At 37.7% G+C, this 57,671-nt stretch carries 49 protein-coding genes and 3 pseudogenes; 15 read left to right on the top strand and 37 right to left on the bottom strand.

Features of this window, described 5'->3' with window-relative positions:
* Positions 1 to 300: 300 nt before the first annotated feature.
* The 3 genes from ACFIK0_RS06785 to ACFIK0_RS06795 all read right to left on the bottom strand — a co-directional run bounded on the left by ACFIK0_RS06785 (position 301) and on the right by ACFIK0_RS06795 (position 1,537).
* On the bottom strand, positions 301 to 615 hold the full coding sequence (locus ACFIK0_RS06785; protein WP_375631025.1) for a hypothetical protein: 315 nt from the start codon (positions 613 to 615) through the stop codon (positions 301 to 303).
* A 270-nt stretch (positions 616 to 885) separates the two neighbouring features.
* Positions 886 to 1,158: a hypothetical protein gene (locus ACFIK0_RS06790; protein WP_375663694.1), complete on the bottom strand. Its 273-nt coding sequence runs from the start codon at positions 1,156 to 1,158 to the stop codon at positions 886 to 888.
* Positions 1,159 to 1,177: 19 nt separating this feature from the next.
* Entirely contained in the window at positions 1,178 to 1,537 is a 360-nt protein-coding gene (locus ACFIK0_RS06795) for a hypothetical protein (protein ID WP_375663695.1), read from the bottom strand.
* A 161-nt stretch (positions 1,538 to 1,698) separates the two neighbouring features.
* On the opposite strand from ACFIK0_RS06795, the gene ACFIK0_RS06800 reads away from it, so the two are divergent.
* A complete protein-coding gene (locus ACFIK0_RS06800) occupies positions 1,699 to 2,058 on the top strand; it encodes a DUF488 family protein (RefSeq protein ID WP_375663696.1) in 360 nt (119 codons plus the stop codon).
* A gap of 119 nt (positions 2,059 to 2,177) precedes the next feature.
* Positions 2,178 to 2,930 (top strand): annotated as a pseudogene (locus tag ACFIK0_RS06805) (phage integrase central domain-containing protein); the annotation flags it as partial.
* 53 nt (positions 2,931 to 2,983) lie between these two features.
* Here the strand turns inward: ACFIK0_RS06805 and ACFIK0_RS06810 are convergent.
* The 6 genes and pseudogenes from ACFIK0_RS06810 to ACFIK0_RS06835 form a co-directional block, all read right to left on the bottom strand.
* On the bottom strand, positions 2,984 to 3,283 hold the full coding sequence (locus ACFIK0_RS06810; protein ID WP_273790446.1) for a HigA family addiction module antitoxin: 300 nt from the start codon (positions 3,281 to 3,283) through the stop codon (positions 2,984 to 2,986).
* A gap of 18 nt (positions 3,284 to 3,301) precedes the next feature.
* A pseudogene (locus ACFIK0_RS06815) lies at positions 3,302 to 3,582 on the bottom strand (type II toxin-antitoxin system RelE/ParE family toxin).
* Positions 3,583 to 3,787: 205 nt separating this feature from the next.
* Entirely contained in the window at positions 3,788 to 4,456 is a 669-nt protein-coding gene (locus tag ACFIK0_RS06820) for a ribonuclease HII (RefSeq protein ID WP_375663697.1), read from the bottom strand.
* A gap of 165 nt (positions 4,457 to 4,621) precedes the next feature.
* Positions 4,622 to 5,530: a 4-(cytidine 5'-diphospho)-2-C-methyl-D-erythritol kinase gene (locus ACFIK0_RS06825; RefSeq protein WP_273790406.1), complete on the bottom strand. Its 909-nt coding sequence runs from the start codon at positions 5,528 to 5,530 to the stop codon at positions 4,622 to 4,624.
* A gap of 237 nt (positions 5,531 to 5,767) precedes the next feature.
* Positions 5,768 to 6,616 (bottom strand): S49 family peptidase, encoded by an 849-nt coding sequence (locus ACFIK0_RS06830; protein WP_273790405.1) that lies wholly within the window; start codon positions 6,614 to 6,616, stop codon positions 5,768 to 5,770.
* Positions 6,617 to 6,807: 191 nt separating this feature from the next.
* Positions 6,808 to 7,596, bottom strand: a complete 789-nt coding sequence (locus tag ACFIK0_RS06835; protein WP_375631021.1) for a tRNA1(Val) (adenine(37)-N6)-methyltransferase — start codon at positions 7,594 to 7,596, stop codon at positions 6,808 to 6,810.
* Positions 7,597 to 7,775: 179 nt separating this feature from the next.
* Here ACFIK0_RS06835 and ACFIK0_RS06840 point away from each other — a divergent pair, with 179 nt between their 5' ends.
* From ACFIK0_RS06840 to glyS, 4 genes are all read left to right on the top strand, one after another.
* Positions 7,776 to 8,852 carry a polyprenyl synthetase family protein gene (locus ACFIK0_RS06840; protein WP_375643346.1) on the top strand — a complete coding sequence of 359 codons (1,077 nt, stop codon included), beginning with the start codon at positions 7,776 to 7,778 and terminating at the stop codon, positions 8,850 to 8,852.
* Between the two features lie 95 nt (positions 8,853 to 8,947).
* Complete coding sequence (locus tag ACFIK0_RS06845) at positions 8,948 to 10,642, top strand: tetratricopeptide repeat protein (RefSeq protein ID WP_273790402.1); 1,695 nt, start codon at positions 8,948 to 8,950, stop codon at positions 10,640 to 10,642.
* Positions 10,643 to 10,734: 92 nt separating this feature from the next.
* A complete protein-coding gene (locus tag ACFIK0_RS06850; RefSeq protein ID WP_375631019.1) occupies positions 10,735 to 11,676 on the top strand; it encodes a glycine--tRNA ligase subunit alpha in 942 nt (313 codons plus the stop codon).
* The gene (gene glyS, locus ACFIK0_RS06855) at positions 11,676 to 13,898 is read left to right on the top strand and encodes a glycine--tRNA ligase subunit beta (protein ID WP_375663698.1); all 2,223 of its coding nucleotides are present in this window, start codon (positions 11,676 to 11,678) and stop codon (positions 13,896 to 13,898) included. The genes ACFIK0_RS06850 and glyS overlap by 1 nt, the downstream gene beginning before the upstream one ends.
* Positions 13,899 to 14,021: 123 nt before the next feature.
* Here glyS and ACFIK0_RS06860 read toward each other — a convergent pair whose 3' ends face one another.
* From ACFIK0_RS06860 to ACFIK0_RS06895, 8 genes are all read right to left on the bottom strand, one after another.
* Positions 14,022 to 14,516: a F0F1 ATP synthase subunit B gene (locus tag ACFIK0_RS06860; RefSeq protein ID WP_375663699.1), complete on the bottom strand. Its 495-nt coding sequence runs from the start codon at positions 14,514 to 14,516 to the stop codon at positions 14,022 to 14,024.
* An 11-nt stretch (positions 14,517 to 14,527) separates the two neighbouring features.
* Positions 14,528 to 15,094: a F0F1 ATP synthase subunit B gene (locus ACFIK0_RS06865; protein WP_273790398.1), complete on the bottom strand. Its 567-nt coding sequence runs from the start codon at positions 15,092 to 15,094 to the stop codon at positions 14,528 to 14,530.
* Between the two features lie 131 nt (positions 15,095 to 15,225).
* Positions 15,226 to 15,456 (bottom strand): F0F1 ATP synthase subunit C, encoded by a 231-nt coding sequence (locus ACFIK0_RS06870; RefSeq protein ID WP_005773968.1) that lies wholly within the window; start codon positions 15,454 to 15,456, stop codon positions 15,226 to 15,228.
* A 55-nt stretch (positions 15,457 to 15,511) separates the two neighbouring features.
* Positions 15,512 to 16,270, bottom strand: a complete 759-nt coding sequence (locus ACFIK0_RS06875) for a F0F1 ATP synthase subunit A (protein WP_273790444.1) — start codon at positions 16,268 to 16,270, stop codon at positions 15,512 to 15,514.
* A gap of 7 nt (positions 16,271 to 16,277) precedes the next feature.
* Positions 16,278 to 16,709 carry an AtpZ/AtpI family protein gene (locus ACFIK0_RS06880; protein WP_375631017.1) on the bottom strand — a complete coding sequence of 144 codons (432 nt, stop codon included), beginning with the start codon at positions 16,707 to 16,709 and terminating at the stop codon, positions 16,278 to 16,280.
* 1,037 nt (positions 16,710 to 17,746) lie between these two features.
* Entirely contained in the window at positions 17,747 to 19,171 is a 1,425-nt protein-coding gene (gene der, locus ACFIK0_RS06885) for a ribosome biogenesis GTPase Der (protein WP_273790396.1), read from the bottom strand.
* Positions 19,172 to 19,175: 4 nt separating this feature from the next.
* A complete protein-coding gene (locus ACFIK0_RS06890) occupies positions 19,176 to 19,847 on the bottom strand; it encodes a tetratricopeptide repeat protein (RefSeq protein WP_273790395.1) in 672 nt (223 codons plus the stop codon).
* Positions 19,848 to 20,418: 571 nt separating this feature from the next.
* The gene (locus tag ACFIK0_RS06895) at positions 20,419 to 22,191 is read right to left on the bottom strand and encodes an SLC13 family permease (RefSeq protein ID WP_375637513.1); all 1,773 of its coding nucleotides are present in this window, start codon (positions 22,189 to 22,191) and stop codon (positions 20,419 to 20,421) included.
* Positions 22,192 to 22,543: 352 nt separating this feature from the next.
* Here ACFIK0_RS06895 and ACFIK0_RS06900 point away from each other — a divergent pair, with 352 nt between their 5' ends.
* Together ACFIK0_RS06900 and nhaA are read left to right on the top strand one after the other, a co-directional pair.
* Positions 22,544 to 24,250 carry a hypothetical protein gene (locus ACFIK0_RS06900; RefSeq protein ID WP_375663700.1) on the top strand — a complete coding sequence of 569 codons (1,707 nt, stop codon included), beginning with the start codon at positions 22,544 to 22,546 and terminating at the stop codon, positions 24,248 to 24,250.
* 146 nt (positions 24,251 to 24,396) lie between these two features.
* Positions 24,397 to 25,755, top strand: coding sequence for a Na+/H+ antiporter NhaA (gene nhaA, locus ACFIK0_RS06905; RefSeq protein WP_375663701.1), 1,359 nt, complete (start codon positions 24,397 to 24,399; stop codon positions 25,753 to 25,755).
* A gap of 1,847 nt (positions 25,756 to 27,602) precedes the next feature.
* Here nhaA and ACFIK0_RS06910 read toward each other — a convergent pair.
* Positions 27,603 to 28,859, bottom strand: a complete 1,257-nt coding sequence (locus ACFIK0_RS06910) for an aspartate kinase (RefSeq protein WP_273790391.1) — start codon at positions 28,857 to 28,859, stop codon at positions 27,603 to 27,605.
* Positions 28,860 to 29,048: 189 nt separating this feature from the next.
* Between ACFIK0_RS06910 and ubiG the strand changes: the two genes are divergently transcribed.
* Positions 29,049 to 29,792, top strand: a complete 744-nt coding sequence (gene ubiG / locus ACFIK0_RS06915) for a bifunctional 2-polyprenyl-6-hydroxyphenol methylase/3-demethylubiquinol 3-O-methyltransferase UbiG (RefSeq protein ID WP_273790390.1) — start codon at positions 29,049 to 29,051, stop codon at positions 29,790 to 29,792.
* A gap of 20 nt (positions 29,793 to 29,812) precedes the next feature.
* On the opposite strand, the gene grxC is transcribed toward ubiG, so the two are convergent.
* Both grxC and ACFIK0_RS06925 read right to left on the bottom strand, forming a co-directional pair.
* Positions 29,813 to 30,067, bottom strand: a complete 255-nt coding sequence (gene grxC / locus ACFIK0_RS06920; protein WP_273790389.1) for a glutaredoxin 3 — start codon at positions 30,065 to 30,067, stop codon at positions 29,813 to 29,815.
* A gap of 47 nt (positions 30,068 to 30,114) precedes the next feature.
* Positions 30,115 to 30,900 (bottom strand): ComF family protein, encoded by a 786-nt coding sequence (locus tag ACFIK0_RS06925; RefSeq protein ID WP_273790388.1) that lies wholly within the window; start codon positions 30,898 to 30,900, stop codon positions 30,115 to 30,117.
* Between the two features lie 196 nt (positions 30,901 to 31,096).
* Here ACFIK0_RS06925 and ACFIK0_RS06930 point away from each other — a divergent pair, with 196 nt between their 5' ends.
* Positions 31,097 to 31,975, top strand: coding sequence for a methyltransferase (locus tag ACFIK0_RS06930; RefSeq protein WP_375654430.1), 879 nt, complete (start codon positions 31,097 to 31,099; stop codon positions 31,973 to 31,975).
* Between the two features lie 7 nt (positions 31,976 to 31,982).
* Here the strand turns inward: ACFIK0_RS06930 and ACFIK0_RS06935 are convergent, their stop codons facing one another.
* Entirely contained in the window at positions 31,983 to 33,338 is a 1,356-nt protein-coding gene (locus tag ACFIK0_RS06935) for an L-cystine transporter (RefSeq protein WP_375654429.1), read from the bottom strand.
* 795 nt (positions 33,339 to 34,133) lie between these two features.
* Between ACFIK0_RS06935 and ACFIK0_RS06940 the strand changes: the two are divergent.
* A pseudogene (locus tag ACFIK0_RS06940) lies at positions 34,134 to 34,719 on the top strand (type ISP restriction/modification enzyme); the annotation flags it as partial.
* A 997-nt stretch (positions 34,720 to 35,716) separates the two neighbouring features.
* On the opposite strand, the gene ACFIK0_RS06945 reads toward ACFIK0_RS06940, so the two are convergent.
* Both ACFIK0_RS06945 and ACFIK0_RS06950 read right to left on the bottom strand, forming a co-directional pair.
* The gene (locus ACFIK0_RS06945; RefSeq protein WP_375637516.1) at positions 35,717 to 37,090 is read right to left on the bottom strand and encodes a glutamate--cysteine ligase; all 1,374 of its coding nucleotides are present in this window, start codon (positions 37,088 to 37,090) and stop codon (positions 35,717 to 35,719) included.
* 68 nt (positions 37,091 to 37,158) lie between these two features.
* Complete coding sequence (locus ACFIK0_RS06950) at positions 37,159 to 37,902, bottom strand: 16S rRNA (uracil(1498)-N(3))-methyltransferase (RefSeq protein WP_375631008.1); 744 nt, start codon at positions 37,900 to 37,902, stop codon at positions 37,159 to 37,161.
* A gap of 235 nt (positions 37,903 to 38,137) precedes the next feature.
* Between ACFIK0_RS06950 and ACFIK0_RS06955 the strand changes: the two genes are divergently transcribed.
* Positions 38,138 to 38,281: a hypothetical protein gene (locus ACFIK0_RS06955; protein WP_375643339.1), complete on the top strand. Its 144-nt coding sequence runs from the start codon at positions 38,138 to 38,140 to the stop codon at positions 38,279 to 38,281.
* 315 nt (positions 38,282 to 38,596) lie between these two features.
* Here ACFIK0_RS06955 and ACFIK0_RS06960 read toward each other — a convergent pair whose 3' ends face one another.
* Entirely contained in the window at positions 38,597 to 40,477 is a 1,881-nt protein-coding gene (locus ACFIK0_RS06960; protein ID WP_375663702.1) for an AsmA family protein, read from the bottom strand.
* Positions 40,478 to 40,792: 315 nt separating this feature from the next.
* Between ACFIK0_RS06960 and folD the strand changes: the two genes are divergently transcribed.
* Entirely contained in the window at positions 40,793 to 41,692 is a 900-nt protein-coding gene (gene folD / locus ACFIK0_RS06965; protein ID WP_273790381.1) for a bifunctional methylenetetrahydrofolate dehydrogenase/methenyltetrahydrofolate cyclohydrolase FolD, read from the top strand.
* 65 nt (positions 41,693 to 41,757) lie between these two features.
* Here the strand turns inward: folD and edd are convergent, their stop codons facing one another.
* The 7 genes from edd to ACFIK0_RS07000 form a co-directional block, all read right to left on the bottom strand.
* Entirely contained in the window at positions 41,758 to 43,581 is a 1,824-nt protein-coding gene (gene edd / locus ACFIK0_RS06970) for a phosphogluconate dehydratase (protein ID WP_375663703.1), read from the bottom strand.
* Positions 43,582 to 43,637: 56 nt separating this feature from the next.
* Positions 43,638 to 44,390, bottom strand: a complete 753-nt coding sequence (gene pgl, locus ACFIK0_RS06975; protein WP_273790379.1) for a 6-phosphogluconolactonase — start codon at positions 44,388 to 44,390, stop codon at positions 43,638 to 43,640.
* A gap of 10 nt (positions 44,391 to 44,400) precedes the next feature.
* Positions 44,401 to 45,873, bottom strand: a complete 1,473-nt coding sequence (zwf, locus tag ACFIK0_RS06980; RefSeq protein ID WP_375643335.1) for a glucose-6-phosphate dehydrogenase — start codon at positions 45,871 to 45,873, stop codon at positions 44,401 to 44,403.
* A 120-nt stretch (positions 45,874 to 45,993) separates the two neighbouring features.
* Positions 45,994 to 47,277, bottom strand: coding sequence for an NAD(P)/FAD-dependent oxidoreductase (locus ACFIK0_RS06985; RefSeq protein ID WP_375643369.1), 1,284 nt, complete (start codon positions 47,275 to 47,277; stop codon positions 45,994 to 45,996).
* 11 nt (positions 47,278 to 47,288) lie between these two features.
* The gene (locus tag ACFIK0_RS06990; protein WP_273790377.1) at positions 47,289 to 48,716 is read right to left on the bottom strand and encodes a glutamine synthetase family protein; all 1,428 of its coding nucleotides are present in this window, start codon (positions 48,714 to 48,716) and stop codon (positions 47,289 to 47,291) included.
* Positions 48,717 to 49,170: 454 nt separating this feature from the next.
* Positions 49,171 to 49,386, bottom strand: a complete 216-nt coding sequence (locus ACFIK0_RS06995) for a class I SAM-dependent methyltransferase (protein WP_375663704.1) — start codon at positions 49,384 to 49,386, stop codon at positions 49,171 to 49,173.
* 218 nt (positions 49,387 to 49,604) lie between these two features.
* The gene (locus ACFIK0_RS07000) at positions 49,605 to 50,288 is read right to left on the bottom strand and encodes a hypothetical protein (protein WP_375663705.1); all 684 of its coding nucleotides are present in this window, start codon (positions 50,286 to 50,288) and stop codon (positions 49,605 to 49,607) included.
* Between the two features lie 506 nt (positions 50,289 to 50,794).
* Here ACFIK0_RS07000 and ACFIK0_RS07005 point away from each other — a divergent pair.
* Entirely contained in the window at positions 50,795 to 52,048 is a 1,254-nt protein-coding gene (locus ACFIK0_RS07005) for a radical SAM protein (protein ID WP_375663706.1), read from the top strand.
* 10 nt (positions 52,049 to 52,058) lie between these two features.
* Entirely contained in the window at positions 52,059 to 53,279 is a 1,221-nt protein-coding gene (locus ACFIK0_RS07010) for an MFS transporter (protein ID WP_375663707.1), read from the top strand.
* A 789-nt stretch (positions 53,280 to 54,068) separates the two neighbouring features.
* On the opposite strand, the gene ACFIK0_RS07015 is transcribed toward ACFIK0_RS07010, so the two are convergent.
* The 6 genes from ACFIK0_RS07015 to ACFIK0_RS07040 form a co-directional block, all read right to left on the bottom strand.
* Complete coding sequence (locus ACFIK0_RS07015) at positions 54,069 to 54,224, bottom strand: hypothetical protein (RefSeq protein WP_375663019.1); 156 nt, start codon at positions 54,222 to 54,224, stop codon at positions 54,069 to 54,071.
* Positions 54,221 to 54,388: a hypothetical protein gene (locus tag ACFIK0_RS07020; protein WP_375637524.1), complete on the bottom strand. Its 168-nt coding sequence runs from the start codon at positions 54,386 to 54,388 to the stop codon at positions 54,221 to 54,223. The genes ACFIK0_RS07015 and ACFIK0_RS07020 overlap by 4 nt, the downstream gene beginning before the upstream one ends.
* Positions 54,389 to 54,453: 65 nt before the next feature.
* Positions 54,454 to 54,630, bottom strand: coding sequence for a hypothetical protein (locus tag ACFIK0_RS07025; protein ID WP_375658111.1), 177 nt, complete (start codon positions 54,628 to 54,630; stop codon positions 54,454 to 54,456).
* Between the two features lie 424 nt (positions 54,631 to 55,054).
* On the bottom strand, positions 55,055 to 55,228 hold the full coding sequence (locus ACFIK0_RS07030) for a hypothetical protein (protein WP_375663708.1): 174 nt from the start codon (positions 55,226 to 55,228) through the stop codon (positions 55,055 to 55,057).
* A gap of 101 nt (positions 55,229 to 55,329) precedes the next feature.
* Positions 55,330 to 55,458, bottom strand: a complete 129-nt coding sequence (locus ACFIK0_RS07035) for an NAD(P)H-dependent oxidoreductase (protein WP_375663711.1) — start codon at positions 55,456 to 55,458, stop codon at positions 55,330 to 55,332.
* Between the two features lie 316 nt (positions 55,459 to 55,774).
* Positions 55,775 to 57,115 carry an MATE family efflux transporter gene (locus tag ACFIK0_RS07040; RefSeq protein WP_375663709.1) on the bottom strand — a complete coding sequence of 447 codons (1,341 nt, stop codon included), beginning with the start codon at positions 57,113 to 57,115 and terminating at the stop codon, positions 55,775 to 55,777.
* Between the last annotated feature and the right edge of the window lie 556 nt (positions 57,116 to 57,671).

The raw sequence follows: 57,671 nt of genomic DNA on the forward strand, positions 1-57,671 counted from the left end.
ATAAGGTGTTGGCATTCCACATTCTAACAAGGCTTTTCCTACCTCTGTAAAATCTGCTCCTGGTTTCTTCCACGCTGTCACCTCTCCTAGAGGAGGTTTGTTAAATTGACATCCGGCTATACTGAACAAAGTTACAGCGCTTAATAATTTTAGAGTTTTTTTCATTTGTTCCTCCTTAAAGGGACTTGTACTCGATTGGATGAGCCGTAAACATACCGACATGCTTGGCCCGCATCTCCAAGACAGGTATGGGAACTTATGGGATTTGTAGCCACTCTCAATCATTCTTTCCAAACGTTACTACCAGCAGGTATTGTCTCGTAGGTATACACCAATAATTCTGCTTACAAAGTCATATCTATTCCCATCAAAGCCAATAGTAGTTTGTTTGCCATCACTCACATAACCTAACAGACCAGATGCAACTAAAACATTAAAGGCTGGTCTATAGAAATTGATATTCGTGTTGTCGGCTATCCCGTGCATACCTTCTTGTTTGAAAGAATTCAGCATATTAAAGCCTGTCAAACTGCCACAACTATGGGCATCAATATGCAATCCTGTATTGCCATAAAGATACATTGTATCCTGAAATTTCTTGGTTGAATTGGTCAATCAAAAAAAGTTTACTTTCCAGAAGCTTCTGAAAAATCGCTATCCCTATTTCCACTTCCCAGTCTTTAGCTTGTGGGAAGTATGTAAAATAAAGGGGACCATGATCATTGTCAGCAAATTGGACAGCATAACACGCTGCATCATCGGATGTGTTAAAAATGCCATTTTAGAACATACGCCTGTTGCCATCAGAACCAACTTGTAAATGCTTGCTGCTCATCTTCAGCTTTTAAAAAGTGATACAGAGTAATATATTCTCCATCACTGTCTTTATATAGGTTCTCCATTTTCATCAGTTAAATAGAGGACATTGCCATTTTCATCATGCTCAACCTCACCTACTGGATGCTCTTTGACATTTGTCATTTCACGCACTTTGTCCCAGTATCCAAGACCTTCATCCGATAAATCATTGATCATGTCTAAGCGATTATGAACGATGCCCTCAAGCAATATGGCATCTATCGGTGCGACAGCCCTGGTGGACTGCTGCGGTGTTGTGGTTGAGAGAGAGCCAATGATTTGTCCAGCATCTTGCCCCATCGCCCTCTGTCCAGTTGTATCAGTGAGGATGATGGTGCACCGCCGATAGAGGATTTGTATATCCTTCCGCTCCATTATGGGCTTTGCCGTGACTTAAAGCATTTTTGGCAATGTTTTTTATCGTGTCATTCCCAGAAATGCTAAACCCTTGGCTGCTAGCTTGAGCATGTGCACTGTTGGTTATATCACTGGTGCTTATGCTTCCTGTGATCAAGTTGTTTTTGTCTGCCGGTGCGCTGCTGACAATGATACCTCCCGTTAGGGTCGTTTTGTTTTTAACAATGATATTAAAGCCGCCATCACCCGCTTTGATGCCTGATTGCTCCACAACACTATGATAATCGCTAGAGGATTTATCCTTTTTGAAAGAGGCGCTCATGGAGCCCCCACCCATTTACTAAGGAAATTAAATGTGTGTAACATCAAAAATATCATCATACAGCCTGCTAAAGATGAGAGCTTTATTTTTTTACCATTGGCTATGAAAGAAAATCCTCTGAGGACTATCTCAATCAACTGATCAAAAATAATATTAAACTTTTGTGTGATGTTCGTAAAAATTCAATAAGTAGAAACCTCGGATTTTCGAAAAGACAATTAGAGAAAGCTGTAAGCAACATTGATATTGAATATATGCATATGCCTGAACTTGGAATTGCTTCTGAAAAACGAAGAAATTTGAAAACACAAAAAGATTATGACCGCCTTTTTGAAGATTATCAAAATACAACTCTCAAGAATAATTCTTGTGCAATAAACAAATTATATCAAATTTTTTTAAACAAAAAGCGCGTTGCAATCACCTGTTTTGAAGCCAATGTATGCATGTGTCATAGAGGACAACTCGCATTAGCTCTTACTCAATTGCCTGATTGGAAATATGAAATTAAGCACATTTAAAAAATAAACTTACAAACTTTTTACATATGGGGGGCATTTACAACCTCTAGCCCTCTCCCCATTCCTAACAACTTTTAAGTAATGCATGATTCACGCTACGGGTGGATTGTACGCAAATCAAGAAAATAACCAGACTTACAAAAGGCTCTTTCGATTGGTTATTGCATCAGTATTTACAAAGCATGCAATGGCATAATCAATCAGAATCTACTCAAAAAGTTAAATATCGAATTCTGAATAATGTTTCTAAACATATTGCTGATCGTGCATATAAAAGTATAGAAAGACACCATATCCTTGACGCCGTAGACAGAAGGCGACATACTCTCGCAGCAGCAAAACATTTTTTGACCTCTTTAAACGGTCTCTTTAATTGGGCGGTTGATAATGCCCTTTTAAATAAAAATCCTGCCTTTAATATAAAAGCACCAAAATCTCTTAACAACGAGGGATTACTGCCTTGGCTAGAATAGGACATAGACAAATATTATCACCGTTGGTCACATGGTACACATGAACGCGTCTGGATTGACCTTCTTCTTTATACGGGCTTGTTTTACCAGAACTAGAGGCAACCCTTAAAATTGGTCCCTTAGGTGATGAAACATTCATTTGTGGTAAAGATGGAAATAAGCTTATCAAAGAAAGTTTTGGCAACCTCTTTCGTGAAGCATGTAATGCGGCGGGTATTAAAAAATCAGCGCACGGATTGCAAAATTAGCAGCAAAACATACTGCCAATGCTGGTGCTACGGTTTCACAAATGAAAGCGCTTTTTGGTTGAACCGAAGATAAAATGGCATCCCTTTATACAAAGAGTGCAGACCGTAAAAACTTTCCCTTGAAGCAATCAAAAAGCTCCAAAAAAGTTAGCCTCACAAAGCACCGCTTAACAAACTAAATTGCTATCAAAATTATTAACGAAATCAAAGCGGCGTTTGAGATGTATCAGAAACCAGAGGAGAAATAGGTGGTTGTGCCTGTTGCATTGTTTGCCATAAATTATAGTTTGTTTGCATATCCAACCAAAATTTTGCTTTACTAAAACCAGCTAATTCTAATTTAACAGCAAGCTCGGTACTTATAGAAGCATGTCCGTTAATCACTCTTGATAAAGAAGCTCTTGTCATATGGACATGATCAGCTAATTTTTGTATTGTTATCCCCATTTCTTCTAAGAAAGCTACTTTCAGAACTTTACCCGGATGTGCGGGGTTGTGCATCATTTTTTTTCATTCCTTTCATCAATGGTAATCTTGATAATCAACAAGCTCCACATCTGTTCCTATAAAGCGAAAAGTAGCACGCCAATTTCCATTCACCCATATAGAACAGTACTCTATAAGTTCACCTTTAAGATGGTGCATTTTAAAGGCAGGCTCTCTCAACATTTCAAGCGTAGTAGCACTTGTTAAAGCCGTTAAGATAACGCGAATTTTTTTACATGATCTGGTCAAATAGCTTTTGTGGAACCTGTTGTACAAAATAATTTTAAGCCCTTATGTTTAAAACTCACAATTGCCATTACCGCCCCTTGTCGTATATCATCGCTATACGGTTAATAACAAATAAGAGTTAAGCCCATGTTAGAAATATCTGATTCTATATCTGGAAAAAATAGATAGGAATAAGTGATAAAAAAGCTTCAAAAAGGTTAGGGATAGACACTCAAAAAACATAATAGAATCAATGATTATAAAACCCCTTACTCTTGTAATAAGTCACTGATTTTAATTACCTTTTTTACACTCTTTTAGTGGTGCAAAACTATAACGATGTAACCCTATAACTGGTCCATATTTATCAAGAGCTGTACGATGCGCTAGCGTTGCATAACCTACATGCTTCTCTAAACCATACCCTTTATAAACTTGTCCTGCACATTCCATCATCCGATCACGCGTTACTTTCGCAATAATAGATGCGGCTGCAATTGAAACTGAACGCTGATCGCCCTTAATCAACGCCATTGCAGGACAAGACAACTCAGAAGGAATATCACGCCCATCAACAAGGACATAGTGGGCTGGAATGGCTAATCCTATAATACAGCGACGCATTGCTTCTAAAGTTGCTTTTCTAATATTAGATTGATCAATTGTACGAGCACAAAGACTGGCGACTGAAACCGCTAATGCACTTTGCAAAATTTCATGATAAAGTCTATTTCGTTGGAAAAAAGAAAGTTTTTTTGAATCATTTAACCCATTAGGAATACGATCTCTATCCAAGATAACGGCTGCTGTTACCACAGGTCCCGCGAGAGGCCCCCGTCCTACTTCATCAACACCTGCTATATGAAAAAAACCCTGTTTTTGCAAATCCAATTCGCACGAAAAATTTGGTTGAAGCGGCAAATTAAACATCTTTGATAAATCACACATACAACAAACATACATCTATTTCTGTAGCCTGATCATTTTTTGCAAGCATTACAGTTTTAAATGGCTCTTCAAATATTCTGCGAACTCTTACACAAAAGATAAAAAACACATTTCTTTGGTTCCCCTCTTTCATTATGTATAATAAAATCATGATGAAATAAAAGCTTTTATATTTATTTATCAAATATTTCCTAAAGTCATGATAGGTTTTACAAACCAATTTGGGTGCATTGATTTGATAAAAAGAGCTGCTTGTTGCGCCGTTTGTTTATTTTTAAAAATGCCAAAGCAAGTTGCTCCCGTTCCAGACATACGGGAAAAAAGAGCCCCACATTCATCTAATATAGATAACACTTCAGCTAACTGAGGTGCTATTTTTAATGCAGGAGAAAAAAGATCATTACGCGTTTCTTGTAAAGCTTTAACCAATGAATCAACACTTTTTAAAGCGTCTGTATTAATTTTTAAAGAAGGATTATGACGCTTCTCTAACGCTTTAAAAACAGTTGGTGTTGAAATCTCTTGTCCATGATTAACCAATACTATTGCAAGAGAACAGGCTCCTTTTATTTGTATCATCTCTTGACCAATTCCTTTGACCAAAAGCGGCTGCTGATATTCTAATGCACAAAGGCACATGGGAACATCAGCACCAAGAACTAAGCTCTTTTTTGCTAATTCTTCGTAAGGGCAATCAAGATTCCACTGTTGACGCAACATGCTGATAACCCCAGCTGCATCACCTGAGCCGCCACCAATGCCTGAAGCAACAGGTAATGTTTTTACAAGCCGAAAAAAAGCAGGTTGAGCACATTCCGGAAAAGTCTTATGCATAAAGTCCCGTGCGCGAATAACCAAATTGTCTAAATGAGAAACAAGTCCTTTTGCAAACGGCCCCGTCAAAACAAACTGATTATTTTCACAAGGTGCATAGTGTAGACAATCACCGCTAAGACTAAAATAAACCAAACTTTCTATTAAATGATACCCATCCGCACGTTGCCCCACAACATGTAGAGCTAAATTCAATTTAATAGGTGTAAATAAATAGGAATGTCTTTGGAACGAAGCTTGTACATTTGGCATCATATGACGTAATATTAACCTGTATAGGGTTCTTTTACAAATTCCCCCCTTTTATCCACACTTTTAGCACTAGCACTATAAACAGCTTGGAATATTCTTAATCGTTTTCTAAAAAACAATAAATATAAAGAGTTCTCATACAAAACAAACGACATGTTCTCATTCGTATCATTTCAAGCCTTTTTTCTTCTAGCATCTGTTTTTAGATAAAAATCTCTCTGGCTTGAATGATCCTTTCCATCACAAACCATAACGCTGCCAAAGTGCTCGCTCTTCTGCTGCCATCAATGCACTATCAATGACTGTATAAACCGTATGTGCCGTCACTCCTGAAGGCGTTTTAGGTCCTAAAAAACTTTTTGGAGGCGTAATAAGTCGAAGTTTTGCATCATTACCAAAGCGCTCTTTAATAACAGAACGTACATCATTCAATCCATCAACAAGACCAAGCTCAACGCTTTGTTTTCCACTCCAAAACATTCCTGTAAAGAGATTCGAATCATCTGATAATTTTTCAGCACGCCGTTCTTTAACTAAATCGATAAAAGTTTGATGCACTTCAAGTTGGAGAGATTTCAAATGCTCAATATCCGCCTTTTTTTCTGGCTGAAATGGATCTAATGTAACTTTGTTCTTTCCTGCTGTGTAGACACGCCGTTCGATACCAATTTTTTTCAAAAGTTCCGGAAAACCAAAGGAAGCTGAAACCACTCCAATGGAACCAACAATTGAAGAAGGATCTGCAAAAATTTCATCCCCCGCACAAGCAATCATATAACCACCGGATGCTGCAATATCTTCAATAAACACAAGAACCTTTTTATTTTTTTCTTCTGCCAAATCACGAATACGCTTGAAGATAAAACGCGACTGTACAGGTGAACCACCAGGAGAATTAATAATAAGTGCAACAGCCGGTGACTTTTTGTGTCCGAAAGCCTTCTCTAAAAGATTTGCACACCTACTGAGGGAAAGAGTACGAGATATAGACGCTGATGAATCCATAATTGCTCCTTGAAGGCGCACCACAGGAATTTCAAGTTTATCGGAAGAAAAACGGCGTGGAATAAAACTTTTAATAAAATCCATCAAAACAAAATCTCCTTATAAATTAAGAACAATTAAATAGGAAAGGACAACAAAAAGGAAGAACGCGATAATATCCAAAAGCGCCAATCAATCCCCACATTACAAGCAGAAATATAACTTCACCCAAAGTCAAACCTCCCTAATAACAAAGTTTGGACTCTAAATAATAAACTAAAAAACACAAGATACTATTAGAAAAGTTCCCACAAGCTTATATATCCATTATTAATTGCATCAACCCGTGGTGAAAAAGTATGGTCATTACCTTCATGTATAACCAATGCCGGCAAAACAGATAAGGCTGCTCTGCTTCCTCGTTTTGCGTAAAATAAAAGACGAATTGCTGCTGTTTTCGCACGTGCATGCACAGGAATTATACAAATACCACCAAAACGCCCTTCTAAAGCACGCAAGATATCTGTCAGCGATTGTGGACGCGCAATGAGCCCTAAGTATCCACCTGGCTTAACAATGGCTGCTGCACTCCGCAACCAGTTATCAAACATCGCTTCAGACATAACATGTGCTTCAGATTTTTGTTTATCAGGTGTCTTACGATCGGTGGGATTATTAAAAGGTGGATTCATAATCGCAAAATCAAAGCTATTATCTATCAAACCTGCTCTTATACGGGCATTCCCTTTGAAGGTAACATCTGCTTCTAGCAAACAAATTCGGCTAGCAAATTGTTTGTTTTGTTTTAGCATAAGCGTTTTTTGAGCGTAAGATACCATAAAAGCTGAACGTTCAACTAAGGTAACATGAACTTTCAGACAACGCGAAGCAACAGCCAACCCTGCAGCTCCAGCACCTGCCCCTAAATCAACAACCTTGCCCTTTAAATCACTTGGAACCAAACTAGCTAATAACATCGCATCCATTCCAGAACGATGACCATATTTATGGGGTTGAACCAAATAAAATTTTCCGCGGTGAAAACTGTCAATTGTTTCACCAATTTGATTCGCTGCTTTATTCATTTAAAAGCCTAATGTTCATCTTTATAAACTGCATTTTTGCCATTCAGCTGCTATTTTAAATTTTTTATTATTTCATAACAATAAGATTACACTCGCTAAAGAACATTTCTTGCCAATAACATTCCAAGCTAACACTTTTAAACGACATCAAAAGCTTGAGTCAAAACCAAACCCCCTTTATGCTAATGAATAAAGTAATTTTTATATATGTCCATTGCAATACTCTAGGAGTAAACACATTGAGTGCAGCTATCAAACTAAAACAAATAAGAAATAATCAAATTTCTCTTCAATCTCTTGTCAATCTTACTCAAAAAGATATGGATTGCGTAAATCAATTTATTCTCTCTATGGCAAAATCAGAGGTTGAGATGATCCCTGAAATTTCTAACCATCTTATTTCATCAGGTGGAAAGCGATTACGCCCAATGATTACGCTCGCTTCTGCTCATATGTTCGGTTATCAAAGTGACGGGCATATAAAACTCGCAACAGCTGTTGAATTTATGCATACAGCAACATTACTACACGATGATGTGATTGACGAAAGTAATTTACGACGTGGAAAATCTACAGCACGGATGATTTGGGGGAATCAAGCAAGTGTACTTGTTGGTGATTTCCTATTGGGCCAGGCCTTTAAAATGATGGTCGATGTCGGTTCCATAGAAGCGCTCTCTGTCCTAGCCAACGCTGCTGCAATTATTGCTGAAGGAGAAGTTATGCAACTTTCTGCCGCAAAAAATATAAAAACCAGCCCTTCAGAATATCTCAAAATCATCAATGCAAAAACAGCAGCACTTTTTTCAGCAGCCGCTGAAGTAGGACCCATTATTGCTGGCTATGGAAATAACGAGCGTTCTTCATTACGTGAATATGGAACATCCTTAGGTTTAGCTTTCCAATTAATTGATGATGCACTTGACTATAGCGGTAGTGCTCAAAACTTAGGAAAAAATATAGGGGATGATTTTAGAGAAGGAAAAATCACAATGCCTGTTATTCTCGCATATGAGCGTGGGAATATGGCAGAAAAAGATTTCTGGAAAAAAGCGCTTGAAGATGGCAATAATAATGATGAATCCTTTGCACACGCGCAACACTTAATGGAAAAGTATGATAGTATCATAGATACAATAGAACAAGCACGCATCTATGGAAAATATGCAATTGATGCTCTTGTTCCCATGAATGAAAATCTTGCTTACAATGCTCTCGTTGAGACTGTTGAATTTTGTATTTCACGCGTAAACTGAATTCTTTGCAAGAATCGCAGTATTTCTCAACAAAGTAATGAGATATGATTTATAAACAACACCATCAATTGATTATCTTGAAAAGGATTAGCTCCATGTGCTCTGCAACGGTATCTCGACTTTTTGCCCTTTTTATCGTGGGTATCATGCTGATGCCATCCCCCACCTACAGTAAAATAAGTGCAGCAACTCATACAAGCTCATTTACAGGTGCTTATTTAGCTGGAAGGGTTGCAAATCATGAAAATAAAACAGAACTTGCTATCAATTATTTTAAACAAGCACTGGTTTATCAACCTGATAACATTGAAACACAAAAAGAGCTCCTTGAAGCTATGCTCTCGGTCGGAAACTTTAAAGAAGCTGTCCAACAAGCCCAAAAACTCAAAGAGAACGATGTTATAACTCCCTTTGTTTCCTTAACTTTGTCAGTAGAAAGTCTCATCAAAAAAGACTATAAGAATGCCAAGACTCTTCTCCAATTAAAAGAACTTCCTACGTCCAATAATCCAATACCTGAACTCATCGGCGCTTGGATTACATTTGGATCTGGACAAAAATCTCAAGCAATCGCTGATCTTAAGAAACTCAAAGGTCCTGTCTGGTATGACCTTTTTATATCTTATCATCTAGCACTTATGAGCGACCTTGCAGAACGGCCAAAGGATGCAAAAAAATATTTCATTAAAGCACTGAGTAACAAACAGGGAACTCTTATCGCTCCTAATACTTATGAGCGTATTATCATAGCCTATGCCTCATTCCAATTGCGCCATAGTATGCGCAACCAAGCTCTTCAAACAATCCAGCATGGCGAACAAATGTTGTCAGGTCGCGAAGTCCTTAAAAACTTTCGAGAAAAAATTGAAAAAAATGCTTTCTTAGAGAGAGTTATTAAAACACCTCAACAAGGAGCAGCCGAGGTATTATATAATTTTGGAACAGCCCTCAACTACAAAAACTCAGGGCGAATTGCACGTATTTTTAAGCAATTATCTTTCGCATTATACCCTCAAAATGACGCAACACTGTTTCAGCTCGCACACATTTCTGCTAAATTGAACGATCCACATCAAGCAATTAAACTTTATCGCGCTTTATCCCCTAAATCTCCTTATTATAAAGATGGACAACTTCATCTTGCATTCCTTCTTGCCAATAACAACAATTACAAAGAAGCAATAAAATTACTCACATTGTTAAATAAAAAATTTCCCAATGATCGTAATATTTTGATAACGCTCGTTGCTTTTTATATGCAGGACAATAAATTTCTTGAGGCCATTAAAACTCTAGACTACGCTATTACAAAGATAAAAAACTTTCAGCAGGACGATTGGAAACTCTTTTATCAACGTGGTATTGCTTTTGAACGTTTAAAGCAATGGCCAAAAGCAGAAATTGACTTGCGAAAATCACTTGAATTTTTCCCAAACCAACCGCAAGTTCTTAATTATTTAGCCTATTCCCTTGTGGAACGTGGTGAGAAGCTTGAAGAATCGCTCCGTATGCTGCAAAAAGCTTCTGCTTTGCAAGCTCACAACAGTCATATTCTCGATTCTTTAGGATGGGCTTATTATAAACTAAAAGAATATAATAAAGCAGTGCAAATATTAGAAAATGCTGTCAGATTACAACCTGAGGACCCAACACTGAATGATCATTTAGGGGATGCCTATTGGAAAGTTGGACGTAAACGTGAAGCAATCTTTCAATGGAACCACGCAATTGACGGAAAACCAGAAAATTCTGAACAAATTCAAGAAAAGTTGAAATTTGGTTTGCAATAAATGATGCTTAACCATAAACCACATGAAATAATAAATAGAGAAACTAAAATTACTTTGGTTTTTTGTTTAGTCCAATATAAAGAGTATAAAGCGTGAAACTGCCTGAACATCTTAACCCCAAACGTTCTTTTCAGGGACTAATCTTAACTTTGCAAAATTATTGGGCACACTATGGATGTGCAATTTTGCAACCTTACGATATGGAAGTCGGAGCTGGGACTTTTCATCCAGCAACAACATTACGCTCTCTAGGTCCACGCCCTTGGAAAGTTGCTTATGTCCAACCCTCTCGACGTCCAACAGATGGCCGATATGGTAAGAATCCAAATCGTTTACAACACTATTATCAATTCCAAGTGCTTCTCAAACCCTCTCCGCTCAATCTACAAGAACTTTATATAAAGTCGCTACAAGCTATCGGGCTTGATACAAAACTGCATGATATTCGCTTTGTTGAAGATGATTGGGAAAGTCCCACTCTTGGTGCTTGGGGGCTCGGATGGGAATGCTGGTGCGATGGAATGGAAGTCTCTCAGTTTACTTATTTTCAACAAGTGTGCGGCATTGAATGCGCTCCAGTTTCAGGGGAACTCACATACGGTCTTGAGCGTCTAGCGATGTATATCCAAGGGGTTGATAACGTCTATGACCTTAACTTTAATGGTTTGGAGGGAGACAACAAAATAAGTTATAGAGATATTTTTTTACAGGCAGAACAGGAATACTCATATTATAATTTTGAATTTGCTGATACAAAACTGCTCCATCAGCACTTTATCGATGCAGAACGCGAATGCAGCGCACTTCTTGATGCTGGAAAACCAAATAAAGAAAATGTATTCCATCGCTGTGTTTTTCCTGCCTATGATCAATGTATTAAAGCGAGCCATATCTTTAACCTTTTGCAAGCACGTGGCGTTATTTCTGTAACCGAACGACAAAATTACATTCTTCGCGTTCGTAATCTCGCGCGCCGTTGTGGGGAAGCCTTCTTACTCACAGAAGCTGGACAAATATACACTGGAGAAGCCTAATGTCTGATCTTCTTCTTGAACTTTTCAGTGAAGAAATCCCCGCACGTATGCAACGAAAAGCTGCTGCTGATCTTAAAAAATCTGTTACAGATCAACTTGTGAATGCTGGATTGATCTATGAAGCTGCTCGTGAATATTGGACACCTCGTCGGCTAACATTGGACATACGCGGACTTTCCACACGCTCAAAAGATATCCATGAAGAACGCAAAGGTCCCAGTATAAAATCACCACAGCATGTAATTGATGGTTTTCTACGTGCAACAGGATTAAACGATATTTCTGAAGCGCATATTGGACATGATGATAAAAAAGGTCATTTTTATATTGCTAAAATTGTTAAAAAAGGTCGAGCAGCAGAAGAAATTATTGCCGATATTTTACCGGATATTATCCGCAACTTTCCGTGGCCGAAATCTATGCGTTGGGGAAAAGATTCAGCACAAAGTGGTACTTTGAAGTGGATTCGACCTTTACAAAACATTCTTTGTATTTTCGGACCAGAAATTGGTGAAACACATGTTATTCCATTTACAATTGGTTCTCTTAAAAGCAATAATTTAACTTATGGTCATCGTTTCTTAAGTGATGGAAAGCCATTTCAAGTGCGCCGCTTTGATGATTATGTTACTCAACTTGAAACTCATAAAGTCATTCTGGATGCCGAGAGACGAAAGAATATTATTTTAGCTGATGCCCAAAATCTCTGCTTTGCAAACGGTTTAGAACTGGTTCAAGATAATCCTCTCCTAGAAGAAGTTGCTGCTCTTGTTGAATGGCCTGTTATCCTGATGGGTGATTTTGAAAAATCATTCCTTGATATTCCTCCAGAAATTATTCGCTTGACCATTCGAGCCAATCAAAAATGTTTTGTCACCCGTAAACAAGGAGAAAACGTAAAACTTTCTCATCATTTTATTCTCGTTTCTAATATTCTTGCAAATGATGAAGGCAAAGAAATTTCGAAAGGAAATAGTAAGGTTGTCCGTGCCCGTCTTTCCGATGCACTTCATTTTTGGCAAACTGATCAGCGTGATTTGCCTGATCTTCAACAATTGGAATCTTCTATAAAAAAATTTGAACTTGATATAAAAAAACCTCTCGATCAAAGAATGGCGCGACTTGATCATTTGAATGTAACTTTTCATGCTAAATTGGGTACGCAAGGTGCAAGGGTAGAACGCATTGCTACACTCGCACAAGAAATTGCCCCTTTGATACAAACAGATCCTCTTTTAGCAAAACGTGCAGCCATCCTTGCAAAAGCTGATTTGCAAACAGAAATTGTCGGAGAATTTCCTGAACTACAAGGTGTTATGGGGAAAAAATACGCCCTTCTTCAAGGGGAAAATCCTCGCGTAGCTGTAGCAATCGAAGACCATTATAAACCTCAAGGTCCAACAGATCGTCTTCCACAAGAACCACTTGCTATAACCGTTATGCTCGCCGACAAAATTGACATGCTCGTTGGCTTTTGGCTCATTAATGAAAAACCAACGGGCTCAAAAGATCCCTATGCGTTAAGACGAGCAGCATTGGGAATTATTAGACTTGTACTTTCGCGAGATTGGAAAATCAATCTTATGCCACTGTTTCAGTTAGCAACGAATCTTTTCTTACAACAAAAAAATAAACATGAAATCTCTCAAAGAGAAAATTCACAATTGCAGAATCTGCTTCCAGAAAAAACAGAATATATTTTATCAGATCTGTTATTCTTTTTTCATGACCGTTTGAAAATCTATCTAAAAGAGGAAGGCGCTCGTTACGATGCCCTTGAAGCTGTTTTAAATAAAGATTCTGATGATTTTTTATTGGTTGCACGTCGTGTCGAATCGCTTATCGCTTTTATCAATACCCATGATGGAATGAACTTTGTAGCCTCTGTAAAACGTACTGCCAATATTCTTGAAAATGAATTTCAAAAAAGCACAACAATAGCGAATGAAATTAATCCTGAGCTCTTTATCGAGAAAGAAGAAAAGCAGCTCTATCATGCAATCTGTGAAGTAGAAAGAAAGGTTCTTGCTCCCATCAATGCAACAAATTTATCATTTGCACTCAGTGTGCTAGCGCCACTTGGAAAATTGATTGATATATTTTTTGAAAACGTATTGGTGAATGATAAAAAACCTGATGTTCGTGCTAACCGTCTTGCTCTTCTCAAACGCACTCACATTGTTACACAATCGGTTGCAAACTTCTCAAAACTTGTCCTTTAAAATCAAAGAGCCTATTAACTGGTAAAAACAATGAAGATAAATTTTTCTTTTTTATGACTTTTATTAATTAATACTGAGAAAATTATGCAACCAAAGAGAGTGTTCTTTATCTCTCAAATATCATTAATTAAGATATGTTTTCATTTTGATAAACGATTCTTTCTCAAGAGACTCTTTAATAAGTTCATCTGCCTTGTTAGAATCTATTTCCCTTGCAATAAGGGTACGTGCTGTAGAAATTGCCAAATCAATAGCCGATGAAGAAACCATGCGTATTGCATCTGCTTCTGCTTGAGCGATTTTTTGTTCTGCCAATTTATTGCGGTTTTTTACATATTCTTCTGCTTTTGCACGGGACTCAGCAATAATAGATTCAACTTCATGCTTTGCTGCTGCAACAATTTCTTGCGCATCTTTTTCTGCTTCTGCATGTTTGCGTTGATATTCAGCTAATATTTCCTGTGCCTCTTCACGAAGACGCAGAGCCTCATCCAGTTCATCTTTGATACGCTTTGCACGCGCATCAAGATGGTGTATAACCCTTTGTGGAATTTGGAAATAGACTAAAAGAGCCAAAAAAAGAACTAACCCAACAAATGCCCAAAAAGTATCAGTCATCTTTGTCTTCCTCAATAATCCGCAGTTTTAACAACTGAACGAACAGCCTCTTTGCTAATATCAACGTCAATCAATTTTTTCACAATTTCAAGAGCTACTTCTTCAGCGATAGAACCAACATTTTGCATCGCTTTATCCCGAATTTTTGCTATCTGTTTTTCAGCATCTGCGAGTTTTTTCTCTAAACTCTCTTCAATTTCTTTCCGTTCAAGCTCTGCCTTTTCTTTTAATTCTTCACTAGCTACCTGCGCTATAGCCTGCGCATTCAAACGCGCTTCTGCTAATTTCCGCTCATAAGTTTCAACGACAATGTCTGCTTCCTGCTTCATGCGCATTGCCTGATCTAAATCAGATGCGATTCGATCTCGCCGTGTTTCAATAACACCACCAATACGTGGTACAATTACACGAGAGATAAAAAGATAAAAAAGACCGAAAGAAATTGCCAACCAGAAAAAATGCGAACCAAAATGCACAAAATCAAAAGGCGGAAACACACGATTTGCATGCTCTGCCACCTTTTTAATATGTTCTATCGACGTTTCAGTGTTCTGTGCATAAGCGCTTGAAACAAACATCTTCTTTCATCCTTTAAATAGCTTATTAAAGCCCTCTATAACCGATGATAACTGACTGACATCTCTCTGGCTAAGAGCTAAAAGGGTAAATCTTTCCTCATGCAAGAACAGATATACCCTTTTGATGATGATCAAACCCCAAAAAGAAGTAATAAAGCAATGAGCAATGAAAAAATTCCCAAAGCTTCTGTTACAGCAAAACCAAAGACGAGACGTCCAAACTGACTATCTGCTGCTGATGGATTTCGTAATGCACCAGAAAGATAGCTACCAAAAATATTACCAAGTCCTAAAGCTGTTCCAGCCATACCAAAGCAAGCAAGACCAGCGCCAATATATTTTGCTGCAAGCACCATTTCCATGTTATTCTCCTTTAAAGCGAAATTGCATTATTCGACGGAATAACCGCCAGTTTTATTAATGTCCTGGATGAATTGCATCATTAAGATACATACAAGTTAAAACCGTAAAGACGTAAGCCTGAAGGAATGCGACCAAAAACTCAAGTGCAGTAATTGCTACAGTCATAATAAGCGGTAAAACCGAACCACCCACACCTACGAGTCCTACCCCAATCATTGAAACAACAAACCCAGAAAACACTTTAAGCGTAATATGACCAGCAAGCATATTCGCAAAAAGACGAAGAGAAAGACTAATTGGACGGGAGAGAAAAGAAATAACCTCAATCATTGTCACCAGAGGCAAAACCACAACAGGAACTCCACTGGGAACGAACAGTTTCAAAAAACTGACCCCATGCTTATAAAAGCCATAACCAATCACCGTCAAAATCACCACCATTGCTAACGAAAACGTGATCATGATTTGAGATGTAACCGTATAAAAATAAGGAAAGAGACCAATAAAGTTAGCAACTAAAATAAAAGTAAACAGAGAAAAAACTAAAGGAAAAAACTGCATCCCCTGCACACCAGATGATTCCCGCAGAGTCGATGCTACAAATTCATATGCCATTTCCGAAAGAGACTGCATCCGCGTTGGAACCAATCCACGACTCGATGACGAAATGAAGAGAAAAATAGAAGTTACAACAACCGTAAGGACTGTAAACAATGATACATTTGTAAACGATAAATCCATATTTCCTATGGAAATCTTAATCAGCCTTGAAACCTCAAACTGATGAATAGGATCTGGAGCGTGCGTTGTCACTTCAACCTCATTTATCGGACCTCTCGTTGGCCCCTTTATCTTGTTTTTGGCGCAATGCGCCTTTTTTTCCTAATTGACTGGAGGAAACATACCCCACAGACCGAAGAATACTCAATACACCAGCAGCAAACCCAAAGAAGAGAAAAAATACTAATCCCCAAGGCCATGAACCTGCTAACTTATCAAACCCCAACCCCAAAACAATACCAACTATAACACTTGCCAGAAACTCACTGGAAAGCTTAATTGCGCCTGCCATCCTTCCTTGTGATTTTTCCCGCTTATTCTTATGCTCCCGCTTCTTTAATGCTTGCTTGCGCACTAAAGCTACGCTTAAATTCCTACTACGACATTCCAAATCCTCTGAATGAAGACACTCTCCTTGCTTTTCCTCTTCAGCCTCCTTACGGCTCATAACGGGTTTCTCGCCCATCGCCATCATTGGCTCCTTATTAAAAAGCAACGTAAGAATACATTTCATAAAACCGTGTGCATCATATTGTTCCCGAATTTATTCGTCAAGATACTAAAAGAAATCTATCACAAGTTATCGTATAAATTTTATTGCAGAAATAACGTATTTTTCAATTTACATGCTTTCTTAAAAAGATATTCTGAGCACCTAAACCGATTTCACGACAGCACCCGTGAATGTATAACAAAAGTTCCCGTGAATAATATAAAACTCATAGAACAACCATTTTTACGCTTAACGAAAGGTGTCAACTGATACCATCTTATTTTCCGGCTCCCAATGTTATATCAATCCTAGTTTTGAAAGAGAACATAGAAAGCTAAAAAACAGTATGAGAGCGTTAGTTTACACCTTTTATTCAAATAAACTAGCACTTTTTATTTTATGAAAATAATAATCAATGGTTTCTATATGATCCTATTCGCAAAGTATTTTACATATGCCATTACAGGCCCCATCACGAAATGAGCTTGAGGGTATTAAGAGAAGTTCCTTTAAATACAAGATATTAATAAATCTAAAATTTCAAATAGATTAAGCCAATAGAACACAATAAAATTTAAATACGATTACCATACCACTTTATACAATTTTAATCCACTTTTATGAACTTCACTCTTTACAATTGAATATCGGTAGATTTAGCAAGTATTTTTGCTTTTTATTCAGACAAACTATCGTAAGCAAAAGCGCTTATTCATAATCTTTATTTTTATGAAACGATAATCTAATACTGCTTTTCACACAAGCATCATAATTATATTCCCCTACCCTCATATTGCATCTATTCTTGCACTTAAATAACCCATTAAGAGGATTATGTACTCTTTCTTAAATACTCCCTATCACACTCTTCTCATGACATGCAAATAAATGATCATCAATAAAATTAAAACTTTAGCAAATAAAATTTTAATTTTATGAAAAGAAAGATCATTGAAAAAACTTACTTTTAAGATTCTTAAGTATAGATTTCATTCACTCAAAAAATTAAAGAGTTATCATTTCTTCTTGGAACGTGTCGCAAAAGGATTATCAGAGGCTCGTAATGATATGCGAACGGGTATACCAGACATATCAAATGTTTCACGTAACCCATTGACAAGATAACGCAAATACGACTGTGGCATACTTTTGGGACGCGAGCAAGAAATCATAAATCCAGGAGGACGTGTCTTAACCTGTGTGATGTATTTAACCTTAAGTCGACGTCCAGAAACCGCAGGAGGTGGATGATGTGCCACAACAGTTCCAAGCCATTGGTTCAATTTAGCCGTCGAAATGCGACGATTCCATACACGGTGCATCATCATGACATTTTCCATCAGTTTATCAATCCCTTGACCATATTGTCCTGATAAAGGAACGGCTCTCAAACCACGAACTTGAGGAAGAAATCGAGCACATTTTTCATGCAAATCAATCAATGTAGTCTGACTGTTTTCAATAAGGTCCCACTTATTGAAAGCAATAACTGGAACACGCCCTTCACGAATCACAAGATCAGCAATTTGTAAATCCTGCTTTTCAAAAGGTATCGTTGCATCAAAAACAATGACCACCACTTCTGCAAAACGAATAGCACGCAAAGTATCTGCAACAGATAGTTTTTCTAATTTTTCTTGAATTCTCGATTTTCGACGTAAACCTGCAGTATCAAAAAGTTTAATATGACGACCGCGCCATTCCCAATCTACAGAAATAGAATCACGCGTGAGTCCTGCTTCTGGTCCTGTTAACAATCGCTCTTGTTTCAACATACTATTAATAAGAGTGGATTTTCCTGTATTGGGACGCCCCGCAATCGCAATCCTAATGGGCTTACTTTCATCGTAAATAAGCTCCTCTTCTTCCAAATCCTTTACATCATCACCAACAGATGCAGGCTGTATCATCCTATTTTCTTCTTTGTTGTTGCCAAAAGCATGCTCTGACCCAACAGCATCTATAATTGCATCACGCAGATCACTAAGTCCCAAACCATGTTCAGCCGATATTGGGCACGGCTCTCCCAAACCTAATGACCACGCCTCATACTCTCCTCCTGTTGCCGCTCTTGACTCAGACTTATTGGCAACAAGCACAATTGGCTTTCCTGATTTGCGAACCAATGAAGAAAAATTTAAATCACTTGGTGTTATTCCGCTCTTTGCATCAAATACAAATAAAATAAGATCCGCTTCATCGATTGCAACTTTTGTATGAGAACGCATACGCCCCTCGAGTGTATGATCACCTGCTTCTTCCAGCCCAGCCGTATCAATCACATCAAAACGTAGATCTTGAAGTTTTGCCGCATGAATACGCCGATCACGTGTTACACCAGGCTTATCATCAACCAAAGCCAATTTTTGCCCAACCAAACGATTAAATAGTGTCGACTTCCCAACATTGGGACGACCAATGATAGCAATGGTAAGGCTCATCGATTTATTCCTTATTTGCCTTGCCCTCAGCTTGTATAAGCTCAAGCATCATTCGAGCCCGATCTGTTATTTTTGAACCCAAAGCACCTTCTTCAGAATTTTTTTTAAAATAATAAACCGCCTCATCCATTTTATCCGCCTTATAGGCAGCTAAGCCTAAAGCTTCTCTTGCAGACATACGCATAGGATCGGTATCACTTGCCATATCTTTGATGCGCTTTTCAACATCAGCTAATGTCCCTGTATCAACCAGAATATAAGCCGCCCGAATTTTTGCAACTTTCTGCAAAATCTGCGGTGCTTTCTCATCCGCTGCAATAGAATCAAAGATCTCCACTGACTTAATAATATCACCTTTCTCCATGAGTAAAGAAGCCTCACGTAAACGAGCAAGAAAAGGATACCCCCCAAAATGAGAGGTTTTAACAGTTTCTAATTGCTTTATCGCTTTATCAAAATCACGTGTATTCGCAAGATCAAGACTCTTTACAAATGCATCACCAATATAACCAGCTTTCTTTATTTGCGTATGATGATAAACTTGATAAGCAACTATCATGAATATAAAAAGAATAACTGCTCCAATAATTGAAAAACCATACCGTCTCCAAAAAGCAAGCGCCTTTTCCTGACGAAATTCTGCATTCACTTCAGCAATAAAACTATCATACGACATATATCATACCTTGAAAAAAGTTACTTTATTTGTGCTTTTACGCATAAATGGATAAAGATGGTAGTCCTAATTAACTAAAAATCTTTAAATTGCTCGTTTATTTATTTTAAATCAACATGTAGCCAATTCAATCGGATTTTTGCAACAGTCTTAATCGAAAATGATATAAGCACCCTGTTTGTACATATTACAGCTTTTACATATATTGAGTCTTATGAAAAATTCACTGCCTTAATATTTATCATGATTGCCTATCATCTCAAGCAGATTTTCTCCCCATTATATAGAGAGATAATCTTTTAAAGTCTTCAACCGCAATCGTTGGTTGTATTGGATTATAGAATTATAATAGAAAAACCACTTCTTGAAAAAAGGTAAATTTCCATGAAAGTCCCTTAAAACCCAATAAATAAATTTTTATCTGTATCAAAAATACCGAAGCGCCATGATTAAAGTGTGGTATAATTCCAAATCTTCAGTTAAAGCTCTTTATATAAAGTGTATCCCTTCAACTTATCTTCATACGATTAACAACCTTTTGTAATTGATCCTTAAAGTTTCTAAAAATATCCTATTGTAAGGGCCAAACCCACATAAGCATTGGAACAGCAATAATAACGATCAACACCGCCAATGGAGCACCCAAACGTGGATAATCACTAAAACGATATCCTCCTGGCGCCATCACGAGCATATTACTTTGATGTCCAATAGGTGTAAGAAACTCACATCCCGCACCAATTGCAACAGCCATCAAAAAAGCTTCAGGCTTATAATGAAGGGAATGAGCAAAACTTGACGCAATTGGTGCTACCATCATCACTGTTGCTGCATTATTCAAAAATGGCGTAACCAACATAGCTGTCACCAACATAAGCGCTAAAGCACCAGATGGCGGGAAAAATATTGCCAATTGGCTCAGCCATTGACCAATGAGATCCGTACATCCTGTTTTCTCTAACGCTTCACTCACTGGAATAAGAGCCGCTAATAGTACGAGTATTGGACCATCTAATGCCTGATACAGATCACGCGCGGGCAAAACACGAAAGATCACCATTGCTGCAGCAGCAGAAAAGAAAGAAAAAGCAACTGGAACAATATGAAAAGCTGTAAAAATAATTGCTATAAATAAAACAGCTAAAGAGATGAAACCATGTCGTAAATTTCCAAACACAATATTTCGTTTTGCTAGGGGCAAGCATTTCAATTCTCTTAATAAATTGGGAATAATTGCATCCTGTCCTTGCAAAACAATCACATCTCCAAGATGGAAAATAATATCATCAAGTCTTCCCCGCACCCTTTCATGTTGACGACTTAACGCAAGTAAATTTACATTATAGCGATCAAATAGGGAAAACTCTTTCGCACTAATACCAATAAGAGGTGAATTATGGGTAATGACTGCTTCAATAATATCAATGTCACTGTCCTTATCACCTGCAGCAATAGTTCGCCCCTTAGAAAACTCTAAACGAGCAGAGTTCATCACGCTATCTAACCCTGTATGTGACCCTTCCAGCAAAATAATATCATTTTCAGACAAAACAAAATCTGGTAATGGTGAAATAGATACTTTGTTTCTGATAATTTGAATTACCATAACATCACCACTTGATGGCTTAACCAAATCAACAATATTTTTCCCCACAATTGGTGAATTTATTGGAATATGCGCTTCTGCAACATAATTACGGATATCAATGGCATCATCAAATGATACACCTGAACGCACACGCACAGGCAAAAGCCAATAAAAACAGACCAAATATACAACACCAGCCGTCGCAATAACCGCACCAACTGGTGTAAAATCAAACATAGTAAAAGGTGTTCCTGCTAAACGCTCTTGCATCGCTGAAATAACAACATTAGGAGATGTTCCTATCTGTGTCATAAGCCCTCCCAACAAAGAACCAAAGGCCATGGGCATCAAAAAGACAGAAGGAGAAACCTGAGAACGACGTGCAAACTGAAAAGCTATCGGAAGCATAATCGCCAAAGCACCAATGTTTTTAACAAACATTGATAATACGACAACAGAAAGAACCAAAAAAGCTAATTGAAGACGCACCGATTTCACATCGGGCCATATCCGTTGAATAATAAATTCCATTATACCAGAGCGAGATACAGCAGTACTGACAACAAACACACTCCCCACGATAATAACGATATCATTACTAAAACCGCTAAACGCTTCCTTCGGGCTAACAAGACCAAGGACACAAGCTATTAATAATGTACAAATAGCAACAAGATCATAACGAAATCGATCCCAAATAAAAACAACCATCATGAGACCAATGATCGAAAAGGCCATTATTTGATTTTCTGTCATAACACTCACTTCTCCCCATTAAATTAATGAACAAAAACATATCTTTTATGTTTTAAATATTCCTATAAACAGCAGCAAGATAAAAGCAGACATCGGAATATTTTAGGATAATTTTAAAGTGATAAAAAATTATGATGCGCATAAACTCACCTCTCCTTATTATGCGTGCTTTTCTATAAAGTGCTGAACCCAAAGAAAATTGATAAAAGTTGATAAAGCTATATTGCAAAAAAGATGAGAATAACTCTAATATAGAGCGTAGATAATTGTTGAAACTGGTACACGCTATATTTAAACCTTTGTCGTTGCTTAAAAGAATTTATCTTCACTCTCAATTCACAGAGTGATAAAAATGAAAGAAGAAAGAATGGTCAATCTTAATAGTGGGTATCAAAGTAACCTCAGATATTGGCTCACTTGCATTATTGGATTTGTTGCTATCTTGGCAATTATAATTGTTGGTGGATTTTATATCGCAAAACCCTATCTTGACAGTTTTGTAAGACAAGAAATAGCCCGTCGTGCCATAAAAGCCGAAACATCTGAAGTAAGCATTCTAGGTAAAGTCAACTTGAAGAATGTGACATTACCCGTTCCAGCTGGTACATCACTTAAAATTGGTGCCATTTCTGCCCGTCCTCCTCTTTCCTTTATTCCCGGAACTTTTACATTTTATAATGTTGATTTAAAGCATAATAATATTCATGTGCAAATTCCCCAAATTTCTCTTCAGAGTGTATCCCTAAAAGAAAAAGATAGAACGATAACATCACGTCTTTTACAATCAATGATGCGTATTGAGCTTTCCTCAATTATTGCTCCCAATATACAACTTTCTATAGAAAATAAAAATAACCAAACAGAAACGGTTGAGATCAAGAATTTCCAGCTTTCTGATTTTAGAAATAACCATATCCGTTCAGTTAGTATCAAAAATATGGATCTTAAAACGGTCGTAGCAAATGGTGCCAAACAGATGCAACTTATGGCTAAAAGTGATACAATAAAAGCCCATGATATCGACATCAACTATGCCTATTCTATCATTTTTGGAAAAAACAATGCTCTCAATCAAGGTAAAACCGTTACTGGCCCCATTTCTCTGAATAATATAAGTGTTGATATTTTTGAAGAAGCAGAAAAAAATAGCTCTTTCTTCCTTGGGCAGTTTAAAACATCTGGTTTAAAGATGAAACCGCTTGAACAAACTCCTGAAAAATTAATCAAAGCTTATCTTAATGCAAGAAAAGAGAATAATAAAATCGCTGAAAAAGTTGCACAAAATGGTCTTCTTCTAAACATACTGCTCGCCATTACCTCAGCGGATGCCAAAGTTGATAATATCACCGTTGATATACCGCAGTTGAAAGCAACGCTCGAATCATTCCAATTCAAACCAAGTTTGTGGAAACAACCTATCCCTAAAAAGCTTTTTCTTTCTCTCAACAACCTTTCCATTCTACCTAAAAAAATGAATGAAAAAGACTTAGAGTTTTTTAAAAACCTGAACTTTGAGCGCTTTAATATTTCAGGAAAAGTTGATATTTCTTACGATGAAAAAAAACGTATGCTCTTTCTTGATACAATGTCTTTCAATATGAAAGACGTTGGATCTGGAGATATATCGGCTAAGGTTATTGATGTTGATGAAAAGCTTTTTTCTGGTCAGAAAAATATAATGATTGCTGCGTCTCAAGATCTTGGCATCAATGAAATTGATATACAATATACTGATGCAGGTTTCATTGATAAGCTTTTTTCTTATCTTGCGCAAAATCTTAATGACAGCCAACATGATCTTAAAAAGGAACTTTATGACGATTTCTATCTAATGATGACGCAGACCCCAAAAATTCTGCTAAAAAATCATGACGAAGCAGAAAAAATTTCAAAATCCTTAGGAGAATTTGCTAAAAATCCACAAACATTGATCGTGAAAATTAAAGCAAAAGATAATAAAGGTCTCGCAATAGTTGATCTCGAATCTGCTCTACAAAATGATCTATCCAAGGCTTTAAGCAAAGTACATCTTACTATTAAAAATGAAGCATCGCCTTAAACATTTTGTGCTTTAAACATGATGATCTTGTCTATAAATTAAGAACTTTATTCCTCTTTTTTCTTTTATATGATACAGAAGGTATCATACAGGGTTATTTATACAGAGAATATAGAATCTAAAATTGTCGATGCTTGGAGTTGTTCATGTCTGGTTTATCTTCAAATCGCCTGCCTAATCGCGCTTCTCGTGTCACCAATCAAGCGCTTTCTGCTATCGAGCGTTTTCTCCATATTGAAGCTCTTAGTGGTGTTGTTCTTTTATTAGCTGCTGCTTCTGCACTTATTTTTGCCAATTCTAAATATGCTGCTTTCTATGAATCTTTTTGGCATACACCTCTTGGCTTTAATTTGGGTCATTTCACTCTTTCATGGGATTTACATTTCTGGGTTAATGATGCCCTTATGACTATTTTCTTTCTCGTCGCAGGAATGGAAATTCGACGAGAAATTCATGAAGGTGCTCTTGCCGATTTTAAACAAGCAATCTTACCAATTGTTGCTGCAATAGGGGGCGTTTGTGTTCCTGCAATTATTTACTTTATCTTCAATTTTAACGAGGGACATATGCGCGGTTGGGCTGTGCCAACAGCAACAGATATTGCCTTTGCTCTAGGTATTCTAGCTCTTCTCGGAAAAAAAATTCCTTCTAATCTTCATATTATTCTTCTATCATTAGCGATTATTGACGATATTATCGCTGTTCTTATTATTGCTTTTTTCTACTCAACAAACATTGATCCTAGCGGTTTAATGATTGCAGGAGCGGGTATTGCTTTGGTACTATTTTTTCAGTGGATCGGGCTTGCATCAGCATGGCTTTACATTTTACCTGGTGCAATCATTTGGTGGGGTTTAATGGTAACAGGCGTTCACCCATCGCTTGCTGGCGTAATCTTAGGGATGATGACTCCCGTTCTTCCTACCCGTACTCTTGTAGCGCCACTCACCATGCTCAGTAACGCTATGCAAATTCTTCAAGAAAAAAATACAAAAACAGATCTGCATCATATTTCAACAGCATTAAAAAAGATGCGCAAAGGACAACGGGCCATGATTGCCCCAGTAACTCGTGTTCAAAAAGCATTGCATCCATGGGTTGCATACGTTATCATGCCAGTTTTTGCCTTCGCAAATGCAGGAGTAAGTTTTGCAAACTTTGATCTTTCTTCTGACAAATCATTCTTGATTGTTCTGGGTGTTGTCATTGGTCTTTTCATCGGTAAGCCTCTTGGTATTATCACTGCCAGTTATATAGCTGTAAAATCAGGACTATGCCGCCTACCCCCTCATATGACCTGGACAGGTGTTTTACTCATTGGTTTTTTAGCAGGAATTGGCTTTACAATGTCTATCTTTGTTTCAATGCTCGCTTTTAAAGATATTATTCTGCTTGATGCGGCAAAAATTGGAGTCCTTTGTGGCTCTGGTTTATCTGCCCTTATCGGTCTGGGATATGGATTTATTTATATTAAGCGCAATAAAGGAATTTCTCATAGTTCCTAACAAACTAACTGAAAATACATTTTTATGCAGAAATTCTAAAAAGTAATTTTGCCCATTTGTTCGATTCGGACGATATTTAATGTAAAATCCGTTGTCTCGCCTCATCTTTACACTTATGAAGGAGAAAACTAACGTCATCATACTATTTACTAGCCTCTAATGTTGCAATAACCTTTGACACTCGAGAAGAATCATAAGAGATATTTTTATTCCTTTCTTCAATAATCTTTTACTCATGTACCAGCTCCACTCATGATATACACAGAAATGGTTTTAATTGTTTCAATAAAGGCTTCGTGGTTTCAGAAAAGCTATTTTTTATTGGGACTATGATTCACTATAAAGAAGAATTTAATTATTATAAATCAATATCTTATGTTTAATAATAAGAAAAAGATAAGAATAAGCAAAGTTCAATAATCAGTTAAGTAATTCCATGGCTTATTTTTCCCAATAAACCACCCTCCTCGTTATTGATTTTATTGCCGGTATTCTAAACAACTTTAATTTTTATCTTCTTAAAAGCACATTATTTTTGGATAAAAATATTCCCGTTTTTTATCATCGACACATCACTTGTCTCACTCCATGAAAGAATTAAACTTGAAGCATGCTTCCATAGGAAGCACTCTAGTTTACGTAATTAACTCGCGGGAAAAAAGAAAACCCTAGTCATTTAGACTATTCTAAAACATATGATTGGTGGAAAAATAGAGCATGTATATCGTTGTTCTCCCCTTTTCGCGCTCTTATTTGATATTTATTTTCTTTTTGTTTAAAGAGCTCGCTCTATATTTCTTGATACCATAAAATACTCTTCACAGATAATTTAAAAAGCACTATTTCCGAGACTTTCGAATTTATACAACGCCACATAAAATACAAAAAGAGTAAAATAATATGGCTATATTTCTCACAAGAAGAGTTTTGCTTACAAAGACCACCATTTGCAAAATATGTAAACACGATAAAGAAACTAGCACGATATACTGAAAAAACGGAAGAATGTATTTCATGCGTGGTTGGCAGTATGACACAGAAAATACTTATAATAGAGTAGTTAAAGGAAGAAAGTTAACCTAAAGAACATATGGAGGTATCAAAAACTTTGAAAATCTTAATTATAATTCAAAAAAGAGAAATAGACATGAAAAAAATTTAATTAATAAAAGCAACACACTTGTAACATTATCATTAATTTTGATCTATAGTTACATAATTTTATGAAAAGTACTTCTGAAGAAGCTATAAACGCATAAGATATAGTAATTTTATAACGTATAGCGTAAACATAAATATTGTCTATAGAGATAGATTTTTTTATTGCCTCATAATATGGAAAAAATTAACTTTTCAAGATACACATAAAGTCATAAACAATCATTTGAAGATAAACTAAACATCTATAGAAAATACATCATCAATTTTACTTTTGGTAATTCCATCACTAATCTAATGAGCTCTAATTTCTCTAAGATTTATAATATTAAATCTGTATTGACGGGGCTGTCCCTCATGCAACATGCATCTTTTGAATAAACACTGTGCACTGCTCCTTATTCCATTAAGGCTTATCGTAAAGACTTCTCCATCCCTCTCTATAGGCTCTAAAACGTTTATAGACGGCATATTTTTTATCCCTTCTTAAACAGTTTTTTACCCAAACATCTTTCTCTTGTAATGTATAAGTGACCATTTTTAAATTTATCATGAACAAGTTTAAAATGAGAGAGTTTTGCTGTATTAAATATTCTATTTAAGTTAAAAATATAAATTGTTCTTAACAAAAATTATTAACATATATTAAAGCTTTATGTTATTGAAACTTTATTGAAACTAAAAAATACTTATCCCTTATCAAGAGCATAAACAGCATGTAATGTTCTAACCGCAAGTTCAGTGTAAGCACTATCAATCAAAATAGAAATTTTAATTTCTGAAGTCGTAATTGCTTGAATGTTAATACCCTTTTCAGCCAAAGCCTTAAATGCTGTAGCGGCAACACCTGCATGGCTACGCATTCCAATACCAATCACAGATACCTTGGCGAGATCGCCTTCAAATTGGAGAACATCAAATCCAATTTCTTTGCGATTCTTCTCAAGAAGTGTAACGGCTTTTTCTACATCTGATGATGGTACAGTAAAAGTCATATCAGTTTTTGAGCCATCTTCAGAAATATTTTGCACAATCATATCAACATTAATGCGTTCTTCAGCCAAGGGACCAAAAATTGCTGCCGAAATCCCTGGACGATCGGCAAGCCGACGAAGGGAAATTTGTGCTTCATCTTTGGCAAAAGCAATACCAGTAACATTTTGTTGTTCCACAATTTCATCCTCATCGCAAATAAGTGTTCCAGAAGAACTCATTGAATCCTCCATGCCTAACGCATCAGGATCCTCAAAACTTGAACGCACAAAGGTACGAACCTTATGAACCATTGCTAATTCAACAGAACGAACCTGTAAAACCTTTGCACCAAGAGAAGCCATTTCTAGCATTTCTTCAAAAGCTACTTTTGGTAAACGACGCGCTTTCGGTTCTATACGTGGATCCGTTGTATAAACACCATCCACATCCGTATAAATATCACAGCGATCAGCTTGTACAGCAGCGGCTATAGCAACAGCACTTGTATCTGATCCCCCACGCCCTAAGGTAGAAATCCGGCTATCCGGAGCCAACCCCTGAAAACCAGCAATAACGGCAACCTGACCTTCCTGAAAACACTCGATTAAAAAAGATCCATCAATATTAGTAATACGTGCACGGCCATGCGCATTGTCTGTATGAATAGGAATTTGCCAACCAAGCCATGAACGTGCATTCACCCCCATTTCTTGAAGTGTCAAAGCCAACAATCCTGAAGTAACCTGTTCACCAGAAGCAACCACAACATCATATTCACGAGCATCTCTATGCATGGAGGAAGCATCACTCGTCCACTGAACAAGTTCATTTGTTTTACCAGCCATCGCAGATACGACAACGGCAACCTCATTGCCTGCATCAACCTCTCTTTTGACATGCCGTGCAACATTATGAATACATTCAATGTTTGCTACAGATGTTCCACCAAATTTCATGACAATGCGCGCCATTAATAACACTCTTACCTTTACATCTCTTATCTCAAACAGTAATGAGAATTAGATGCTGTATCAACTAACCATTTTCTCGACATAGCGAATATCTATCATTTGTGCAAGTTTCATTATGATTATATTAATTTCTCTTGACTTTGTATAAAATCTACTTGACCTGATCATTAAAAATAAAAGGAAGGCAACATGATCGATGAAACACAAACAACTATTGATCAAAGTGAAATTGATCACTTTTCACGTATTGCTACAGAATGGTGGAATCCACAAGGAAAATTTCGACCTCTTCACCAATTTAACCCAACACGCCTTGCTTACATCAGAGAAAAAATCTGTTTAGAGTTTAATCGTGACCCTTCTTCACTTACGCCCTTTCACAATTTGAAAATTCTTGATATTGGCTGTGGAGGAGGCTTGTTATCTGAACCAATGGCACGTCTTGGTGCTATGGTTGTAGGCGTTGATGCTGCACAAACAAATATTGAAGTCGCAAAAACCCATGCTGCTCAAAATGACCTTTCCATTGATTACCGCACGACGACAGCAGAAGTACTTGCCAATGAAGGAGAAAAATTTGATATTATCCTTAATATGGAAGTTGTTGAACATGTCGCTGACGTTAATCTCTTCATAGCAGCTACAGCAAAAATGTTGAAACCACAAGGGTTGATGTTTGTCTCAACACTCAACCGCACATGGAAAGCATGGGGGCTTGCTATTGTAGGCGCTGAATATATTCTACGTTGGCTTCCTAAAGGAACCCACGATTATAAAAAATTCCTAAAACCTCTAGAACTTAAAAATTTCTTATCAAAAAACGCTCTTACTGTCATTGATGAGATAGGTATTACTTATAACCCTTTAAACGACAGCTGGAATCGCTCAAAAGACATGGGTGTTAACTATCTCCTTCTCGCAAAAAGGTCGTAAGGATATGTAATTTACAAATATTATATGCCTTGTAATAAAGAATTCAGCTTTCCCTCAGCCTCTAAAGCATAAAGATCATCACAACCGCCAACGTGATAATCATCTATGAAAATTTGTGGAAATGTATTACGTCCATTTGCACGCTGTACCATTTCTTGGCGAAGGGATGTGGAAGCATCAATATCTGTATACTTTACGCCTTTTTTATTAAGCAAATCACGTGCTTTTGTACAATAAGGACAGTTAGGGCGTGTATAAATTATTATCTCTTTCATAGGATTATCCTCCAATATTTTTTAATAATATTCATTTTAAATTCCTCTTAAGAAGAGGGAAAAATAGAATCTTCTTTGAGAACACGCGAAAATGTTAGCACATCAACCTGTCGTGCACCTGCATCTTTTAATGCAGCAGCTGCTGCTGTAACTGTTGCACCCGTTGTAAATACATCATCAATCAGCAAAACAGAACATCCTTTGAGATATTTTTTAACTTTATGCGAAACCTTAAAAGCATTTTTTACGTTAAGTTTTCTCTCTCTTGAAGAAAGACTAACCTGCGGACGGGTATGCCGACAACGAACAAGCCAACTCGGTTTTAAAAGCTTTTTTTGTGATGCTGCAATATAACGTGCAAGCTCAGCAGATTGATTATAACGCCTCTCCCAAAAACGACGAAAATGCAATGGAATGGGAATAATAACATCACAATCATCAATAACCTCGCGTCCAGCAAACATCATCCAATTGGCCATAAATGATGCCAATTCTATATGATCACCATATTTTAAGCGCGTTACTAAAGTTCGTGCAAGCCCTTTATGAACAATGACTGAGCGAACACGTGAAAAAGGATGAGTATTACGGAGTGCTTCACCACTAAGAAAACCATCCCCCATATCACAAACAAAAGGAGTCCCCATAACAGGACAATAAGGTTTCGTGATAAATTGAAGGTCTTTCCAACATTCGGAGCAAATCGTACCATAAGTAGAAACATTTTGCTTACATCCAGGACAAATTGGTGGATAAAGCATCGTTTTCAAGCGTTCAACGAACTTACTTAGTATATCCCCGCTATTTAACGCCGCTTCTCGAAAATACAACATTATAAATTTAGGCTTTTACAAGTTTCCCTCAGAACAAAAGTTCCTTTGTATTTCCTCAATTTATAATTTTAATTCCTTTAAAAACTCTTACCTTCTATAAATTTATTTTCTTTCATATTATAAACTTGACAGAGCTTGCACAAATAATGAACCTTTTCAAAATATATTCTTTCATAGATCGAAAGTGTTCCACAATATGTCGCATCCTTTAATTTTTGATCATAACCGCATTGAACAATTCCGAAAACGTGCCTTTCAAAAAGCAAAAAAAGGATGTGACTTTTTACTCTCTCACATGGCAGAAGATCTCTATAAACGCCTTAGCACTGTTGATCGCCTCTTTACATTAGCTCTTGATTTACACAGCCATACAGACCTTGCTGCGCAAGCTTTAATGAAATCTGGAAAAGTTTGTTCCATAGAACGCATTGAAACCGATACGCTTTATCAAAGCCATGATAAAAAATTCTATTTACGTCATCGAGAATTTCTTGATTTACCTCAAAGTTACTGTGACCTTATTGTTTCACTTCTTTCATTACAATTGACCAATGATACCCCTGGTGTTCTAAGCCAGATAAAAAATACCCTTAAACCAGATGGCTTATTTCTTGCTGTTATGGCAGGAGCTGGTACATTAAGAGAATTGCGGGAAAGCCTGCTGCAAGCTGAAAGTGAAATTTATGGTGGAGCAAGCCCTAGGATCTACCCTTTTGCCGACATTCGTGATGCAGGCGCTCTTTTACAGCGTGTTGGCTTTGCCCTGCCTGTAGCAGACGTTGAAGATATCACAATACGTTATAATACAATGTTTGACCTTATGCACGATCTTAAAGCTATGGGAATGCAAAATGCACTCATCAATCGTTCACGACGCCCTGTATCCAAACGTTTTTTTCTCCGCGCATCTGAAATCTATGCACAACAATTTAGTGATCCTGATGGACGTATTCGTGCACATTTTTCTTTCATCTGGCTCTCTGGTTGGGCTCCTCATCCCAACCAACAAAAACCCCTACAACCTGGTTCAGCGCAAATATCTCTTACAGATGTTTTACAGCCCAAAAAAATATAACCTAAAATTATTTTTTTAAAATACTTTTATCTGTTGTCCGTAATATTTGACTAGTGACCGTTCCAGCTATCATTGAATCGCTCACGTTTAGAGCAGTCCGTCCCATATCAATTAGCGGTTCAATAGAGATAAGTACAGCAACCAAAGTAACAGGAAGCCCCATAATTGGTAACACAATCAATGCAGCGAAAATAGCACCTCCCCCCACACCAGCAACACCAATAGAACTCAATGTTACAACACCAATAAGCGTAGCAATCCAAGTAGGATCAAGAGGATTAATACCCATAGAGGGTGCAATCATGGTCGCAAGCATCGCTGGATAAAGACCAGCACAACCATTTTGTCCAATTGTTGCCCCAAAAGAAGCTGCAAAACTCGCAATGGATTGTGGTACACCTATCCACTGTGTTTGCGCTTCAATATTCAAAGGAATACTTGCAGCACTTGAACGACTGCTAAAAGCAAATGTTAAAACTGGTAAAACCTTTTTGAAAAAACGAAAGGGATTAATCCCAGAAATACCAAGCAATACACCATGAATTCCAAAAATTAAAATAATACCGACATAAGAAGCAATAATAAAAACCAGTAAATTTAAAATATCTGCAATACGCGATATTGCTCCTACTTTCGTCATAAGTGCAAAAATACCATAAGGCGTCAAAGCAATCACAATACGGACTAACCGCATAATCCAAGCTTGTGCCACTTGAATAAATAAAAGCGCTTTTTCTCCTTTTTCTGGCTCATCTTTCTTTAAAAGAAGAACCGATGCACCTAAAAATGACGCAAAAATAACAACACTGATAATTGACGTACGTTTAGCTCCACTCAACTCAGCAAATGGATTTTTAGGAATCATAGACAAAATCATCTTTGGTATATTCATATCTCCAAGTTTAGAAATATGACCTTCAAGAAGAGCAGAAACATTTTGCCCTTCATGCACCAAACCATCGGTTGTTAATCCAAAAAAATTAACCACAAGCACACCAACCAATGCTGAAAGAGCCGTTGTAAAAAGCAATATTGAAATTGTTATTATACTCATCTTTCCAACAGCATAAACAGAATGTAAATGAGCAACTGCTGAAACGATAGAAATAAAAACCAGTGGCATAACAATCATTTGCAACAATAAAATATAGCCTTCACCGACAATGTTAAACCATTCAACGGATTTCAATAAAGTGCTTTCACCCTCTCCATAAATAAACTGCAAAACACTTCCAAAAATCAAGCCAAGGATAAGCCATAGCATAACACGTAGTGAAAGACTCCATTGCATTTTCTTACTTTGAGAAACCAATAATAAAAAAATAACAAATAGAAATAAATTGACGAAAAAATTAAATGTCATTGTCTATGCTCACTATTATTATGGTTGACATAAATAATCTGCATAATTCAAAATCAATGCATGATATTTAAAATTAACCTATAAAGCTTACAAGGCTTTTACAAAATCATTATTTTTTTAATTTATAGATTAAAAGAGAATTTTTTATCTACTAATAACTGTTTAAAGAAAATAAATAAAATTATTTTCTTATTCTTTAAATTTATGCTCTTATAAAATAGTTAAATAAGAAAAATATAAACAACATTCATTGCATCTTAATACTGAATAATTCCAGCGTATCTTATCCTATAAATGTCCTTACCACTCTCTTTTGCTATTTGAACTGAAGCGAGCTTTCCAAGAAAAGATGAATTAACAATCGAACATTCATGATTTTTCTAGAAAATACACCAACAAGCTACTTCTGCTCATTTTATGGACTGCACTCTCAATAGCTTTGATCAGCACTTCAAGTATAATTATTTTATTGAAAATACCTTTTATACATTCTTTCTTTGCTCTCAATGAAAGCTTTTTTATTTTTCAAAATTCTTTTATAGTCATAAAAAGGTTTTTAAAGACAACATGTTGATTTATAGTCATAATTTACTGTTTGCATATTAAATGAGAGTCCCGAATCACATAAGATTCTCTCATTTCAAACCTGTTTATCTTGAATCAATCAAAATCATTTGCTTGCACGTCACAAGCAGGGCAGATATGTGGATAAAAATGTATGAGAAAGGAGTAGAAATACCTCTTATGAAACGTCTTAATGCAAGAGTTGTCGAAACATTGAAGGGCGGAGCTTGAGCAGCAAATATAAATAATATGATTGCTTTTTATAATAGCGCAGTAAAACTTTTAACGATACCTATTCATATGCTGATCGAACAACACGTGCACGTGCTGTAGATAATTTTGTCATTTTAGATACAAAAAAGATAAGTTGGAGTTATAATGTTAAGCAAGAACTAATAAGAGGAAGGTTTTTGAATTTGAAGAGGCATGCCTCACGCAAAGTTCGTATCGCCCTTTTACACGACAATGGCTTTATTATAGTTGTATCTTCAATGATGGAGTTTATCAGATACCACATATATTCCCTATGGTGCCAGTAGTAGAAAATAGAGTAATACAAATTATAGGCATAGGAGCACGAAGCGTTTTTTCTGTGTTGATAGCTAAGAATTTGCCTAATCTAGATGCAATAGATACAGGTCAATGCTTTCCACGGTATCTTTATAAAAACGTTGAATCTCTGTAACTGATCGTGATGAGAAACAGTCCCTTTTATTTACAAATTCTACAGAAGAAAACACAACAGCTGGTTTACAGAGGCGTGATGCCATTACGGATGCACTTTAAAGCTGCTTATCCTAGTGAGAGCATAACAAAGGCGGTTACAAATTTCTAGATAATGAAAATAATGGAAAAGACTGAGGGTATATGATTAAAATGAGAGGCTTTAAGCCTACAAATATTATAAATTTTATGAATAGTACAGTTATAAAGCATTAAAAGAAGCTTTAAAAGAAGCTTTAAAGTAAATTTACAATATATGGGAGATAATTAATCGTCTATAATAAATTGCGCTCATACTGATAAAAATTATTCTGCTATAGAAATGTTGTTCTTTTTTGAATTTTTATGCGTATTCAAACACTCATTCGTTACAAGCTCAATCTCTTTATCTCTTTCATCTTTATCAAGAATAATAGTATTTTAATATAATAACCCCTTTGCATACAAATAGTTATTTCTTATCTATGAATAGCTTATAATTTCACATAACCCTATGAAGATAATATTTTTATTTATTAATATTTAATGATGTAATTAACACATTCATTCTATATATTATCATCTTTATTTCTATCTATTTATATAATATATTTCTTTTTTCTATAAAAATAAGCTTGAGTTATACATACATAGATCTATCGGTATTTTTTCTACTGTCTTTTTAGCGCACTGAAAGATTGATATCATAATTTTTGTATAATAAAATGCTCTTTCATATAAGCATCGTATATTGAATTATAATAATTGACTATTAACCGCAAATTATATTTTTTTATCCCTTTTAAAAGTGAAAAATATTATTTTCAGACCTATTCATAAGTAGATGAGCCAAGTGAATAAAAAATGTTTGATAATAAGCTTTATCTCTTATGAACTATCTTTAGTACAAAGGGACAACATTACGATTACGGAAATATCGTGATATTATTGGGTATAAAAATCACACTGCCCAAGAGATTTTTGTATTGTATCCTTTCCGTTATGAGAAATGTTAAAAGCAAGGTAGGATATGCTCTCTAGAGCAAATGAGTGAATGAACCACCACGGTTATATGCATTTTTAAAAAAGTAGGAAGTATCTTTGCTTCAAATTTAATAGGCACATTCTAAAAATAAAGGTTCTACCGACTCATTCCAAATAGAATAGTAATGGGACAAAAATTTTTCAGCATCTGTTTGTCCCATTGCAACAACCTCTTCTAGAGGATTAAGAAAATTTGTTTCATCAAAACCATTCGTATCATACTGTTTGCGATTTTTTAAGCCTTTGCGAGCAATAGCGAGAGATTGACGTGCTAACTCTAAAAGAATAGTTTGACGAAAAGGAGTTTTTAACCCTTCTTTAGGAACGCGTTGGCGCAACTCTAAAACTTCTTCAAAACACCAATCTTTTGTCAAAGCCTCTGCCTCATTAAGTGCTTCCCTATCATAAAGAAGCCCAACCCAAAAAGCCGACAACGCACAAATGCGCTTCCAAGAACCGCAATCAGCTCCCCTCATTTCTAAAAATCTTTTTAAGCGGACTTCAGGAAATAACGTTGATAAGTGATTAATCCAATCTCCCATGTTTGGAATTGAATTTGCAACTTGTCCTTTTAATGCTCCATTCATAAACTGACGAAACGTTATGTGTGTACAATCATAGTAACGACCATCACGCACAACAAAATACATTGGAACATCAAGGGCCCATTCAACATAATCAACAAAACCAAAACGCTCAGAAAATATAAAGGGAAGAACGCCTGTCCTCTGATTATCCGTATTACGCCAAATTTCAGAACGCCACGACAAAAAGCCATTTGGGCGCCCTTCTGTAAAAGGTGAACTTGCAAATAATGCTGTTGCAATGGACTGTAGCTTCATGGACACTTGCATTTTTCGCCGCATATCACTTTCAGATGAAAAATCAAGATTAACCTGAACTGTTGATGTGCGATACATCATATTAAGACCATTATACCCCACTTTAGGCATATAATCAGTCATAATCTGATAACGTGATTTAGGCATTCGCGGCGTTTCAGCTAAAGTCCACTTTGGACTAGCTCCAAGACCTAGAAAACCTATACCCAATGGTTCTGCAATTTTTTTGAGAAGAGTTAAATGCTCCATCAACTCGTAATATGTATGGCCTACTGATTTTAATGGTGCACCAGATAATTCAAATTGTCCCCCAGGTTCCAAAGAAATGGCTCCCTGATCAACGGATCCTACGAGCCCAATAATATTCTCTTCATCTAAAATAGGTTTCCATCCTAAGGCGCTTTGCATCCTCTCTAAAAGCGCTCGGATTCCCCTCTCTCCTTCATAAGGAACAGGGTGAAAACCATCTCTATAAAACGGAAATTTTTCATGTTCTGTACCAATGCGCCAATCATCTTCTGCTTTATACCCCCCTTGGAAATAGCTAACCAAAGAATCTAAGTTATAAATTTCACTTTCATCAGTTATATCAAGCGCCATAACTCATCGTATCCTATAATTGGTATCATCATCTTAAATGAATTGTTTAGAATGATTTTACAGATTTCTCAATCCATTGCCCAATCCCCCACGGTAGCATTAAGAAGAGCCAAAGCAGCAACAGCGGCAGTGTCAGCGCGTAAAATACGCGGACCTAATGATATTGGAACCACAAAAGGATGTTTTTTTAAAAAGCTCCGCTCTTCTTCACTAAAGCCACCTTCCGGTCCAATAAGAATACCAGGTGTTGTAACGTCACGCTTTTTAAAAGAAGCTAATGGATTATGCGATTTATGCTCTTCATCACAAAAGAATAAAGGCTGTGTCTTATCCCACCGTGCTAAAAGTTCTGCTAATGATAGAGCAGAAACGCATTCAGGAAGAGATAAAATTCCACACTGTTCAGAAGCTTCAATAACATTGGCTTCCATACGCGCCATATTGATACGCGTAACTTGCGTATGATGCGTCATAACAGGCTGCAAAATCGATACCCCCATTTCAACAGCTTTCTGCACCATATAATCCAACCGCGCGTTTTTGAGTGGAGAAAAGCAATAAATAAGATTGGAATGCGTCGTTTGTAATCTTTCTTGATGGATAAGCTGAACCACAACAAATTTTTTCTTAATAGCGATAAGTTTAGCAAGCCACTCACCATCCTGTCCATTAAAAAGTAAAATTTCTGCTCCTTCTTTCATACGCAAAACATGCACAAGATAAGAAGCTTGTGCCCCCTCTATCTTTATTTCTTCATTCAAAGCCAATGTCTGTCTGATAAATAATCTTTTAAGTTTATAATTTATGCGCATAAAAATTTTGCCAATGCTCACTATCGTCATCGAGAAAATGAAGAAAAATATATAGCAAAAAGAAAAAATTATATCTATAGAACTGTAATATATTAAAGAATTATAGAGTTTTTTTAGCTTTATGAGATAATAATAGGAACTTATAGATCCTTAAGTGATTCTGCTTTCATAAAAGTTTAAATAATACACCATTCATCTTTGCATTCAGTCATTGATGCATCCGTGGAGGAAAAATATGTCTGCTAAAAAAGCTACAATTATTACGGTTACAACCCTCTTAGCCTTTATTTTGATTACAGTGGGAATTGGTTCTGTTGGAGCAGACGGGAAGCATACAATTACCAAAGATGGCTATGGTATTTCTTCTGCGATTCAATAAGCACTGGCCAACATCCTCCTTAAAATTTTAATGTTTTTTAGCAACTTTTCTAAGATTTGCATCAATATTATGAATCTCTTGTATTTGAGAGATTCCATAAGAAGGATTTTTATTCTTCTCTTCAGTCATTTATCTATATCAACCACACTTATTATGACGGAGAGGACGGTTTTTACTGCTTCACGACGAACGGACTTAAAATGAGAGAATCTTTCGATAATGGGAGCTCTGATTTAAATTTAAAAGACAATTTTAAGTTGCAAAAAAACGAATTACCATTATAGGATAGAATATTATACAGATGAAAAACGATACTCAATCTGCGTCAATGTCTTTTGTAACCCAAAAATTACCATGATTTTGTCCTTTAGAGCTTAGAGAAAATGTAAAAGGCCATGCAAGGCTATTAGCAAGACATTGGACGTCTTTACATAAAGTTTCTGATCTATAGTTTTTGTCTAGTTGTGCCTGTAATATCAGTTCATTTTGCTTCCCTTGCGCCATAGCAGCTGCAATGGTTCCTTGAATGGATAAGCTCAAGTCTGCTGTACGCATTGATGACTCTGTCACCTTCATCATACCTTCTGAAAAGCTTGTCTGAATATCCCAGTGATCAAATGTTGTTGAAAAAGTATCATTATTCATTAAAAGAAATTGTTGTTTATTTGAAAGTCTTGTTTGTAATTCATTCAGATCATACCCTAATAGCCGACCAGAAGACATCTTCAGTGTTAATTCACCCTGCATTTTCGTGAAAATTTCTGGCCAAGAATCAGCAAGTGTTCGTACCGTTGCAGTAAAATTCGTTTTGCTTTGTATAAATGGAATAAATCCCAAGGTTTCTAAAGTCTCCTGCATATCAATAGAAGCGCCTGAAATATTTCCTCCAATACGCACTCTCTGTCCAGCTGACGTAACTTCAATATTACTTTGCACGGATCCACCAAAAATATTAGCATGTCCAAGATCAAAAATACCATGCCCATCTCTTATTTGTATTGCAGCAGCTAAATTTGTGAGTGAAATATTTCCTATTTTAGCTTGTGGCGCAGAAAGTCGTATATCCACGCCAATACGATCAAAAGTTCTCATGTCAAAGCAGGCATTTTTCTTTTTGCCTGAAAAAAATATTGAACTCAAGAGGCTAAGGTCTAGGTTATCAAAAGCTAAAGAGCCCATGACATTTGGTACATAATCTTGAAAATCGAGTTTTAAAGCTCCTCGCGCATTGGCTTTTCCCATCGTAAATGTAACATTGTTCATTTGGATATGCATTGGCTGCGCTAAAAAATGAGATTCCCATACAATGGGTATTTTTAATTTATGTCCCCAAAACTGATTTCCACCAACCCAAGACAATGTCTGATTCCATCCAGGAGAACGCATCGATACTTTTCCGTCAAAAATATAATATTCAGATAACCGAGCCTTTCCTGTAAAAGTTATTCCCCCACGTACAGAATTGAGACTTGCCCTAATATGACTTTTGCCTCCTGCAAGAAGCAACAATGCTTGAGAAGCATCAATTGATAACTTTGTAAATTCTCCACGCCAACGCGCATCTGCGCGTAACCGTACTTCCTGAGTTGATTTCGGACAATCTAAAGTTGCATTTAATCCTGTTATTTTTTCTGCTGCTCCTGAAAAACTATCGTGATACACAAGAACACCATTTTTAATGACAATCCGCCCAAAAGGTTGTTTTAAAAGTTGCTCTATCTCTGGATGTTCAGGATTATGTTTTAATATTTCACGCGTATTACGTATTGCCAACCCTAATGCACCTTGTGAGCGAGAAAACCGATCAAAAAAATCTGCTATTGTTTTAACAGGCTTTTCCATAACAAATTGAGGACGCATAATCCGCGTCTCTGAAAAAGAAATATGTCCCCAAAGAAGATCGACGACAGAAAGATCAACTTCTATTGATTCAGCTTCCATTAATGGCGCAACATCATCCATTTTTGATGTTAAAGTAACGCCAGAAAGAAATGCTTTAGGATAAGGAAAAAGATGTAATCGCGGTGGATCACGCAATTGCACATTGTAACCCGTCCATGCACTCAAATCCTGCGCTAAACGAATACGAATCGCATCTGTAGAGATAAGATAAGGTAAAACGAGAATCCCCACTCCCAATAAAAAGATAATTGTAATAAAAATTCCGCTCAAAAGTTTTATTATTCTGATGCGCACAATATCCCTCTATACTTATCCCCCTATAACAGATTAAAAACAAACTTAAATGATCATAAAAAGTTTTTATAACCCTATAATTCACTATATCCACTTTGTATCTTCATTATTTTTGTTCTTTATCCAAAATTTATTCAAACAGCAATGTTGCTGCTTCTTTATAAAGCAATTATTTAAAAGTCTTCAAAACTATAAATCCACAACATTATAAAACCATTCTTACTGTTCTCATATGAATATTGCTATAAAACTCTATCGTATTATTAGAAAATGCTTTACAAAAAAAACAAACAGCCTTACCGAAAGGATCTCTGAATGAATAATATTATCGACGGAAAAAAACTTGCTGAAGAGATTATTGTGAAAGTTAAGGCCGAAACAGCAAAGCTCCGCCATCACTATAATATACAACCTAGTATCGCTGTTATTATCGTTGGAGATGATCCTGCAAGTCAAGTATATGTCGCCTCAAAAAATAAAAAAGCCGAAGAATGTGGGTTTCTTTCAATCAAACATGCCGTTTCCAAAGAAACACAAGAAAAAGAACTCCTTCAACTTATTGCAACATTAAATTCTGATCCCAAAATTCATGGTATTTTGGTACAGCTGCCTCTCCCTGCTCATATGAATACAAATCGCATAACACAAGCCGTTGCTTTCCAAAAAGATGTTGATGGTTTTCATTATATTAATGTAGGAAAACTCGCGGCAAATGCACTTGAAGATGCAATTATTCCCTGCACTCCAGCTGGTGCCATGATGATGATTGAACAACATTGTGGGCAAGATTTATCTGGACTTGATGCTGTCGTTGTTGGACGCTCTAATATTGTTGGAAAACCTATGGCTGCCCTTTTAACAGCAGCCAATGCTACTGTGACAATTGCCCATAGTCGTACCCGTGACCTTGATGATGTGTGTCGAAGCGCTGATATTCTAGTAGCAGCTGTAGGCCGTCCACAAATGATTAAAAAAGACTGGATAAAAGATGGTGCAATTGTTATTGATGTCGGTATTAACCGCGTTGCTGCACCAGAAAAAGGTATAGGGAAAACACGTCTTGTTGGTGATGTCGATTTTGAAAACGTAAAAGAAAAAGCTGCTGCGATTACCCCTGTTCCAGGAGGCGTTGGACCAATGACAATTGCCATGCTTATGGTGAATACACTCAAAGCTGCTGCGCGATCACACAATCTGCCTATACCAAAATTCTAAGAATTGTAACAATTCCTTGTATATGGTTTCATTGTATATGATTCAGCTTATTATTTTTGCATTTTTCATGTCATAAAAACAGATGCCCCTTGATCTGCACGATTAACGGATTGACGAAAAACATGAAAAAGTTCGCGTCCAACACCATGTTCGTTTTTTGAAAGATCTGGAGGTATGATTTGTCGCGCGTTAAATTTTGCTAAATCCTCCAAAAGAGTTAATTTACCCTCATGAGCATCAAGAAAAACAATATCACCATCCTGCAAACGTGCAATGGGGCCATTATCCACTGCTTCTGGTGTCACATGGAGGGCAGCAGGAATTTTTCCTGACGCTCCTGACATACGCCCATCGGTTATCAATGCTACCTTTTGACCGCGATCTTGTAAAACGCCTAAAATGGTCGTTAATTTATGAAGCTCTGGCATACCATTGGCTTTTGGTCCTTGATAGCGAATGACAGCGATAAAGTCTTTATTATGCAACACTCCAGATTTAAAAGATTTTTGTAGTTCCTCTTGATCATTAAAAACAAAGACTGGTGCTTTAATCTGCCAATACTCTGGTTTAACAGAGGAAACTTTTATAATAGCTGTTCCCAAATCTCCTGATAAAACACGAAGACCACCATCAGACTGAAATGGCTTTCTCCACCCTGCTAACACCTTATGATCACCACTTTCCTTAAGAGCCGCTTCACGCACCACATGACCATCAGTAGAAAGCTTTGCTTCAATTGCATAAGCATTGAGATCTTTACCAAAAACCGTAGAAACATCTTCATGGACCAAGCCTGCCTCGATAAGCTCGCGAATAATAAATCCCATTCCCCCCGCAGCATAAAAATGATTAATATCTGCTAAACCGTTAGGATAAATGCGCGCTAAAAGAGGCACAACGGATGAAATTTCTGCAATATCATGCCATGTCAATTTAATACCGCAAACAGCAGCCATAGCAATCAAATGAATCGCATGATTGGTAGAACCTCCTGTTGCATTTAATCCTACAATGGCATTCACAAAAGAACGCTCATCAATGATCATACCAAGTGGACTATAATGATCACCAAGATCTGTCATTTCAAGTACACGTTTCGTAGCTTCTTTTGTTAAAGCATCACGCAACGGTGTATTAGCATTAATAAAAGAAGCTCCAGGCATATGAAGCCCCATCATCTCCAGTATCACCTGATTAGAGTTAGCTGTTCCATAAAATGTACATGTTCCTGGCCCATGATAAGAACGTGCTTCTGATGCTAGAAGTGTTTGGCGATCTATTTTGTTTTCCGCGTAAAGTTGACGTATCTTCGCTTTTTCATCATTACCTTGACCACTCGTCATGGGACCAGCCGCTATAAAAATTCCTGGTAAATGACCAAATGTTAGTGCACCAATCAATAAACCTGGTACAATTTTATCACACACCCCAAGATACAATGCTGCATCAAAGACATCGTGTGATAAGCTTATAGCTGTCGCCATTGCAATTACTTCACGCGAAAAAAGGGAAAGCTCCATCCCCGCATTTCCCTGCGTAACACCATCGCACATCGCGGGAACACCACCTGCAACCTGTGCAACACCACCAACCATACGGGCCGACTCTTTAATTAAGTGAGGAAATTTTTCAAAAGGTTGATGCGCTGAAAGTATATCGTTATATGCCGTGATAATGCCAATATTCCCAACAATATTTCCCTTCAAACGCTCTTTATCTATTGCACCACAAGCAGCAAAGCCATGCGCCTGATTGGCACATCCTAAAAAACTCCGTTTGGGGCGATGAACTTGTGCTTTTGCAATACGATCTAAGTAAATTTCTCGTGTTGATTGAGACCGTTCATAAATCCTTCGTGTAACTGTGGCAATTGTCTTGGAAAGTGCCATATTTCTCTCCCCCTTTCATTGTTGCTGCCCCTCATTCATTGAGAGAGATTACGTTTTTATTCACCTTGTGTCGCATATTTTGATTCACTTATTTCATTTTCTGCAGGCGACCAATAAACCTGAACGAGATGAGGGGAATTACGCAAAATTGCCCGAATAGGCATTTCTATTTCAGACCCGTCTTGACAAGCCTCTTCAAAACAATCGCGTTTCTGAAAACCTTCAAAATGGAGAATAATACAACGAGATTGCATAATAACTGGCAAAGTTAGTGAGAGTCTTGGCTCAACAGCACTCTTAGCATGAAGGGGTAAAACAAGTGCTTGTGTTCGTAAATCAAGCGCTTGCTTTAAACGATCAGCATCAGGAAAAAAAGAAGCCGTATGTCCATCCTGCCCCATTCCTAAAACAACAACATCAAAGGGTTTAGGCAAAGTATTAACACGACTCGCCGCTGAAAAAGCAGCAAGTTCAGCAGTAATTGCTTTATGATAAAGCCCTACAAAACGTGCTTTTTCGGCAAAATTTTGTAACAAATGACACCGTACCATATGTTCATTTGAACGTTCATCGTGTGTAGGGACAAAACGTTCATCGACCAAAGTGATAATAATATTTTGCCAATCAATATCCGCTTTTGACAAATAATGAAAAAACAATGCTGGTGTTTTACCACCAGACACCGCTAAAACTGCTCTCTTGCGCTCAAGAACAGATACACTAAGCTCTGCGGCTACTCGATCTGCCAATGCCAAGGCTAAAGTCTGAGGGGTTTCAAAATCTAAACGGTCAATATTCATTCTATACATACTTATTGCTCTAAACTAAATTGTTCCATATACGCCCATCACGTTCCATGAGGCTCATCGAAGCAGACGGCCCCCACGAACCAGCATTATAACTGTGAACAGGCTGTTTTATTGCTTCCCACCCCTCAATGATTGGATCAATCCAACGCCAAGCAGCCTCAACTTCATCACGACGCATAAACAGTGTTTGATCTCCACGAATAACATCCATTAATAAACGTTCATAAGCATCAGGATTACGTTCAGAAAATGCGGAAGCAAAACTCATGTCTAATGGAATGTGACGAAACCGCATACCGCCATAACTTGGATCCTTAATCATCAACCATTGTTTTACACCTTCATCAGGTTGGAGACGAATTACAAGCCGATTAGAAAAAATTTCATCTAAATCCACATTAAAAATATTATGAGGAATAGGTTTAAAAACCACAACAATTTCAGACATTCTCGTGAACATGCGCTTACCTGTTCGTAAATAAAAAGGCGTATTAGCCCAACGCCAGTTATCAATCTTAACCTTAAGGGCTACAAATGTTTCGCTCTTACTCACTCTTCCCAAATCATCAAAATAAGACTCTACAGATATACCATTTGATAGACCAGAAAGATACTGCCCACGTACAGTATGCTGCCCTACATTATGGACATCAAGCGGTGTTAAAGAATGTAAAACTTTAAGTTTTTCATCACGTACAGCATTAGCACTGTTGGTAAATGGTATTTCCATCGCAACCAAACAAAGTAATTGTAGCATATGGTTTTGAACCATATCGCGTAAAGCACCAGTGCTTTCATAATATTCTGTACGCCCTTCTAACCCTAAAGATTCAGCAACGGTTATTTGAACATGATCAATATAATTGGAGTTCCATAGCGGTTCATAAAGTGTATTAACAAACCGCAATGCCATTAAATTTTGAACAGTTTCCTTCCCAAGATAATGATCAATACGAAAGATCTGCTCTTCATTAAAGGCGCTTGCAAATACATCATTAAGTGAAACCGCTGTTTTTACATCGCAACCAATTGGTTTTTCAATGATAATCCGTGTTTGTGGTGTCACCAAATCATTTTTTTCCAACTTCATCGCAATATCAGCAAAAAGTGACGAACCAACAGCCAAATAAAAAGCTCGAATATCCGCTGAATCTTGTGACAGAAGGAGAGCTAAATCCTCCCACCCTCGATTTGAGGAAACATCAACAGAAACGTAAGTTAAACGTGCAAGAAAATGATTGAGTTCTGTTGAATTTAGATCTTTTGGATGGATATGTTTTTCTAAAGAAAGACGGATAGAATTTTGATATTCTTCACGACTTAAGGAAGTGCGCGAAACCCCAATAATACGTGTTGGCTCACTGAATTGCCCAGCACACTGACAATGATACAAAGCCGGCAAAAGCTTGCGCAACGCCAGATCACCATTGCCACCAAAAACAATACAATCAAAGGAAGAAACTGGAATAATTTTACGCACCATGAACTTGTTTATTTTTCTATTCGATTATGAAATCCCATATCACTTATAAAAGCTTTCATCATTAAAGCAGACAGATACTAAATAAGCCATTAATTTTCTTCATTTCAAGCAATGTTTCCATTAAAGGCGATCCAATAAAGAAAACCAACGCATTGCTAAAAATATAAGCGGATAACGCAAAACTCTTCCCCCCGGAAAAGATGAAATCTTTAAGTCTTGGAAATAGGAAAAACGTTCATATTTTCCAGTTAACCATTCTGCGTATAATTTTCCCACGAAAGGAGCCAGCATAACGCCATGCCCTGAATAACCACCACAATAAGTCATCCTTGAAAAAATTTGGCGAACATAAGGCATGCGTTCAACTGTGATGGCAACCGTTGCTCCCCACCGATGGCTTAAATTGATAGAATGTAATTGAGGATAAATTTCAACAATTTGCCGTTTTATACGTTCATCTAAATTTAGAGGATGCTTATTATCATAACTTTCTACACCACCAAATAAGAGGCGATTATCAATGCTTTTGCGAAAATAGCGAACCATAAAACGGGAATCATCAACCGATTCCCCCCCTATAAGAATTGAACTATGCTTTGGTAATGGGTCCGTTGCTCCAATATAAGAGCGAATAGAAACAATATTTTTTTCAATAAAACGCTCCAGACCAAGTTTATACCCATTTGTTGCAAGTAAAACATGCTCTGCTGTTACACTGCCTTTTTCTGTTATTACTTTCCAATGTGCTCCCTTGCGCCTTACGGTCGTTACTTGTGACTTCTCATAAAGCTTAGCACCAGCATCTTGTGCTCTTTTTGCCAACCCAATAATCAATTTTAAGGGATTTATATGACCGGTATCCGCATCATAAATACCACCACAATAAAAAGTTGATCCAAGTCGCTCAAATGTTTCAGCCTTATCCATAAAAGTAAGCGCGTGATAGCCATAACGCTGCATCGCCTCAATATGCCGTTGATAAGAGAGAAGCTCACGCCTTTTATGAGTTACAGAAAGCTGTCCTCCTATCAAATCACACGGACAATTAGGCATTGTGCATAAAGCTAAAATATCTCTTTTAGCTTCTTCTGCCAAATCAAACAGAGCCTTACTTCGCTCAAAACCATACTTTTTTTCTAATGTTTCTACCCATTGCCGTTGCCCTGTTCCCAGCTGTCCACCATTGCGCCCTGAAGCACCATCACCAAAACGTGATGCTTCAAATAAAACAACATCTACTCCAGCTTTGGCTAAATGATAAGCAGCCGAAAGACCCGTAAATCCGCCTCCAATAATGACCACATCACACTGTCTGTTTTCACAAAAAGAAGGATACGATGGACGTTCTCTTAAAGCATCTTCATACCAAGAAATTCCTGGAGAAATTGAATTATAATCAATCATCGTCATAAAATTTAAACATTCAGCAGGAGATATTCACGCTCCCACGGACTGATTACTTCCATAAAAGTTTCAAACTCTTGGCGTTTGATTGCAGCATAAGTACTGACAAACACATCCCCTAAAATAGCACGTATCACTGTATCTTGTTCAAACAAATTGACTGCCTCAATGAGTCCACGCGGCAACTCAATATTATCAGCGTTTACATTATTTGTCGCTGGCTCATCCGGCTCAATTTTTTGTTGCAAACCAATAAGACCACACGCTAAAGAAGCTGCAAGGGCTAAATAAGGATTCGCATCTGATGAAGGAAGTCTATTCTCAACACGCCGCGCTTGAGGAGCAGAACGAGGAACTCGAAAAGCTGTAGTACGATTATCATATCCCCATCGCAAATTAACAGGAGCCGAATTATCAGGAACAAGACGTCGATAAGAATTCACATAAGGTGCAAGCATCACAAGTACCCCTGGCATATGTTTTTGCAATCCACCAATAAAATGGCGAAAACAGATACTTTCTTCACCATTTTCCTGTGTAAAAATATTCATACCGGTTTTCTTATCAACAACCGATTGGTGAATATGCATAGCAGAACCCGGCTGCCCTTGAATGGGTTTTGCCATAAAAGTTGCATACATATTATGTTTTAGTGCTGCTTCACGAATTGTTCGTTTAAACATAAAAACTTGATCCGCTAATTCAATAGGATCACCATGACGTAAATTAATTTCAAACTGTCCTGCTCCTTCTTCATGAATGAGGGTATCAATTTCCAATCCTTGTGCCTCTGAAAATTGATAAATATCATCAATCAAATCATCAAATTCATTCACACCAGCAATGGAATACCCCTGTCCACCACCAATTGAACGTCCAGAACGACCAACCGGTGGAACTAACGGATAATCAGGATCGGGATTTTTTTGTACCAAATAAAACTCAATTTCTGGTGAAACAACAGGGCTTAAACCCATTTTTGTGTAAAAGTGAACCACCGTTCGTAAAACATTGCGTGGTGTGTAATCCACAACCTGACCATTTTGATACACAAGATCACAAATCACCTGTGCCGTAGGAGCATCTTCCCATGGAACAATGCTTAACGTAGAAAGATCAGGCTCAAGGCGTAAATCACCATCTGCTTTAGGATATTCAAAACCATGACCATCTTCCGGATAATCCCCTGAAATTGTTGCCATAAAAACTGCTGAAGGCAATGCCAATGATGTTTCCGATGTAAATTTTTTAGAAAGCATCATCTTGCCCCGTGGTACCCCTGCTTGATCAGGCGTAATACATTCAATATCCTCTACCTTACGGAAAGCAAGCCATTGTGAAACTTGTTCCCAATTGTGCACACCACGTAAACTTTTGAGAAAACGAGAAACAGGTTTAAAATTCTTACTTTTCGTTTGTTTACCATTTTTTACATCCATAACATACCAACTTTAAAAACAATCAAGTCCTATTCTTATTGTATCAGCCCATGCATAAACGACACGAAAAAAATTTATCAACTGATATTTTGAATAATACTATAAGATCCATCAAGGTAAAAGAACTTTACGCTCAACAAGCTATCCTATCACCATAGTGAAAAAATGATATTGCACGCGATACATCGGTGCTAACCTTCTCCTTATATAAAACAGCGAGAAATACCATATTGTACGTAATCTAATTCCGATTCAAATAATCATATATAAGCAAACATTGGTGAGAATAATAAAGGCGAGATATTTAATTTCCTTTTGGTTGTCGCAATGCTTAATTAAAAGAAAGGAAACTTTTCTTTTAATATGAAGCAAGTTTTGTAACTCTATTGTTATCCACATAGAAGTAAACACCCTAGGCATGGTGAGTAGCCTTTACAGCTGTGCTTACAAACACTCACCCCGCCATAATATGCGTAAATGTATTTTCAGGATAAGACATACGCTCAACATTTCCGACATGAAACTTAACCATCGCCTGCATAACAGAGCTATCAACCTTGTTCTGAGCGAATGGTACAAACTCTGCACTTATATCAATTTCCACCGCTTGACATTGCACTTCGCACACAATATTTAGAGCTGAGAATCCAGTAGAGCATACCAAATCCAATAGATAGGAATTTTTGCTAATTGCGCCATGCGTGATCCAACATTTGATAGTCTCCAGCCCACTAGGAGGTGTGTTATTTATATCTAAAAAGCCAAAAAATCAGGATATGAGAACACAATAATATCAATTTCCTTTGAACTAAAGTCCTTCATCGTCGATCTTCCACCATCGTAAAATCTTTTTTGTATCAGTTGCTTTCACATACTTTGACTTATGACCTAGTGATACTGTGCAGATTGAGTACACATCCCCAGAGCCCAGATTGTAATTAAGTTCGTACCACTCTGCTCTTTTATAGAAAATAAATAACCATAATCTTCAGATATAATACGCCTAGATTCAATAATTACCGTAAGCTTATGTAAATCACAACCCAATTGTGATAATGCCTCATAAATTTTACGAGGGTATTCGTCATTGATCGTCACGGCATCGCAGAACGCTGTGGAAGTCGGATATCCCCCGCCTAGACTGATAAAACTTTTTTGATCCTTCAATGCGTAAATATCCTTTGCAGCCTTAGTTAAGGTGGATACTATTAACTCAGTCGAATTCAAATTAGAGCCCACATGCAAAGGCGCCCCATTAAGCCTAATCCTATTGGATTCTAGCAAAGATAATGCGGCACGTAACTCCGCCGCAGTCATACCAAAACGCAATCTATCCCCGTTTGCCAGTACATGGCACAATCTCAATGAGATTTTAGGCAATATGTCAAAATGGCGGGCAAGAGCGATGATGTCATGTAATTCGATAATATTATCACACTGGACATTTATATGTTTTCTAATAGATAATTCTATCTCTTCTCGAAGTTTTACAGGGATATCAAAAAATATATATCTACCTTTAAAATCATCTTTTTGCACTAATGATATTTCATAACCAGACGCAAATTCCAAGTCCCAGCAACATAACAATGATGCCCCGCACGTCCATTAAAATACCCTGCTTTTTCTCGCCCTAGGCATTCATAGCCCGACCACGTAAAACAGGATACCAATTACAATATCAGACCATAAGGCTGCAAGAGAAAGTTCTTTTATATTTTTATCTTTACATTGCCTCTTAAACAAGCTCGCCTGTTCATATAAGAAGTTATATGTATAATACATATAACTTCTACAAAAGGAGGATTCATTATGTTCCGTAAAAATCTTTGGTAATACACTAGGGTGATTGGGTCACCAGTCGCCCGTCAATAATATAGTGCGAGTTAAGAAATTGGGGGAGGTAAGTTATGCAACTCGTGGATCATCCTTTTGTGAAGTTCGACCAACTCAAGACGATTTACAACTTCACATATCCGTTATTTCGCACTATTTCAAATGAATTTTACGATTACCTAGACTTTAATAAACTAGCGCACAGTAAGAAAATTCCATAAGCGCGTACCATTTCTCTTTATTTGCATATTCCCTTTTGCGAAACCATCTGTTCCTTCTGTCCCTTTCAGAAAGGAGCCTACAAGCACGTTAAGCAAATCGAATCTTATATGTCAGCGCTTACCACAGAGATCAGAAACAAAGGAAATTTCATTCGCTCGCTTAGAGGGCACATCCGCAGCATCTATATAGGGGGCGGCACACCGTCGCTTTTGTCCGCAGATAATATCCGACACATCGGAAAAGTATTGCATGCCGAATTTGAGCTCTCTTCCTTAGCCGAATTTACACTGGAAAGCGAACCGAAGAGCGTCACACGTGATAAACTTTATGCTGCCCGTGAGATCGGCGTTAACCGGATCAGCTTCGGTATACAGAGTTTCATTGAGCGTTTCCGATCATTGTTTAACCTCACCTCAACACGTGAACAAATCAACAATACCATGGCTTGGTCACAAGAGATAATTGGGACATGTCGGTTTCGACCTACTATATGGCAGCACAGCCAGCAAGCCGAAGAACTATTATACGATTTGAAGCAAGCCAGCGAGCTTCATCCTGAAACCATCAACCTCTATGCAATCAACAATCTGGCTATCACGTCGCAACTGCATAAGTCTTACGTACCAAAAGGGCTAAAGTCATCCAGCCTACAGCATCGACAGATGCTTCGATTATTTAGCGATATCGTTATGCGCAGCTGCTGCTATGCGCCGTGTAATGGGCATTCCTATATCAAAATTGCCAATAACACTCCTCTAACGCTCGCTAAAACGAGTTCAGCTAATTATTTCCGCTATCACAAATATTTGTATGGTTATCATGACGATTATGTGGTTGGCTTCGGGGCGTCAGCACTGTCGATTCTCGGCTCACTCGTCACACGAGCCAATCCCAGTCGAAGCGGATACATTACCGACATACAACTTAAAGGCAAATCCAAAGTATACTACAATTGGGTATCAGCGGAGCAACAAGCCTCCAAAGCTTTGTGTATGCGGCTACCTTATAACGGCTATGCCAAAAAAGAAAGAATTGACTGGACCGCACTCCCCTCTTTCGTATACAATAACCTACAACAGCTCATAGGTGCAGGTCTCATCGTAGAAAGTGATAACGATCTCCAGCTGACTCAGCGTGGTTGGCAATGGTATTCCAACCTTATGTATTTTCTTCTACCTCAGGCAGATAGGAATATCTTGGACGGCTATGTCGCAAACATGCTGAATACAACCGCCGTACTTGATGGAACAGCGGAAACCTGTATGGCATCTTAAGGAGAAAAGAATGTTCACGCTTTTTGCCAACAGGAACATACGCTATTTTTGCCTAACCGTTAGTCTGCTCGCCTTACTCAGCGGTGCTTTGCGCACTGCCATCCCGCTATTAGCAAGACAATCTGGATATGGCGTAGTCGGAGTAAGTTGGTCGCAAGGTCTCTTCTCATTAGCGTGGCCAATTTTCGGCATCCTTGCAGGCGCTTTACTTGATCGCTGCGACAAAATAAAACTTGCCACCACAGCTCTCCTCATCTTCATGCTACTGCATATTGTCCTGTTCGTACTGCTCATGATACAGATTGCTCCAGCCGAACAAATTTTCTTCTATGCAACCATTGCTGGATTCATCGTCGTTTCTGCCGAAGCTTATATAATGACGATTCCACCACTTATCATGGAGGGAGAGCGATTGATGACCTTCTACTCAATTGTCTTGTTTTTAGATTTCGGGGTCTCCTATTTTCTTGCCCCTGTCATAACAAGCAGCATTTTAGGGCATGGCACACTGCTATTTCTTGGCTTGTTAATCGTGCTTTTTATCACATTGATTTTTACCGCTCGCCGTGCTGTTCCGACATCGCCAACACTTGATAAAGAAAACATCACTTTCCGTTATATTATTGCCGGCTTTCGTTTCATTTTTTCAAATCGGCATCTTACCTCCCTTACATTACTCACATTCTTTCTATCGGTGGTATTTGGAGCATTCCTAACCTCGTTCATCTTCTTCGTTACCGACAGTCGGTATCTGGGCCTACATAGCAGCCAATATGGCGTGATGTTTGCGGCCTACGCGCTTGGAACAATGGCAGGTGCCCTATTTGCGCCGCGTATACGTTATGCACCGGTGCGCCTAGCTGTTCTCACTGACGGTTTAGGAACGGTTGTCTTGCTGCTGATTCCAGCCTTTTCAAAAAGTGCTGTCGTCGTATGGGGCGTCACCTTTATCGCTGGCGTTGGAGCAAGCTTATGGTTTATTGGTGTTACCGCCTTCAGGCAGCGCCTCACACCAAAGCAACTTCTCGGGCGAGCTAATTCTGCTTTTCGGGTGATAGGCTATGCTGGAATGCCGGTCGGAAGCTTTTTGGTCGGCGTCCTTGGTTCTTTTATATCATTGCAGTTTGCTGCCGCCTTTATCGCTGGACTACTATTGGTGGCTATCGCGATAACGCTTCCATTTCTTTGGCAGGCTGATCATATAAACACACCCAATCCTGCCACGAGGTAACAGCTGCTTTTTAAAAAAGACACGGTCAAAAAAGGCACACATACCCTATTACGCAATCGATTGATCTGTTCTTTGGACGAGGAAATTATAACCATAATGGCTGATAGAGCCAGCGGCACTATAGAAGCAGCCAAACAAGCGCTAAAGACAAAACAGCCCCTTTACGTTGCATTGGGCGATGATCCAACGCCTATATGAAGGATGCAGAGAGCTTATAGCGCACAGAGCGCAATTCTTAACTAAAAACTCCGCCCTAGCAATGCCTACTTATACTCCAGTTAATCCGTCACCCGCTGGACATCAAATGCCTCACCCCTTTACCGCTCCTCAAAATACATTTTGTTGCACTTACGCGCCGTATTCTTCCTTTGTAATTAAAAGACCAGCCCTCCTTTCCTAATTTAGGATCTCTGCCTACACAACGAGCAACAGATGCGACCATATATGCAATCACGCCTTAGGGCCTGCATAGTAGGAAGCTTAGTTCGAGAGATTCATAAAGCCTATATCCCAATAAATTTTCCACCCAATCCACCTTTTAAAAGGGCGGATTTATATAAACCGTTAGAGCAAGCTATGAAATCCTTAGGTGTATTAGAAATAATTGGCTGTTTTTACCTCAGACCAATGTTGATTGACTTTTACTCGTGCATATACGCAAGCGGTGCTACTCTTTTCTCAGATAGAAAGGACATAATCGTTACCATCTGACCTATTATTGTTTGAAAATAAAGAACAAGTATCAGTGCGACTGATGATATTGAAGAGCTATCTCATTTGTGGCTGTACTTAATTACGGCATTGGGAAGCTAGACACGCAATCCCCCATTTCTGCGCGCCTTCTGCATGATATTCATAAGATTTTACGCGGTACGTCCAAAAGCCTTGGCTAATTTCGCAAAGCACAAAATTAGCTTGGCGGTACGCAACTAAAGACAGCGTCATTCGTGCCGCCCACTCCTACCACAGCCCCCCACTCTTTCTACCACCATCCCCCGCTTAGAATCGCGCCAACTCATCACCGGTGCCTCGTTAAACACCACACCAGTCTCAAGGGCGGTAAAATGCGCCTTGCCGCATTTAATCTTCAGCATTTCTTTAAGGCGCAAATCAAACTCGCTATTCGTTCCTTTTGTTTTCAGTACAAAATAAAGCTTTTGCGCGCCATCTCACTCTAAAACACCCCCCAATCCGGCGTGTAAGATCCTATGAGCGCCACGATTTTAAAGCTCCTTGGCAATTTAAAAAATAATTTTACTTCGGAGGCATTATCATTAATTTTGCGCAAATTCTTTCTCAATATTACTCTTATAAACCCCACATAATCATATACACTCTTCTCATTGACCACCGCCGGCCATATGATCGCCTTTTCCGACCTAATTTTACAGATATGGGATCAATCTCATTGTGATGCGCACATCCAGAGATTATTTTATCCTCTGCATTAGAACCAAAAACATGAACAATACGCAGAGGCTTCGGTAAGAAGGCCAACCGCTCAATCTCAACCTACACGAAAATGCATGTGCAAGCGAATGCCCCCCCATAATATGCAATATTTCAAGCCTGTCCAGAGGGGTACCCCTTTTAAAAATTGTGCCTATGGCTTATAATAATCTCCAAAATATACATTTAGCCCTTGTCTGAAATAACTCAATTTTGGATTGATGAGAACGAAAACGCGCTGCGATAATCACGTTGTTCAGCCCTAATAACCGGCGAAGGGAGCCAATATTCCTGCACCACCAATGACTAAATAACGGTATTTCCTATCATTTTTGATCATATCCTCCACCCTTATTGTACATTTTATCAGCAAGATGTGCGCAGTAAGCCCGTACATTTACGCTGCTAAGTCTCCGTGTGCGGTTTTCATTCTCAAACGCAAAATCATCTTTAGCCGAAGCAACTTGATATTGCAGCGCCTGTCCATAAAGCGTATGCACAATTGGTACCAAATATACACAGGGCAGTGCGCATTTTGGGTTATATTGTCATGAGAGAGATGACTAAAAACTTTATCCCAAAAGCATTATACTCTAAATTATCAAGAGCATTCTTCAATCCCCCCTGAATAAGACCCGTGATAAACAGGGCTTGCAAGAATAACATCGTTAGCGTCTGCGATTGTTTTGACAAATGCATGCGTTTTAGCATCACAATGGTAATGACTTATAAAAACAACAACTTTTTTAAATGCCTCCTCAACGGCGTATGAATATAAGCACGTTTTTTCTCGTCATTTTTTAAGGTATTAAACTCTTCCAATCTACCGAACTTACTCTTAAATTGTAGCCGAATGATTTTAATAAACCCATATTATTTTAAAAACTCAACAAATAATATTGAGGCTACAATCAAAGACACTTCTTTTCAATATTAAGCAAGTTTTGTAACCTATATTGTTATCTCCATAGAAGTAAAAACAGCCTCTATGGATGGTGAGTAGCTAAGCCTTCACAGCTAGTGCTTTACAAGCGCTTTTATAACACTCACTCTGCCCCCATAGGATTGCATTTTATTAAATAACCCACGCGCATATAATTAAAGAGAGAAACGATTAAACTTGCACCAATCATGCCAAGCCAGTAGCCAATAAAGCCATATTCAAAAAAATTTGCCATTAGCGCTCCCCCAAATAGGCCTAACCCCCAATAACTTATTGCTACAACAATTGTTGACCAAAACGTATCAAGCAAACCCACAAGTATGCCATTGAGCATAGCTCCTAAAGTGCCAAAAGCAAAAGACAATAAGATGAACGGAAGCAACTTCCAAGAGAAAACAACAACGCTGTCTTCAGAAATATTAAAGATGGTTGTAAGGATAAATTCATAAGAGAGATAAACAACCACTGATAAAAATAAGACATAAGCTACAGCAAAAACTGTGACACTCATACGCAGCTGTTTTAGAGCCATATTATTCCTATCTGCTCTATACCACGCTGCTATTGTCGCGGCTGCGCTGGAAATCCCCAAAGCCACCACAGAAATAAGCATATCGAGTCGCATCCCTATCGTATGTGCGGCCAAAGATTCGATCCCATAAGCCGTAATCATGAATGCAATGACCGAAGGAAAGCCCTCCGCAATAAGAATACGTATACCAATAGGTAGCCCTACTCGCAGCAATTTTATTATTCGTGAAATCTCTAACTTTGGTCTCAAATAATTAAAGCGAAAAGAATGAAAAGCAGAATTGCGGGACAAAATTATTGCTGCTGCAATAACAATTAAAATACGGATCAAACTGCTCGCAATTCCTGCACCAAAGACACCTAATCCGCTTGCAGAACCTATACCAAAAATAAGCAGCCAAGATATAAAAAAGTTCACGATGATAGCCGCAAGCATAACCCAAGTTAAGGGCTGTGGATTACCAATTGCTGACAGCAATCCTCGGCTATTCACATAAAGATAAAAAAACACCACCCCTATAGCAGCGCCACTATTATATTCCTGTGCTATATTGGCAATTGTCTCATCTTGGCCGAGAAGACACAAAATATTCCTCGTATTGAGTAAAATGATTGCACTCATCATTCCAATCACAAGGGAAAGCCATATTCCTTGATCAAACCATGCCTTTAATGCATATCTATCTTGTCTGCGAAAACTTTCCGCAAGTTTTGGTGCAACCGCGGTAATAATACCTAGCCCAAACAACATAACAAAACTAAATATACTCAGAGCTAACATTGTACCACTCAAGGCTTGCACGCCTAAATGCGCTACAAGCGCTGCATCTGTGAAGGAAATCATCATCTGAGAGATAAACCCTATAGCCAGTGGCATGCCAAGAGAGAGCAATTGCTTCATCACAACAAACATTGTGAAATATCTTTCCATATTGAAGGGCATATTAAGCTCGGATCTTTTAAACAAAACACATTGATTTTTTCCGTAAAGTCTTTCCATCGCAAGTCTTGTGTAAAGGATGCATAATGAGAACGCATTAAGGTAAGAGGAGATGCCCAGTTCTTAAAAAAGAAGCGCAATGCACCTTTATTGTTTTTTTGGACTTTATGCCATGCGTTTTTTTGTACAATACTATGCCCCCAAGCAACTACAGTCATTGATAAAAGATCCTCAGCGAGCCGTTTGTTCGTCTTGTATATCCATTTTTAGTATTTTTAATCAAACTTTTTGGTACTGCAAGTAATACACCTGTGCTAACCTTTGCTTACTCGCTGCTTACATACGTAAAAAAACAAAGCCGACCAAGTTGTCAAAAAACACAGGCATTAGCATTTTTACAATCCATTGTGCCTATACACCAATTAAAAAAGAGCGTTTATGATACATAAGGCACCTCTATGCCCCACCGCTCTACGATCTAAAATTATGAAACTTTAGTTCAACAACCAACGCACAATATTTTACGGAC

The organism is Bartonella sp. CL63NXGY, from assembly GCF_042194905.1.
GTDB lineage: Bacteria > Pseudomonadota > Alphaproteobacteria > Rhizobiales > Rhizobiaceae > Bartonella.

What these genes read in the sequence shown, in the direction of transcription:
- ACFIK0_RS06860 (WP_375663699.1), bottom strand. Translation starts at nt 14,516, where the DNA reads ATGACTGATACTTTTTGGGCATTTGTTGGGTTAGTTCTTTTTTTGGCT.
- edd (WP_375663703.1), bottom strand. Translation starts at nt 43,581, where the DNA reads ATGGCACTTTCCAAGACAATTGCCACAGTTACACGAAGGATTTATGAA.
- ACFIK0_RS07010 (WP_375663707.1), top strand. Translation starts at nt 52,059, where the DNA reads ATGTTCACGCTTTTTGCCAACAGGAACATACGCTATTTTTGCCTAACC.
- ACFIK0_RS06825 (WP_273790406.1), bottom strand. Translation starts at nt 5,530, where the DNA reads ATGATGCCAAATGTACAAGCTTCGTTCCAAAGACATTCCTATTTATTT.
- ACFIK0_RS06955 (WP_375643339.1), top strand. Translation starts at nt 38,138, where the DNA reads ATGTCTGCTAAAAAAGCTACAATTATTACGGTTACAACCCTCTTAGCC.
- ACFIK0_RS06880 (WP_375631017.1), bottom strand. Translation starts at nt 16,709, where the DNA reads ATGGCGATGGGCGAGAAACCCGTTATGAGCCGTAAGGAGGCTGAAGAG.
- grxC (WP_273790389.1), bottom strand. Translation starts at nt 30,067, where the DNA reads ATGAAAGAGATAATAATTTATACACGCCCTAACTGTCCTTATTGTACA.
- ACFIK0_RS06890 (WP_273790395.1), bottom strand. Translation starts at nt 19,847, where the DNA reads ATGTCGTATGATAGTTTTATTGCTGAAGTGAATGCAGAATTTCGTCAG.
- glyS (WP_375663698.1), top strand. Translation starts at nt 11,676, where the DNA reads ATGTCTGATCTTCTTCTTGAACTTTTCAGTGAAGAAATCCCCGCACGT.
- ACFIK0_RS06925 (WP_273790388.1), bottom strand. Translation starts at nt 30,900, where the DNA reads ATGTTGTATTTTCGAGAAGCGGCGTTAAATAGCGGGGATATACTAAGT.
- ACFIK0_RS06950 (WP_375631008.1), bottom strand. Translation starts at nt 37,902, where the DNA reads ATGCGCATAAATTATAAACTTAAAAGATTATTTATCAGACAGACATTG.
- ACFIK0_RS06935 (WP_375654429.1), bottom strand. Translation starts at nt 33,338, where the DNA reads ATGACATTTAATTTTTTCGTCAATTTATTTCTATTTGTTATTTTTTTA.
- ACFIK0_RS06900 (WP_375663700.1), top strand. Translation starts at nt 22,544, where the DNA reads ATGAAAGAAGAAAGAATGGTCAATCTTAATAGTGGGTATCAAAGTAAC.
- folD (WP_273790381.1), top strand. Translation starts at nt 40,793, where the DNA reads ATGAATAATATTATCGACGGAAAAAAACTTGCTGAAGAGATTATTGTG.
- ACFIK0_RS06870 (WP_005773968.1), bottom strand. Translation starts at nt 15,456, where the DNA reads ATGGAAATGGTGCTTGCAGCAAAATATATTGGCGCTGGTCTTGCTTGC.
- nhaA (WP_375663701.1), top strand. Translation starts at nt 24,397, where the DNA reads ATGTCTGGTTTATCTTCAAATCGCCTGCCTAATCGCGCTTCTCGTGTC.
- ACFIK0_RS06985 (WP_375643369.1), bottom strand. Translation starts at nt 47,277, where the DNA reads ATGATTGATTATAATTCAATTTCTCCAGGAATTTCTTGGTATGAAGAT.
- ACFIK0_RS06840 (WP_375643346.1), top strand. Translation starts at nt 7,776, where the DNA reads ATGCTAATGAATAAAGTAATTTTTATATATGTCCATTGCAATACTCTA.
- ACFIK0_RS06930 (WP_375654430.1), top strand. Translation starts at nt 31,097, where the DNA reads ATGTCGCATCCTTTAATTTTTGATCATAACCGCATTGAACAATTCCGA.
- der (WP_273790396.1), bottom strand. Translation starts at nt 19,171, where the DNA reads ATGAGCCTTACCATTGCTATCATTGGTCGTCCCAATGTTGGGAAGTCG.
- ACFIK0_RS07040 (WP_375663709.1), bottom strand. Translation starts at nt 57,115, where the DNA reads ATGTTTGTTGTGATGAAGCAATTGCTCTCTCTTGGCATGCCACTGGCT.
- zwf (WP_375643335.1), bottom strand. Translation starts at nt 45,873, where the DNA reads ATGGTGCGTAAAATTATTCCAGTTTCTTCCTTTGATTGTATTGTTTTT.
- ACFIK0_RS06945 (WP_375637516.1), bottom strand. Translation starts at nt 37,090, where the DNA reads ATGGCGCTTGATATAACTGATGAAAGTGAAATTTATAACTTAGATTCT.
- pgl (WP_273790379.1), bottom strand. Translation starts at nt 44,390, where the DNA reads ATGTATAGAATGAATATTGACCGTTTAGATTTTGAAACCCCTCAGACT.
- ACFIK0_RS06810 (WP_273790446.1), bottom strand. Translation starts at nt 3,283, where the DNA reads ATGATGCACAACCCCGCACATCCGGGTAAAGTTCTGAAAGTAGCTTTC.
- ACFIK0_RS06835 (WP_375631021.1), bottom strand. Translation starts at nt 7,596, where the DNA reads ATGAATAAAGCAGCGAATCAAATTGGTGAAACAATTGACAGTTTTCAC.
- ACFIK0_RS06865 (WP_273790398.1), bottom strand. Translation starts at nt 15,094, where the DNA reads ATGTTTGTTTCAAGCGCTTATGCACAGAACACTGAAACGTCGATAGAA.
- ubiG (WP_273790390.1), top strand. Translation starts at nt 29,049, where the DNA reads ATGATCGATGAAACACAAACAACTATTGATCAAAGTGAAATTGATCAC.
- ACFIK0_RS07015 (WP_375663019.1), bottom strand. Translation starts at nt 54,224, where the DNA reads ATGACGCTGTCTTTAGTTGCGTACCGCCAAGCTAATTTTGTGCTTTGC.
- ACFIK0_RS06830 (WP_273790405.1), bottom strand. Translation starts at nt 6,616, where the DNA reads ATGGATTTTATTAAAAGTTTTATTCCACGCCGTTTTTCTTCCGATAAA.
- ACFIK0_RS06910 (WP_273790391.1), bottom strand. Translation starts at nt 28,859, where the DNA reads ATGGCGCGCATTGTCATGAAATTTGGTGGAACATCTGTAGCAAACATT.
- ACFIK0_RS06895 (WP_375637513.1), bottom strand. Translation starts at nt 22,191, where the DNA reads ATGACAGAAAATCAAATAATGGCCTTTTCGATCATTGGTCTCATGATG.
- ACFIK0_RS06820 (WP_375663697.1), bottom strand. Translation starts at nt 4,456, where the DNA reads ATGTATGTTTGTTGTATGTGTGATTTATCAAAGATGTTTAATTTGCCG.
- ACFIK0_RS06845 (WP_273790402.1), top strand. Translation starts at nt 8,948, where the DNA reads ATGTGCTCTGCAACGGTATCTCGACTTTTTGCCCTTTTTATCGTGGGT.
- ACFIK0_RS06990 (WP_273790377.1), bottom strand. Translation starts at nt 48,716, where the DNA reads ATGGATGTAAAAAATGGTAAACAAACGAAAAGTAAGAATTTTAAACCT.
- ACFIK0_RS06795 (WP_375663695.1), bottom strand. Translation starts at nt 1,537, where the DNA reads ATGAGCGCCTCTTTCAAAAAGGATAAATCCTCTAGCGATTATCATAGT.
- ACFIK0_RS06790 (WP_375663694.1), bottom strand. Translation starts at nt 1,158, where the DNA reads ATGGGGCAAGATGCTGGACAAATCATTGGCTCTCTCTCAACCACAACA.